Origin of the sequence: Actinomadura rugatobispora (assembly GCF_042656285.1) — a bacterium.
Lineage (GTDB): Bacteria > Actinomycetota > Actinomycetes > Streptosporangiales > Streptosporangiaceae > Spirillospora > Spirillospora rugatobispora.
The window spans coordinates 1-57,671 of record NZ_JBHSON010000069.1 but is presented as its reverse complement, the minus strand read 5'-3'; the positions used below and the strand labels follow the sequence as shown (position 1 = coordinate 57,671).

Below are 57,671 nucleotides of genomic sequence, written 5' to 3'. Positions count from 1 at the left end.
CCGCAGGGCCGCGAAGACCCCGTCCGCGAGCTCCCCGATGTCGGTGATGGGCTGCTCGGCCCGCCGGTCCTGGCGCCCCGGGTACTGGACCGTCAGCACCTCGATCCCGGGCGCCAGGGCGGCCGACACGGGATGGTAGAAGCTCGCGGAGCCGCCGGCGTGGGGAAAGCACACCAGGCGCGTCCCGGCGTCGGGAGCCGGGTGGAACCGCCGGATCCACGCGGCACTGTCGACAACGAAATCCGGCATCGGATTCAAACCTCTCCGCAAAGGCGCCTGGCTCTCTTCCCCACCGTGCCGCCGCGCCCCGCGGACCTCAACCCCTAGCGACCCCCAAGGGGGTGATAGCGGGCGGATAGGGGCCGCCTCCGCTGGCCACGGCGGCATGGCCGCGGGAACACTGGAATCCGGCCGGTCCACCAATACGCGAGGTGTCATATGGCGTTCTCCGCCAACGCGGCTCCGGTCCCCGAGATGCGGTCGAAAACCGAAGAACTGAACGCGGCCAGAATGGACGTGGAACAGGGACCGTCAACGCGGGCGACGCAGGCGCAGCACGACAAAGGCAAACTCACCGTACGCGAACGGCTCGATCTGCTTTTCGATCCCGGGACCTTTCGTGAGATCGAGGGGTTCCGCCGGCACCGGGCCACCGGCTTCGGCCTGGAGGACCGGCGCCCGCCCACCGACGGCGTGGTCACCGGCTGGGGCGAGGTCGAGGGACGGAAGGTGTTCGCCTACGCGCACGACTTCCGCGTCTTCGGCGGCTCGCTGGGCGAGGCGCACGCGGAGAAGATCCACAAGCTGATGGACCTGGCCGAGGCCGCGGGCGCACCGCTGGTCAGCCTGAGCGACGGGGCCGGGGCCCGGATCCAGGAGGGCGTGACCGCGCTCGCCGGGTACGGCGGGATCTTCCGCCGCAATGTGCGGGCGTCCGGGGTGATCCCGCAGATCAGCGTGATGCTGGGGCCGTGCGCCGGGGGCGCTGCCTACTCCCCCGCGCTGACCGACTTCGTGTTCATGGTCCGCGGCATCTCGCAGATGTACATCACCGGCCCGGACGTGGTGCAGTCAGTGACCGGCGAGGAGATCACCCACGAGGAGCTCGGCGGAGCGCAGGTGCACGGCACCGTCTCCGGCGCGGCCGCCATCGTCTGCGACGACGAGGAGGAGTGCCTGGCGGAGGTCCGCTACCTGCTGTCGCTGCTGCCGTCCAACAACCGGGAGCTGCCGCCCGCCGTGGCCTGCGACGACCCGCCGGACCGCCGGACCGAGGCGCTGCTGGACCTGGTCCCGGCCGACCCCGCCCAGGCCTACGACATGCGCGCCGTGCTCGGCGAGATCGTCGACGGCGGCGACCTCTTCGAGGTGCACGCGACCTGGGCGCCCAACATCATCTGCGCGCTGGCCCGGCTCGGCGGGCACCTGGTCGGGATCGTGGCCAACCAGCCCGCCTGGCTGGCCGGCGTGCTGGACATCCACGCGTCGGAGAAGGCCGCACGGTTCGTGCAGATGTGCGACACCTTCAGCATCCCGCTGGTCACGCTGGTCGACGTGCCGGGGTTCCTGCCGGGCCGGGAGCAGGAGCACAACGGGATCATCCGGCACGGGGCCAAGCTGCTGTACGCGTACTGCGACGCCACGGTCCCGCGCGTCCAGCTGATCCTGCGCAAGGCCTACGGCGGCGCGTACATCGTGATGGACTCCCGGTCGATCGGCTGCGACCTGTCGTTCGCCTGGCCGACCAACGAGATCGCGGTCATGGGCGCGGAGGGCGCGGCCAACGTGGTGTTCCGGCGGGAGATCGCCGCGGCGGACGACCCGGAGGCGATGCGGGCCCAGCGCGTCAAGGAGTACAAGCAGGAGCTGATGCACCCCTTCTACGCGGCGGAGCGGGGCCTGGTGGACGACGTGATCGACCCCGCCGACAGCAGGTCGACCCTGATCGACGCGCTGACGACGCTGCGGGCCAAGAACGCGCGGTTGCCGTCCCGCAAGCACGGCAACCCCCCGATGTGACGACGGAGGACTGACCCGTGACCGAGCAGATGGACCTGCGCATCGTGCGGGGTACGGCCGGCGACGAGGAGATCGCGGCCCTGGTGGTCGCGCTGACCGTGGTGCGCGCGAGGACGGCGGCCGGGCCGGCGGCCCGTGTCGTCCGGCGGGCCGGCTGGAGCACGGACCGACACTGGAGCCGGACGGCATGGCACGCGTGTCCGGGAATGTGGGCCCCCGAGGACGGGCACCCGATCGTGGAGCACCGCCCCGCCCTCGCCGCGGGAGGCCGCCTCCGATGAAGGGCATCCTTCTCGCCGGCGGGTCCGGCACCAGGCTCAACCCGATGACCATCCCGGTGTCCAAGCACCTGCTGCCGATCGGCGACAAGCCGATGGTCTACTACCCGCTCTCGGCGCTCATGCTGGCGGGGATCACCGACATCCTGGTCATCTCGACGGAGGCGGACCTTCCGCACTACCGGCGGCTGCTCGGCGACGGGTCCCAGCTCGGCATCCAGATCGACTACGCCGTGCAGGACGAGCCGAACGGCATCGCCGAGGCGCTGATCATCGGCGCGGAGAAGATCGGCGATGATCCGGTCGCCCTGATCCTCGGCGACAACATCTTCCACGGCGCCGCGTTCCAGTCGATCCTCGAGGAGAACGTGCGCAACGTGCACGGCTGCGTGCTGTTCGCCTACGGGGTGAAGGATCCCGAGCGGCACGGCGTCGCCGAGTTCGACGAGGCCGGCCGGCTGGTCTCCCTGGAGGAGAAGCCCGCGCGCCCGCGCTCCAACCGCGCGGTGACCGGGCTCTACCTCTACGACAACGACGTGGTCGACATCGCCAAGAACGTCCGGCCGTCGGCGCGCGGCGAACTCGAGATCACCGACGTCAACCGGGTCTATCTCGAGCGCGGGCGGGCGCGCGTGGTCGATCTGGGCCGCGGCTTCGCCTGGCTGGACACCGGTACGCCGCAGTCGCTGCTCCAGGCCGGCCTGTACGTCCGGACGCTCGAGGAGCGGCAGGGCGTGCGGATCGCGTGTATCGAGGAGGTCGCGCTGCGCATGGGGTTCATCGACAGCGACGCGTGCCATCGGCTGGGGGCGGCCATGGCCAACTCCGCCTACGGCCAGTACGTCATGGCCGTCGCCCAGGAACTGGCGAGCTGACCCCGCCTCGGCCTCGGTTCATGTGGCCGCGGGTTCGGGGGCCTGCCGACCGCGATCGATGAGCTCGGGGAGGACTCGGTCGATGAGGTTGAGCAGGACCTCCTTGAGCAGCAGGTGCGCTTGGGCCCGCGGCAGCCGGGCGTGTTTGAGCCATTCCCGGCTGACGTTCTCCGCCAGCGCCGAATAGCAGCGGAAGGCCGCCCGGATCTGGGGGTGGGTGCGGGAGTGCGCGGCGAGGCCGACGACTTGGGTCATGTGGTCGACGGCGCCGTCGCGGGCCTCCTCCAGAATGTGTTCCAGGTCGTCGTCGCCTCCGGAGGAGGTCAGGTCCAGCGCGGCGATCCAGGTCTCCCGGTTGCGTTCGAGGAGTGTGAGCCAGGCGTCGATGCTCTGGGAGACGCGCTCCTCCATCGTGACGCCGTCCGGGAAGGCCGGGGTGGGGATCGGCGGGACTCTGAGCATCTCCCTGACGGCGGCCAGGTACAACTCCCGTTTGGTGCCGAAGTAGTGGTTGAGCAGTCCGCGGCTGACTCCCGCGGCCGTGGCGATGTCGGTGTTGGAGACCGACGCGTAGGGGCGCCGGCTGAAGAGCTCGCGAGCACAGGCCAGGATCTGGTCACGCCGCTCGTCGGGCTCTTTGCGGACGCGGCGCGGCGCGCCGTCCGGCATGTGCCTGCTCATGGTGTCCTCGGTCCGGCCGGCTACTGGGCGGCAGGAGGATGAGGCGACCTGCCGGAGGCGGCGTGGCCATCCCCGGCCGCCGCTCAGCCGCCGGAAGAGGGGGCGGGAGTGGGAAGGGGGGTTCCGTCGCCCTGCTTCTTGCCGTTGGGGTCGGTCATGGATTCGTCGGCGGCGCCGACCGAGGTCACCTCGGTGACGCGCCACCGCTCGCCCTTGCGTACGAGCCGCATGTCCAGGTGGGAGCCCAGGACGCGGCGCGTGCCCGCCGAACTGCGCACCTCCGAGTCCATGACGACGATCGCCCGCGCCGTGGAGTCGTCGATGTCGCCGAGGTAGACGCTGCGGACGGTGGCGGTCGCGTCGGCCTTGAGCCTGGTGATGACGCTCTCCAGGCCGCCGGTGAACGCGACGTCGTAGGTCTTGGCGAAGTCTTCGGAGGCCAGTGAGAGGACGCGGTTCCGGGCCGCCTGCAGGTTGCGGTGGTCGTAGCTGAGCAGGGCCTGCCCGAACTCGCCGGCGCGGGCCCGGACGTCGCGCCGGTCGCCCTCCACGGTCGCGGCCTGGTCGGCCTGGTGCCACTGCAGTCCCGCGGTGACGACGGACGCGAGCAGGACGAGCGCGAACACCGCCCTGGTCAGCGTCGCCCGCCCGGGCAGGCGCGCGCGCCGTCCGCCCCGGTCTCCGGGTGCGTCGTCGTCCGCCTTCGGCTGCTCGCCGTCCCGGTCCTTGCCCTCCGGCTCGTCGGCCTGGTCTTCCTTCTTGCTCTTGCTCTGGGCGTCCTCCCGGCCCTCGCCGTCCAGGTCCTCGACCTCTGCGGGCTCTTTCGTCTCCGTCTTGGCTGGCATGCGCTCCTCCGTTCTGGGGGTCATCTCCGCGCGCGGATGCGGGCGGCGCGTAGGGCTCGTGCGGATTGGAAGACGACCACCGCGAGCACGAGCAGGCCCGCGCCGGGCGGCAGCAGCGGCAGCCAGCGCGAGGGGGCGGTCTGTTCGTCGGCGGAGCCGACGGGCCGCGCCGTGATGGTGGGCTCGGCCGCGCCCGGCGCGGGCGTCGCCGGCGTCCTGGCCGCCTGCCGTTCCTTCTCTTCCTTGGACGAGGCGGACTTGGCCGTCTTCCCGGTCTCCGGGCACAGCTCCATCGCCGGGGCCTTCGGGCGCGGGACGGGACTGGCGTATTCGGTGGCCGCCCGCGAGCCGGAAACGGTGATCACGGGCGAGACCCTCATGTAGGCCCCGGAGGCGTCCCGGGCGGTGACATCGCTGACCAGGGCCTGGAGCGTGGGGACCATCTCCAGGACGTGCCGGACCTTGGCCGAGTTGGCGGGGGTGAGCAGCGGCCTGGACGGGGTGGCGGCGGCGGTGAGCAGGCAGCCCAGGCCGGGGCGGGACTTGTCCAGGAGCCGGTTCACCTCGCGCAGGGCCGCGGGCCCCTCCTCCAGCACGGTGTTGAGCTGTCCGCGGCTCTGCCGTACCGAGGCGGTGACCCGGGCGAGGTCGCCGATGCCGGACGCCAGTTCCCCGCGGTGGCCGGACAGCGTGGCGGTGAGCCGGGTGAGCTCGACCGACAGCGCGTCCAGGGTGCCGGCGTTGGCGGCCAGGGTGGCGGTGAGCTGGTGGGTGTCGGCGAGGATGCCGTTGATGGAGTCGCCGCGTCCCTGCAGGCCGGTGGCGGCCTCGTGCACGAGCGTCCGGGCGTCGCGCGGGTCGACGGACCGCAGCGTCCGGCTGAGTCCGGCGAACAGCTCCTGGTAGTTGACGGTGGGCGCGGTGCGCGCGACCGGGATGTGGTCGCCCTCCTTCAGGATCGCGTTCCCGGGCCGCGGCGGCTGCGTGAGCTCGATGTAGGGCTCGCCGATCGCCGACTTGCGCAGCACGCGGGCGCCGACGGCGGACGGGACGCGCGCGTCCCGTTCCAGGTCGAGCCGCACGGCGACGTGGCCTTCCCGGAGCCGGACCTGGCCGACCGTGCCGACCCGCACGCCCCGGTGGGTGACCTCCAGGTCGGGGTTCAGGCCGGGCGAGGTGGCGAATTCGGCGGTGACGTGGAAGGGCCGTTCGAGGGCGTCGATGCTGATGATGCTCCGGACCGCCCACACGGCCAGGACCACGCCCAGCAGGGCGAAGAAGACGAGGTTGATGGCGATGCGCGGCTGTCTCATGGGCGCGGTCCCGCCAGGTCGTTCCAGGGCTTGCGCGAGGTCGCCTCGGCGGCGGTTCCTGGTTGCGGCAGGAAACCCTTGATCCAGAGGAAGAGCAGTGCCTGGCCGCTGTGGGAGACCGAGGGGCCGCGCAGGAAGGTGAGCACGGCGTTCGCCAGTACCTTGAGGTCTTCCCCGCCCCGTACGGCGGAGGCGAGCAGCGCGTCGGCGCGGCGCAGCAGGGTGGCCAGCCGGTCGGCGTGGCGGGCCTGCACGTTGGCGTTGAAGGAGCGGGCGAGTTTCAGCAGTTGCTGGATGGCGCGTTTGAGCTGGGCGCGGTCGGCCTGGAGGCGTTCGGTCGCCAGCGTCACGTTGCCCGGCAGCTTGTCGATCTGGGCGTGGCCCTTGCGCAGCGAGCCGCCGAGGCGGGCGAGGTCGTCGAGGGCGCGGCCGAGCTCGGAGGAGGAGGCGGCGTAGCTGTCGGAGACGTCGGCGGCCTTCTTGATGAGGGTGTTGAGCTGCCGGCCCTTGCCGCCGAGGGCGGCCGCGGACTCGCCGGTGATCGTGGCCAGGTCCTGGCCGCCCAGCGCGGCCAGGAGCGGGCCGAGCCGTCCGCTGATCTGCTCCAGGTCCGGCTGGACGGAGGTCTGCGCGATCGCCGCGCCGCGGGCCAGGAACGGGCCGGTGCGCAGGTCGCGGCCGGGGGGCGGGTCGAGGCGCACGTAGTTCTCGCCGAGCAGGGACGACTTGGCGATGGTCGCGGTGGTGCCGGCCGGGATGCGGCGGTCGTCGCGCAGGGCCATGGTGACCCGGGCGCGGAATCCGCTGAGCCGGATCCCGGTGACGGTGCCGACCCGGATGTCGGAGACCTGGACGCTGTGGCCGACGACCAGGCTCTGCACGTCGTCGAAGGTCGCGGTGAGGACCATGTCGCCGCGGGGCGCGCCGATGGTCTGCAGGGAGCAGCCGCCGGTCCCCGCGACCACGACCAGCGCCATCGGGACGGCGACGGCCTTCAGGACCAGGGGCCGCCTCGCCGCCCGGCCCTGCTTGCCCGGACGGTCGCGCAGACCGGCCGGGCGGATCTCGCGTGCGCTCATCGCGGGGCCTTTCCGGGAGGTGGGGTGCAGTTGGCCAGTGCGGGCTGCCCCTCCAGGCAGGGGACGGTGCCCCACCCCATCGCGGTGAACAGCGGCTGGAGCCAGGCGCGGAGGGTGCCGTGCACGACCAGGCGGATGGTCGCGACATGGTTCTGCCGGTCCCATGCCTGGACGGCGACGTCGGCGAACTTGCCGAGGGCTTCGATGGACTGTTCGAGGGAGCCGGCGTTGGCCTTGAGGGTCATCACGATGTTGGACAGGTCGGTGACCGTGCTCGGCAGGGTCTCCTGGTAGGCGGTGACGAGCACCTCGCTCTTGCGGATGGCGCCGGCCAGGCCCTCGACGAAGCCGTTCAGGCGGGTGCGCTCCTCGGCCAGCGTGCGGCTGGTGGCGGAGAAGGAGTCGATGAGCTCGCCGAGCCGGCGGTCGCGGTGGTTGAGGTCGGCCGCCAGCGTGCGCAGTCCTTCGGCGAGTTTGACGATCCGCTGGTCCTGGGCCGCCAGGTTCTGGGTGAGGGTGGCCGTGCCGCGCAGCGCGTCGTTGACGTCGCGCCCGTGCCCCTGGACGCCGTCGGCGCCGCGCGCCACGGCCGAGCCGAGCCGGCGGCCGTCGATGGACCGGTTGAGCCGGGCGAACGCGGCGAGCGCCTCGTCGATCTCGACGGGCAGCTCGGTGCGCTCGACGGGGATGACCATGCCGGGCGGTGCCTTGGCCAGGCCGGGGCGCCACGCGGGGCGCAGCTCGACGTACCGTTCGCCGAGCGCGTTCGCCGAGGCGATGACGGCGCGGGCGTCCCGGGCCACCGGCACGTCCGCGTCGATGGCCAGCTCGACGCGCACCCGGTCGCGTTCGGTGGTGATGGAGGTGATGCTCCCGGCGTCGGCGCCCATGACGCGCACCCTCGACTGCTCGTACAGCGAGGTGGTGCGGGCGAAGTGGACGGTGAGCCGGTAGCCGTCGCCGCCGCGCGCGGTCACCGCGCATCCTCCGGCGGAGGCGGTGACGGCGAGTGAGAGCGCGATCGCGATGAGCCGCTTCACGGCCGGCCTCCTTGGGTCGCCTTGGCCTGGGCCCGCCGGGCGTCGGGCAGCTGACGCGCGAGTTCGGCCAGGTCCTGGGGGGACAGCGGGCCGAGGCCGGTGGCCAGGACCTCCAGCCAGGGCCCGTTGCCGCCGGCCGCCGAGAGGCCGCTGAGCGTCGGGCCCGCCCAGGCCAGGAGCTGGTTGAAGTCGCCCGTGGTGGGCCGCAGGGTGCCCAGGGTGCCGCGCAGGTCGTCGATGACGGTGACCAGCCGCCGCTGCTGCTCGTCGATCAGGCGGGTCATCGCCGCGACGGTGCTCCCGCCGGCGCCGAGGAACGTCGACAGCTCCTGGCGCCGCCGGCGCAGCTCGTCCAGCATGATCTGCACGTTGGCGAGCAGCTGGGACAGCTGCCGGTCCTTGCTGCGGGCCAGGTCGAGCACCCGTTCGCCGTTGGTGAGCAGCTTGTCGATCTGGGGGTCGGAGTCGTTGACGGTCCGCGCCAGGTCGGCGAGGTTGCCCAGCGTGCGGCCGAGCCGGGCCCGGTCGTGCGGGTCGACCTCGCCCAGTTCCGCCATGATGCGGTTGATGGAGTGGCTGTCGAGCCGGGTGATGGTGTTGGTCGACTCGTTCAGGACGTCGTTGACCGTGGTGGGCGTGCCGGTGCGTTCGAGCGGGATGCGGCGGCGCCCCTCCGGCAGGTCGGCCAGGTGCGGTGTGGTGACCGGGCCGGACAGGCGCAGGTAGCGGCCGCCGAGGACGTTGGCGACCTTGACCTCGGCGCGGGTGGCCGGGCCCAGGTCCACCCCGGCGTCGACCTTCCAGGTGGCCAGCACCCGGGCCCGGCCGTAGTCCGGCCGGACCGCGGTGACCTCGCCCGCCCGGATGCCCGCGACGCGGACCTCGTCGCCGGCCCGCAGCCCGCCCGTCTCGGCGAACACGCCGGTGACGGTGTAGCGGTCCTGCAGCAGCCCGCGGGTGCCGACCACGTAGACGGAGGCCACCAGCGCGAGGAGCGAGCCGGCGGACACCAGCCCGACCACGATCCTGTTCCGGTCGCGGAACGATCTCAAGGCCATTCAGGACCCTCCCACCAGGAGGCGGCGCAGGGCGCCGGTGGAGTCGATGCGGGTGGCGCCCGAGCTCGCCGCGGGCCCGGCCGCCTTCCCGGTGCCGCGCTTCCCCTCGGGCTCGCGCGCGCCGGGCAGGCGGGTGGGGTACGGGCAGGGCGGCGCCGCCAGCGTGAGGCAGGGAATGGCCGCCTCGACGTAGCCGCCGTTGTCGGCGGCCGCGAAGATGTGCCGCAGCTTGGGCGTCGCCGAGCCCATCACCTCCGCCACCGTGCGGCTGTTGCGCCGCACGCCCGCGGTGAAGTCCGCCAGCCGCGCGATCACCGCGGCGAGCTCCCGGCTGTTGCCGGCCAGGACCTTGTCGGAGGTGGCGGCCATGGCGGCGAGCTCCACCAGCGCGTCGTCGATGAGCCGCCGGTTGTCGGCGAACGCGCCGCTCAGCTTGACGAGATCGTCGACCGCGCGGCCGATCTGCCGGTCGCGGCGGGCGATGATCTCGGTGATCGTCGCGTAGTCGGCCAGCATCTGCCGCAGGGTGCCGCGGCGGGCCGCGATCGTGGAGGAGAGCCGGTCCACGCCCACGACCAGCCGGTCCAGCTCGCCGGCGTTGCCGTCCAGCGCCTGCGCCAGCGACACCAGCACCTGGTTGACCTGCCCGGGATCGATGCTCCTGGTCAGCGGCGCCAGCTGGTCGACCAGGGCGCCGGCGTCGACGACCGATCGGGTGCGGGTGATGTGCGCCCCCGGTCGCATCGGTGTGGGCGCGGTGCCGGGAATCAGGTAGACGACCCGGCGCCCCATGGCGTCCCGCCAGCGGATCGCGGCCTCGCTGTCGGACGGAACCGTGACCGAGGCGCTCAGGGAGAGCTCCACGCGGGCGCGGCCGCCCACGATCCGCAGGCCCTCGACCCGGCCGACCGGAGCGCCCGCGATCTTCACCTGGTCGCCGACGGCCAGGCCGCTGGCGTCGTCGAAGGTGGCGGTCAGCGACCGGCCGTCCTCGAAGCTCACCCGGGCGATCTGCGCCCCGATGAAGGCGGTCAGCAGCCCGGTGACCGCGACGAAGGCCGTCACCCGCACCGTCAGCGCCAGCCGCGCCCGCCCCTGGGCGGACAGCCCGGACAGCCGCGCCATGTCAGCGGCCTCCCGTCGGACCGCACACCCCGATGATCAGACGGCACGGGTCGGTGGGGAGCCACCCCTGGCTGCGCAGGTAGTTCTTCCCCTCCGGGCCGCGCAGCGAGGTCAGCTCCCCGTACAGCGGCAGCAGCCGGTTGCCCGTGCGGACCGCGTCGCCGGTCAGGCCGAGCTGGGCGTACACGAGCGCGGCGGCCCGCTCCCCCGACCGGAACCCCTCGCCGACCTGCCGGCCCCGCTTGTCGAAGCCGTGCGAGACCAGCGCGGAGATCTCCGCCAGCTGGTCGGCGAACCGGCCGAGGCGGTCGCGGCCGCCCGCGGCGGCCGTGGTGATGAGCGTGTTGGCGTCGCCGGTGACGGCGACGAGGTCGTCGCCCGAGCCCGACGACGCGAGCGTTCCGGTCAGGTCGGCGGTGTCGCCGATGAAGCGGCGGGCCTCGCCGCGCCGCCTGTGCGCCACGTCCATCAGCGTCCCGGTCTGGTCGATGGTTCCGCGCAGCCGCGCGCCCTGCCCGTGCAGCCCCTGGGCGAGCGTGCGGACGATGGTGGAGACCTCGGTGGCCTCGACCGCGCGCAGCGTGGCGTCGGCGTCGGCGAGCAGGTCGGACAGGTCCTGCGGGTCGGTGGTGCGCGCGATGGTCCCGCCGGTGGCCAGGTAGGGACCGCCGCGCTCGCCCGTTCCCGGGACGAGGTCGACGAACTTGGGTCCGAACGCCGACGCCGGCTCGATCGCCGCGGTGGCCGTGGCGGGCACCCGCACCCCCGGCTCCAGCCGCAGGGTGAGCCGGGCCCGGCCGCTGGGGGTCAGCTCCGCCCGCTCCACCGAGCCGACGGTCACTCCGCGGACCTTGACCGGCGCGCCGTCGCCCAGGCCCTGCCCGGCGTGCCCGAACTCGGCGGTCAGGCGGACGCCCTCGGCCCGCAGCGGGCGGGCCGCCAGCACGTACACCGCCAGCGCCGCGGCGGCGAGGGTGAGCACGGAGATGAGCAGCGCCCGGCCCGGCGGAAGGTCGTGGTTCATCCGGTGAGCCTCACGGTCGCGCCGCCGCCCCAGAACACGTAGGACAGCAGCAGGTTCAGGGTGACGATGGTGATGATCGACAGCCGGATCGCCCGGCCCGCCGCCTGCCCCACCCCGGCGGGGCCGCCGGTGGCGTAGTAGCCGTAGAAGCAGTGGATGGTGATCACCGCGAAGGAGAAGATCGCGACCTTGACCGAGCTGTAGACCAGGTCGATCGTCGGCAGGTAGAGCCGGAAGTAGTAGTCGTAGACGCCCGGCGCCAGGTCGAAGAACTCGGTGCTGATCAGCCGGGTGGCGAAGAAGCTGGCGAACAGCGCGATCAGGTACAGCGGGACCAGCGCGATCAGCGCGGCCACCACCCGGGTGCAGACCAGGTAGGCGAAGGAGGCGATGCCCATGACCTCCAGCGCGTCGATCTCCTCGGAGATGCGCATCGCGCCCAGCTCGGCGGTGAACGCCGAGCCGCACTGCGCGGCCAGCGCGACCGCCGCGATCACCGGGGTGATCTCGCGGACGTTGGCGAACGACCCGACCAGCCCCATGAACGACTCGGCGCCGATCGAGCGCAGCCCGGTGTAGCCCTGCAGCCCGACCTCGGTGCCCACGAAGAACGCCATGGTGAAGATCACGAAGATCATGCCGCCGCCGACCACCGTGGCCCCGGCGCCGACCACGATGTCGCTGACGTGCCCGGCGACGGTCTTGGCGTACTTGCGCCGCCACACCAGGTCGCGCAGCGAGTACAGCAGCACCCGCTGCACGAACACCGGCCACTGCGCCAGGTCGCCGCCGCGCCGCACCGCCGTGCCGAGCACCGCCGCCCGTGCGGCGGTCCGCGGGGAAAGGAGCGGGCCGGCCATCAGATCTTGGGCGGGAACGCGACGAAGTACACCGTCGTGATCACGTAGTTGAGGGCGAACACCAGCATGAACGCGACCACGATCGACCGGTTCACCGCGCGTCCCACGCCCACGGGGCTGCTCTCGCAGCTCATCCCCATGTAGCAGGCGACGACCGCCGCGACCAGCCCGAACAGCCACGACTTCAGCAGCGTCACCAGCAGGTCGGAGGTCTGCAGCAGGGACACCGCGCCGTCGAAGTAGGCGCCGGGCGTCACGTCCTGCAGCAGCACGTTGAACACGAACCCGCCGGCCGCCCCCGAGGCGATGACCAGCGAGGCCAGCAGCGTCGCGATCAGGCCGGACGCCCACAGCCGCGGCGTCACCAGGCGGTGCACGGGGTTGACCGCCATCACCTCCATCGCCGACAGCTCGTCGCGGATGCGGCGCGCACCCATGTCGGCGGTCATCGCCGCGCCGCCCGCGCCCGCGATGATCAGCGCGGCGGCGATCGGCGCCACCTCCCGGACCAGGCCCACCACCACCGCGCCCCCGGTCGCCGACTGGGCGCCCAGCTGCGCGGCGAGCTGGCCGACCTGCAGCGCGACGGTGGCGCCCAGCGGCAGCGACACCAGGATCACCGGCAGGCTCGTCACCCTGGCCAGGAACCAGGCCTGCTCCATGAACTCCCAGAACCAGGTGCGCACGTCCCAGGTCCGGCGCAGGCCCTCCAGCGCGACCACGAACAGCTCGCCGACCTCGTTGAGCAGCCCGTGGATCCGCGCCGGGACATGTGCGGTCGCCATGCCGTCACCTCCCTTCCAGCGTCCGTGCGCCGCGCGGCCCGCGCCCCCGACGATTCGCCGGTTCCCGGGAGCGTGGGCCGCACGGCACGGGCCACCCTAGCGACTTATTGACAGCACGCCAATAGAATCGGGAGAAGTATTGGCGGGCCGCCAATAGCGCGCTATCGTCGGGGCTCCACGGCAGAGCGCGACCTGGAAAGGTCCTTGGTCGGAGGCATGCCATGCGTCGTCAACCGCGCCCCCAAACGCGCCGTCAACGGGTGTCCGAGGCGGGACGACGCCGCGGCGCGCATCGTCCGGAAGCGCCGTCCGGGGTCCGGCCGTGACCCCGGAGGACTGGCCGGCCGTCTGCGCCGCGTTCGCGTCGTCCGGCGTCTACTTCGCCGGGATCGCCCTGCTCAAGGTCGCCGCCGACCGGGTGCGGCCGCCGGACGTCCCGTCGCTGACGAGGCTGGCGGTCCGCCTGCTCACCACCCGCCTGAGCATCGCCGGCGCCGTCGTCATGGCCGTCGGGCTGATCCTGCAGTGGAACGCTCTGAGCGCCCTCCCCCTGCCGATCGCCCAGCCCGTCTTCGTGTCGTCCCTGGCCATGCTGCCGGCCATCTCCCTGCTCTGCTTCACCGAGCATCCCAGCGGCCGCGAACTGCTGGCGCTCGCGCTGGTCGCGGGCGCCACGGCGATGACGGCCGCGGCGACCGCGGACATCCCCCTCTCAGGGCATCCGCCGTCGCCGCGGCTGCTCACCGTGATCGTCGCGCCCTGCCTCATGCTGCCGATCGCGCTCTTCGTCATCTACGAGACGGGGCCGGTGGGACGGCACGCCCGCCCGTCGACGGGCGTGGTCTTCGGCCTCACCGCCGGCGTTCTCATCGGCACCGCGGAGGTGGCCCTCAACGCCATGACACGGCTCCCCTTCTCGGCGGCCGATCTGCTGGGCACGCCCTATCCGTACCTGTTCGTCATCGCGGCGGGGCTCGGCGTCTCCCAGTTGCAGGTGGCCCTGCGGCGCCATCGGATGCTGGTCGTCGTCCTGGTCGCGACCGTCGTCGCCAAGACCCACCTGCTGCTGACCGGGACCCTGCTGCACAAGGAGACATGGCCCGCCGGGACGGCCACGGCGCTCCTCCTGGCCGGCGGGATCGCCGTGCTGGCCGCGGCCATCGCCGTGCTCCCCCGGTACGAGGCCGCCGCACCGGAACGTTCCGGAAGCGGCGCTGTCAATCCTGAGGCCGGTCCGGAGAGCGAGCCGGTTCCAGCATGGGCAAGAGGAACCGACGGGCGACTGCGGCCAGCTGATCGTCGTCATCGAGGTCGATGAGATGGCTGGGGATCGCCAGGAACGAGGCGGAGACCCGCACCATCATCTCGGCCACGAAGTCGGTGTCCAGGTCGGCGGGCACGTTGCCCGCCCGCTGCTCCTGGCGGAGCTGGCCGGCGACGAACTCCCGCACGGCGGCGAGGGTCCGCCCGCCGTCACTGATCATCGAGGAGACGAGCAGATCCGGTTCCGTGTCGATCAGGCCGCCGATCAGCGGGTTGCCGCGGATGGCGCGCAGCGAGCTCACGAAGCCCAGCACCACCCGGTCGGCGGCGGTCTCGGCCTGGTCGATGTCGATGAGGAACCGGTCGAAGTAGCGGCGGAACTCCCGGCGCACCACCTGCTCGACCAGCGCGTCCTTGGTGGTGAACCGGCGGTAGACCGTGATCCGGGAGACGCCGGCCCGCTTGGCGACGTCCTCCATGGTGGAACGCTGGATCCCCATCCGGCAGAACTGCTCGTAGGCGGCGTCGAGCACGCGCGCGCGGGTCTCGTCCATGTCGTCGACCTGCTCGACGGCGTCGATGTACGCGCGTTCGAGCAGCGAGTCCGGGCCAGAGGTCGCCATGAGGGCGGACAGCGCAGGTTCCACGGTCTCCTCCTTAGACGACTGATTCTGCCTCACCGGCCGATGGCCGCCGTCATGTTCGGGTCTTGTGGCGGCCGTCACGGTGTGCTCTTATTGGATCTGTCGTCGATGATACGCAGATGCAAAACTCGTTTCACCGTATCAGGACGGTGCTCTCAGCCCCGAGGAGGAGCGAAGGCATGGACACACCCAGCAGGCGCAACGTGTTGATGGCGGGAGGGACGCTGGGCGCGGTCGGTGCGCTGAGCGTCGCGTCCCCCGCCCAGGCGGCCCCACTGTGGACGTGGTCGCCCAAGGGCTCGGTGGCCGGCGCGGGTGCAGGCGCCGACCCCCGCGGCGTCTGGGACCCGGAGGCCGACACGCTGGTCGCCTCACTGATCGACCGGGGCGCCGTGCCCCAGGTCAACAGGCTCCTGCGCACCTGGACCAAGAACGGCCAGGCGCTGCCGAGCGGCCTGCCCGCCGACCTGCGCGCCTTCATGGAGCGCGCCAGGCAGCTGCCGTCGTGGGCCGACCAGGGCAAGCTCGCCACCGCGGTCGACTTCAACGAGAAGCGGGGGCTCTACCTCGGCGTCACCTACGGCTTCGCCAGCGGGATGATGAGCACGATGATCCCCAGGGAGGCGCGCGCGGTCTACTACTCCAAGGGCGGCGCGGACATGCGCGACCGCATCACCAAGACCGCCAAGCTCGGGTACGACATCGGGACGTCGAACGCCTACGATCCCAACGGCGAGATGATCGTGACCTGCGTCAAGACCCGGCTGGCGCACGCGGGCGTACGTCACCTGCTGCCGAAGTCCCCGTACTGGTCGAAGGTCGCCGACGAGGCGATCCCGATCAGCCAGGCGGACATGATGGTGACCTGGCACAGCCTGCCCACGACCGTCATGCAGAACCTGGTCAAGTGGAAGGTGCCGATCCCCGCCAACGAGTCCACGGCCTTCCTGCACTCGTGGCAGGTGTGCGCCCACATGCTCGGCATCAAGGACGAGTACATCCCCAACTCGTGGGACCAGGCCAACTCCCAGGCCAAGCAGGTCCTGGACCCGATCCTGGCCGCGACGCCCGAGGGCATCAAGCTGGCCGACATGCTGCTCAACATGGCCACGATCATCCCGGGCGGCCCCCTCAGGTACATCACCAAACCCATCCTCGGCTCGCTCACCCGCTACGTGCTCGGTGACGAGATCGCCAACTCGCTGAAGATCCGCAGGGAGCCGCTGTGGGACGGGGTCTTCGAGACCCTCTGGGAGCCCTTCGTCCTCGTCCGCGAAGGTCTGCTCTCCCTCGAGAAGGCACCGGGGGCCCTGCAGAAGTTCTACTGGGCCTTCGACGAGATCCTCCGCCTGGCGGCCCTGCTCGTCCTGTCCGGGGGCGACCTGCCGATCAGCATCGAGATCCCGGACGCCAACAACCCGGACTACTGACCGGGACGCCTGAGCCGGTCCTGCGGCCCCGCGAGCGGAGGTAGGCCACCGGTCCCGGCTCGTCACCCACCCCCTGCTCGCTTCGCGCGAGCGCCCCTCGCCAACCTCGGGCTCGGAATCTGACAGTTTCCGAGCCCGAGGCGGTTCCGCCCCGTCCCGTACGGCGGCGGGGAGGAAGGGCACTCGTCTTCACCACCGCTTTCCCGGCCCCTTCAGAAGGAACTCGGGAAATCCGCGAGGAGCGAATCCGCGATGTAAGGACCACCCCCTCGCCCTGCTCTCCAGGTCAGGACACCGGCGCCGGCCCGGCAGCGAGCCGCGGCCGGCAGCGGAACGCTCCCACACCCGCAAGCTCATGAAACGCGATGTGAGACTCCGGGCTCGACGCCGGTGTCGTTACGAGTTCACCGGCCGGGCAATCCCGGCGCGCAACCGTCGCGCCCGGCGCCGCCATTCGCCGTTCCGGCGAGACTGAAAATGACGCCGTACGCCCAACCGGTCGTAAGAGAAGGAGACGGCCCACGGGGCAATAGGCGTCTCCATCGGTCAGAGCGAGATTTCCGCCGGCGCTTTCGCCCTGTTGCGTCGCGGCCGGCCGCCTTATTCGCGAACGTTTCCACGGCCCGCCGGACGCGGCGCCGCCGATGCGCCACCGCTTACACCGCCGAGGCGCCGTCGGCCGAAAGCGGCCCAGTTCGCCGGGGTCGGCGGCCGCTCCGGCCCACGCGATCGTGACGCCGGTCACAGACGATGGTCACACGCTCACGCACGGTCCGAAACGCGAGGTTAACGCCCACTCGCACGGGTCGAAAGCGATTGCTTTCTTATACATCTACACCTTTACGTGTAGAGTATGCGGCCCTTGGAACTGTGGGCCCGCTGGATCCATGGAGTTGCGTGTGGCGAAGAACGACGAAAGTATGAGTTCGCGCAAGCGCGTCCGGTCGCGACCTATCCGCCGCCGACTCGCAGCGCTGCTCGTCGTGCCGTTGCTGTTGCTGGTGGCGCTGTGGGCTTTTGCCACCTTCACGTCCGTCAGCGCGGCGGTGGCGAGGGCGGACTTCACCCGGGCCGTGAACGATATCGGAACCCCGGTCGGGATGGTCTCGGAAACGCTGCGCCTTGAACGCGCCGCCACGGCCGCGGTCCTCGGGTCCCGCGGCGCCCAGGGGGTCGAGCAACTCCAGCAAGGGCAGAAGGCCACCGACGGGGCGCTGGCGGTCTTCCGCCAGAAGACCCTCCCCGCCGCGAGCGAACTCACCGACCGCGAGACCATCCGGGCCATCGGCGACCTGAACCGCGAGTACGGCCGGATCGGCGCCCTCCGGGCCCGGGTCGCCGCGCGGTCGATCGCGCCGCTCGACGCGGTCAACCAGTACAACGCCCTGTCCGACAGGACGACCGGGACGCTGTCCACCATGATCACGAGCCTGGCCCACAGCACCAACTGGATGCTGCCCGGCCCGACGGCGTCCAACGACGTCAAGGCCTACCAGGCGGCCGTGGCGAACCTCTACAGCACCCAGGCCCGCGACCACATGATGCGCGAGGACGCGGTCGTCACGCTCGCCCAGGCCCGCGGCCGGTGGCTGTCGGCGCCGGAGTACGCGGCGTTCGTGCAGGCGGCCGCCGACCGCCGGCGCATGACCGACCTCTCCTTCAACACCTCCAACACGGCGGTGCGCGACATCCTGGGCGCGGTGAACCGGTCGCCGCAGTTCACGCGCTTCCAGCAGCTCGAGCAGACCATCATCGCCTCCCCGACGCGCAGGCCGTCGCCCACCGTGCTGGCGGACTGGCGCTCGACCCTCCCGGCCGCGTCCCAGTCCTGGTTCCTGGCCCTGCAGGGCTCCGGCGGCGCGGTGAACACCCAGCACGAGAAGGACGGCCGGGCGGTGACGTACCAGCTGGCGCTGGTCGGCGGCCTGGGCCTGGCGATCGTGGTCGCCTCGGTCGTGCTGTCGTGGCGGTTCGCCCGCGGCATCTCGGTCGAGCTGCGCGACCTGCAGCGGGCGGCGCAGGAGCTGGCCCACCAGCGGCTGCCCAGGGTCGTGGGCCGGCTGCGCCGGGGCGAGGAGGTCAACGTCGCGGACGAGGCCCCGGACATCAAGGGCGGCCGCACCGCCGAGATCGCCTCGGTCGCCGAGGCGTTCGGCACGGTGCAGCGCACCGCGATCGAGACCGCGGTCGGCGAGGCGCAGGTGCGCGCGGGCATCAGCCGGGTGTTCATCAACCTGGCCTGGCGGAGCCAGTCGCTGCTGCACCGGCAGCTGCGGCTGCTGGACGCGATGGAGCGCCGCACCTCCGACCCCGACGAGCTGGAGGACCTGTTCCGCCTGGACCACCTGACCACCCGCATGCGGCGGCACGCCGAGGGCCTGGTCATCCTGTCCGGCAAGCAGAACGTGCGCGGGTGGAGCGAGCCTGTCCCGGTGGAGCAGCTGCTGCGCGCGGCCGTCGCCGAGGTCGAGGACTACGCGCGGGTGGACGTCATGGCGCTGTCCCCGTCCCGGGTGGAGGGCTCGGTGGTGGCCGACGTGGTGCACCTGCTGGCCGAGCTGATCGAGAACGCGACCGCGTTCTCGCCGCCCAACACCGAGGTGCTGGTACGGGCCGACCAGGTCGGCAACGGGCTGGCCGTCGAGGTGGTCGACCGCGGGATCGGCCTGGACGCCGACGACCTGGCGGAGACCAACCGGCGGCTGGCCGACCCGCCGGAGTTCGACCTGGCCGACAGCGACCGGCTGGGCCTGTTCGTGGTGGCCCGGCTGGCCGCGCGGCACGAGATCCAGGTGGTGCTGCAGCCGTCCGCCTACGGCGGCGTCACCGCCGTCGTGCTGCTGCCCACCGCGCTGCTGGCCGACGGCGAGGCCGCGCCCACCTCGCGGGCCGTCCAGAACGGAAGCGCGCCCTGGCCGGCCGCCCGGACCGGGCGGGTCCTCCAGGCCGAGCCGGCGCCCCCGGCGCTGGTGCCGCCCGGGCCCGCGATGGAGCAGACGCCGGTCGGAGGACGGCACCGCGCCGCGCCGCCTCCCGCTCCCCCCGCGCCGCCGGTGCCGCCAGTGCCGCCGGTGCCGCCTCAGGCGCGGCCCGCAGCCCCGCCCCCGCCGCCGCTGCTCGCGGAGGACGTGCCCGGAATGGGGCGTGCCGACGGGCAGGAGGCCGCGTACGACGCGGAGACCGGCGGGCTGCCGCGTCGGGTCCGGCAGCGGAATCTGGCGCCGCAGCTGCGCTCCGCGCCCAGGTCGCGGGAGGGGACGTCGGAGTTCCCGACCGGCCGCGGCACGGGCGGGGACGAGCAGGGCTTCGGCGACCGGCCGGCGGAGACCAACCGCGATCTGCTCTCGTCCCTGCAGTCGGGCTGGACTGCGGCCCGCGGCGAGGACGAGGATGTGGAAACGGACGGATCGGCAGTGTTCGATGAACGAATCGAGCGGGGGAATCCATGACACGGCAGCGCATGGCCGGAGATTTCAGCTGGCTTCTGGACGAGCTCGTCGACCGCGTGGGCGAGGTGCAGCAGGCCGTGCTGCTGTCGCGCGACGGCCTCCTGATGGGCGCCTCACGCGGGGTGAGCCGGGAGGAGGCCGAGCACATCGCCGCGCTCTCCTCCGGATTCCACAGCCTGGCCAGGGGCGCGCGCGAGCACTTCGGCAAGGACGAGGTGCGGCAGACGATCGTGGAGATGAACGACGCGCTGTTCTTCATCTGCGCCGCGGGCAGCGGCAGCTGCCTGGCGGTGCTCGCCGACGCGGGCGGCAACACCGGTCTGGTCGGCTACGAGATGGCGATGCTGGTCAAACGCGTGCGCAAGCAGCTGGCGGCCACTCCCCGCTCCGACTCCGCGCCCGGTTCGGATCCGGCGGACGCGGGCGCCTCACCAGGAATGGCCGGTTCCTCGCGCGACGCGATATGAGCCGCGGACATGGAGTCCCCGAGAGAGCGCTGGATCGACGCGGACGCCGGGCCGATGGTGCGCCCGTATGCGCTGACCCGCGGCCGCACCCGGGTCCAGGGCGTCCGCCTGGACCTGGTCACGATGCTGGTCGTCACCGGGCGTTCCCCGAACGAGCGGGCGCGCCTGTCCCAGGAGCAGCAGCGGCTGCTCGACCTGTGCCGCAACCCGATGACCCTGGCCGATCTGACCTCCGAGCTGGACCTGCCTCTGGGCGTGATGCGGGTGCTGGTGGCCGACCTGTACCAGCAGGGACTGGTCGAGGAGCAGCGCTCGGCGCCACTGGCCGAACGACCCTCCCCCGAAATCCTCAAGAGAGTTCTCGATGACCTCCGCGCCCTCTGACACCCCGTCGTCCCTGTCCCCGCGAGCAGCCGGTGACTGGCGCAACACCCTCCTGGCCCCCACCGACGCGCACATGGCGCTGAAGATCCTGGTGGCCGGGGGGTTCGGCGCCGGCAAGACCACGATGGTGGGGGCGGTCAGCGAGATCCGCCCGCTGCGCACCGAGGAGGCGCTCACCGACGTCGGCAGCAAGGTGGACGACCTGCACGGGGTGGAGGGAAAGACCACCACCACCGTGGCCATGGACTTCGGCCGCCTGGCCTTCAACGACGGCATCACCCTCTACCTGTTCGGCACGCCGGGCCAGGAGCGGTTCTGGTTCATGTGGGAGGAGATGGCCTACGGGGCGATCGGGGCGGTGGTGCTGGCCGACACCCGCCGGCTGACCGCCAGCTTCGACTCCATCGACTTCTTCGAGCAGCGCGACACCCCGTTCGTCGTGGCCGTCAACTGCTTCGACGGGACCCGCACCCACACGCTGAAGCAGATCCGCACCGCGCTGGACGTGGACCCGCAGATCCCGATCGTCCTGTGCGACGCCCGTCAGCGCGACTCGGTCAAGAGCGTGCTCATCACGCTGGTCGAGCACGCCCTCGAACTCTCCTGAGAGGTCCCAGGGGCGCGATGGCCCGGTAGTGCGATGGTGCTTGCCCCTGGGACCTTCAACGGCCGGGCGGTTCGCTGAGGGCGGCCCGTAGGACGGTCAGCGCCACCGCGCACCAGCAGACCGCGGTGAACGACCAGAGGCGGGCGCCCAGGGCGCCGGCCACCGCGCCGGCGATGTAGAGCACCCAGACCAGCGTGAGCAGGCCCGTGCCGCGCCGCCGGGGGCGCTCGTCGGTGAGCTTGTCGAAGAGCGAGGCCAGGGTGCCGGTCACCACCGTGGTGGTCACGCCTGGAACCTCCAGCCGTACCGCCTGAACGCTCTGGACGCCCATCGCGGCGGCCACCAGACCCACGCGCGCCCAGTCCGGACCGGGCAGGGCCGCCGCCGCGGCGAGCAGCAGCGCCTCCGCGCCCAGCAACGGCAAGAACGCGGCCACGCGCCGCGGAACGCGGAGGCCGCCCCATCCCGCGGCCGCCGCGCCGGCACAGAACGCCGCCAGGGACATCAGCGGTCCCGTCACGCCGGCGTGCGGCCTGTCCGCGCCCGCGTCGCCGATCGGGATGCGCTCGGCGATGCCGATGGCCAGCAGCACGCAGTTGCCCGTCTGGTTGGCGACGAACACACCGCCGAGGACCATGAACGCGGCGGCGTCCACCAGGCCCGCCACCACAGTGAGCGTCAGAGCCGTACGGGCGAGGCCGGACTCCGGAACGCGCAGCCTGAGACGCATGCGTCCACCTTCATCGGCGGCGGCGCGATCCGCGCCGCCGCCACACCGGACACGACCCGACCTTTGAACGGGAGGTCCGGTCGCCGTTCAGGCGGTGCGGAATTCGATCGCGTGCAGGTTGGCGTGGATCCGGGTGGCGGACTCCAGGCGGAGCCCGGCCCGCTCCCCCAGGGCGGCGAACTCGTCGCGGTCGCGTTCGCCGCTGCCGAAGACGGTGTACATCTGCAGGTCGAACGCGGCGGTGCCCGCTTCGTCGGCCGGGGTCGCGACGCGTTCGAGCACGACGACGCGGCGGCCGCGCGCCGCCTCGGCGACCCGGGTCAGGATGGCGACCGCCTCCTCGTCCGGCCAGTCGTGCAGGACCTGTGCCAGGAGGTAGAGGTCCCGGCCCGCCGGCAGCTCCTCGAAGAAGCTCTGGGCGGCGATGGCGACGCGGTCGGCGAGGCCGCGCTCGGCGAGGTGGGCGCGGGCGCGCTCGGCGGTGGTGGGCAGTTCCACGAGGGTCGCGCGGACTCCGGGCGCCTCCGCCAGCACGTGGGCCAGGAACGTTCCGGTTCCGCCGCCGACGTCGACGAGATGCTCGCCGGTGAGGGCCAGTGCCTTGACGAGGTCCGGCGACCAGGTGCCCGACCACCGGGCCAGGTCGCCGTCGAAGGTCCGGCCGAGCCGCTCGTCGCCGGCCAGCTCTGCCCAGAAGGAGTGGCCGGCGGCGTGCTCGAACCCGGACTCGCCGGTGCGCGCGGCGTGCAGCAGGCCGGGCCAGGAGTCGTCGAGGCGGGCGTATCCGTTGCGGTGGTCGAGCCTGCCGTGCACCTGTTCCTCGAGCAGGAACGTCCCCGCCGGGGTGAGGGCGACGACGTCGTCGGCGCCGAGGGTGAAGTACCCCTGGTGCGCGAGCACGGCGAGGATCTTGCGGATGCCGCGGGGGCGGGCGCCGGCGGCCGCGGCGAGGTCCGGGACCGTGGTGCGCCCGTCGGTCACGTGCTCGGCGAGGTCGAGGGTGACGGCGGCGCGGATCGCGTACGGGACGGCGAGGGAGGCGGCGTGCCTGAGCCGGTCCATTTCCTGCGACGTCTCGTGCTGGGCGCGGCCCGCCCGCCAGTAGCCGGCGATGTCGGTGCGGCCGGCCGGGACCCGCCTGTCCTGCTCGAGCCAGCGCCGGATCGGGCGCAGCATGCCGGCCTCTCCGGCCGCCCACGCGTACACCTGGCCCGTCCTCCAGGGCGCGGCCCGGACGGCGTCCATCAGGGCGCCGGGTCCGGCGGTGTCGCGGTGGACCCAGGTGAGGTCGAGGTCGGCACGGTGGTCGAAGGTCTGCTCCTCGCCGGCGGAGGCGACCGAGACGACCGCGGTGACCGGGGTGCCGGCGGGCAGTTCCTCGATGCGGCGCGCGATGGCGGGCAGGGCCGTCTCGTCGCCGGCCAGGAAGTACCAGTCGATGCCGGCGGGGAGGACGGTGGTCCCGCGGGGGCCGGCGACGAGGACGCGGTCGCCGGGACGGGCGCGTCCGGCCCACTCCGCCGCGGGCCCGCCGGCATGGCGGACGAAGTCCAGCTCGAGGCGGCGGGCATCGGGGTCGTAGCGGCGCGGGGTGTAGTCGCGGGCCCGCTCGATCGTCCCGGGCGGCCAGTCCAGGTGGCCGTCCTCCTGGACGGGCGGGACGACCCCGGCCCCGGGCACGATCAGCTTGACGTGGTCGTCGGCGTTCTCGGTGCGGAACGGGGCGATCCGGTGGCCGCCGTTCTCGAACGCGCCGAGCTGGGCGCCGGTCAGCACGACCCGGCGCGTCCGGGGCGTGACGTCGAAGGCGTCCAGGACCTCCAGGTCGCGGACCACGATCGGGAACGCCTTGTGCTCGCGGGCGGCCATGCTCCACGTCCTTCTCGTCAGCCAAAGATCATTTTAATTAGGTTAGGCTAACCTACTATGACCTCCCGGGGCCACGCCGCCGGCGCTCGACCGGCTTTCGACCGCCCCGCCGGGCGCCGGTATGTTTCCGTGGACGGACTTCACGGGACAGGCGGGAGGACCAGTGCGCGGCGGGCTGGTACTGGCGGAGCGATACCGGCTCGAGTCGTTGCTGGGACGCGGCGGCATGGGGGAGGTCTGGCGCGGCGTCGACACGCGCCTGAGCCGCCCGGTGGCCGTGAAGATGCTGGCCAAGCCGGAGGGCGCCGACCCCCTCCTGATCCAGAGGTTCCAGCGCGAGGTGGAGATCAGCGCCCGCCTGCGGCACCCCAACATCGTCGTGATCCACGACGGCGGGGACGACGGCGGCGCGCTGTTCCTGGTGATGGAACTGCTGGACGGGGAGGACCTGTCGGCCCTCATCCGGCGGCATCCGGGCGGCCTCCCGGTCGACCGGGCGCTGCGGATCGCCGCGCAGGCGGCGGACGCGCTGCGGGCCGCCCACGAGCAGGGCGTCGTGCACCGCGACATCAAGCCCGCCAACGTCATGCTGCTCCCCGGCGACCACGTGACGGTGATGGACTTCGGCATCGCGCGGCACGCCGACCAGATCACCAACCTCACCGGCAGCGCCGTCATCGGCACCCCCGCCTTCATGGCCCCCGAGCAGTTCGAGAGCGGCGGCGAGGTCGACTTCCGCGCCGACCTCTACGCGCTCGGCGTGGTGCTCTTCGCGCTGCTGACCGGCCGGGCGCCCTTCGACGCCGACACGCTCCCGGTGCTCATCCGCAGCATCGTGCTCGAACCGGCGCCGAGGATCCGGTCGCTGCGCCCCGACCTTCCCGACTCCCTCGACCGGCTCGTGGACTCACTGCTGGCCAAGGATCCGCGCGCCCGTCCCGCCGACGCCCGCGCGGTGCTGGAGCTGCTGCGCACGGCGGGCACCGCGCCCCCGCCGGGGCCCGCCCCGACGCCGCCTCCGTTCCCGCCGGCCCTCCCCGTGCCGGCGCGGCCGCCGTACGCGGCCGGCGGCACGCGCGTCGAGACCGTCGTCACCGGTGACAACGGCGCGCCCGCCAACACCTACGTCGTGGGCGACGACGACGAGGTCTTCGTGATCGACCCCGCGTCCCGCGTGGACGGCATCAGCCGGGTCGTCGGAGGCCGCGACGCCGTGGCGGTCATCCTCACCGACGGCGAGGAGATCCACGTCATGAACGCCCGCAACGTCTCCGCCAACGCCTACGTCGCCCTGCCCCAGGCCGCGCTGCCGCGCTGGCGCTCCCACCTTGAACGGGCGTCTCTGCACGTGCCCGACCCGGCGCAGCGCAAGGCGCTCCGGAAGGCCCGCCCCGACACGCTCTACAAGCGCGATGACGACTTCGAGATCGGCGACGCGCGGCTCACGGTGATCGACGTGCCCAGCCACATCCGGGGCGGCGTCTGGCTCTACAGCGAGGAGCTGCACGCCCTCTTCACCGGCTTCACGCTCCACACTCCCGACTTCAGGCACCGCCACCAGCACGCCGCGCTGCTCGCCCAGCTGCCGCCGGTGACCCGCGTGCTGCCGGGGTGGGGCGCCGAGACCACGGTCGGCGCCCTGCTCGCCCTGCCCGGCTGACCCGCGCGCCGCACGAAGATCGTCCGCCCTCCGGGATCAGACGACGTCGTACCAGCACAGCAGGTGGACGCGGCAGACCTGCTCCAGCCCCGGAGGCAGCCGGAACACGCCGAGCGTCTCAGGCGTGCTCCCCAGGACCACGGGTTCCGGCAGCTCCAGCACCCCGCAGAAGAGCTGCGGCCAGTCGGCACTGGCGACGCAGTGGACGTCGACGGGCCGGGCGGCCGTGCCGCAGCCGGGCGACCGCTCGAACTCGACCGTGTGGTGGGTGCTCGGTGCCGCGCCGGGGACCTCGAGGAACAGCCCGATCCGCGTCACCCGCGGATCGCGCCGCCCCTGCAGGAACGGGAACATGGTCCGTCCCAGGGCCGGCCGGATCTCATGGGCGCGCGGGCGCCGCCACGCGTCCGGGAGGTCGTGCTCGACGTCGAAGTACCGGACGCCGGAGCCGGGCAGGTGGCGCCGCGCGCTCTCGCTCGCGGCGCGGCGCAGCTCGTCGCCGCCCTCGCGCGCCGTGTAGTTGAGGTGCAGGACGACGTCGGCGAGGGTGGCGACGTCGAAGTGGTTGTTCTCGGGCGGCAGCTCGATCCGCCAGCGGCCGGCCGCGCCGGCGAACTCGAACGGCAGGTACCGGTCGTCGCGGAAGTTCAGCTCGAACATCCCGTGGTCGTTCTGCCCCGCCGAGGTGGCGATCGCCTCGGACGCCGTGTGCCGCGTAACGATCCGGGGATCGTCGGGCACCGGGTCGTAGCCGCCCGCGCCGGGACGGCCGTCCGGGCAGCAGGCGCCGGGCGGATCGACCAGGCGCGGATCGACGCGGGTCGTGCTGCCCAGCAGGGTCAGCCGGCTCTGCACGCCGACGTACGGGCCGACGACGCACGGGACGCTGAGGCTCACGTTCCGGATCCGCCGCATGTAGTGACCCGGGTAGTCCTGGTCGAACAGCCACTCCGGGATCTCGATCTCGCAGCTGCCCGTGGCCTGCAGGGTCAGGAACTCCAGCGGGAAGAGCAGGCGCAGCGACAGGTGCTTGGTGATCTCGTACTCGCGGCGGTTGTCGTCCAGGTAGGCGTGCTCCATCCGCTTGAGGGCGACGGCCAGCCGGTCGCCCGCCTGGAGGCCCTCGTGCAGCCCGTCCCAGACCTCGCCGGTGATGAACGAGCGCGTGTGCCCGCGCTCGTAGTTGAACGCGCGCTCGGCCTGGCGCGCCACGTGCAGGGCCAGGTCGTAGGTCTGCGCGTACAACGCCGCCGTCTCCCGCTGCAGGAACAGGTAGAGCTGGTGGGCGGTGAACTTGTCCCGCAGGTAGTCGTGGACCTCCGCCGAGCTCTCCATCTGCCGCCGGTGGGTGTTCAGCTCGCGCAGGGCGATGTCCTGGCGGCGCTCGGCGGCGAGGATGTGCCGTTCGGCCTGCTGGATCTCGAGGCCGAGGACCTCGACCTGGTGCCGCCACTCCTCCTCGCGCCGCTCCCATCCGGCCTGGGTCAGGCGCAGCCCGCCGGTGGTCGTGGAGAGCTCGCCGAGCGAATTGGCGATGCGGGCCGCGGTCGCGAACACCGAGGCGAGTTTCGAGCCGATCGGTATCTGCTGGTAGAACAGCGGCGATCCGCCGAACCCGGCGACACCGGCGAAGATGTCGGGGGTCGCGCCGATCCCCTGCGCGATGGCCTCGGCGATGTTGCCCGTCGCCCGGAGCGCCAGCGCCGCGTAGACGAGGAAGACGTGCTCGTCCTCGCGGTTGCTCAGCCCGTTCTCGATCAGCAGGTTGTGGTACCGCTGGCGGGTCTGGGCGATCTCCTTGGCCTTGCGCTGCGCCTGCGCGTTCCAGTCGGCCTCGCGCCACTGGTTCTGGCGGATCTGGAGGGTGAGGTCGGACAGCTGGCGCTCGTGCGTCGCGCGCAGCGTGGCGAGGTACTCGGCGTCGCCCTTCTCGTAGGCGCCGAGCAGGGCGTTGCCCAGGTTGCGCAGCTCGGCGGCCAGCTCGTGCGCCTTCTGGATCAGGTACGCGAACCGGTAGCAGCTGTCGGGGGCGCACCAGTCGAGGTCGTCCAGGCACGGCTGGGTGCTCTCCCCCGGGGCGGGGTCGCTCCAGTAGGGCCGCTGGTCGCGCCGCAGCCGGTCGGCGTTCAGGGTGGCGTGGACGAGTCCGAGCCGGTCGGCGTTGCGTTCGTAGATCGCCAGCAGGCGCGGGTTGAGCGGAGCGGGGTCGGGGACGAAGTCCGCCACGGGATGGGGCGGGCCGTGGGGATCGTCCGCGAGCACCGTGGGCGGGGCCTGGCCGAGCACCCTGGCCACCGTCTCGAACACCAGCCGGGCCTGCTGGGACGACTCCGGCGTGTTGCCCCGCAGCAGTGCCGAGCCCCACTCGTCGAGCGTCTCCAGATAGTTCAGCAGGATCGCTCGGTCCCGGAGGGTGGCGACGTCGTGGTCCGCGCCGTCGCCGAGGGCGTGGTGGCGCAGCCAGCTCGTGTCTGACCGCAGCGGGGCGAAGGCGAGGTCGTACCAGCGCAGCGCGGCCTCGAACCGGCAGTGGGCGCGCAGGCTCGCCGCGACCGCGATGGCCGGGGCGTGCACGGACGGCGGCAGGATCGGTGCTCCGGGCGCGTGGAAGGCGAAGTAGGGAAAGGTCGTCAGGCCGCCCGGGTAGGTGGGCGGTGGCGGAGTCTCGTGCAGCAGCGGCAGGGGCGTCGCGGCGTCGTCCGCCAGGTCGTAGCGGAACCCCGGCTCGGGCGCGGACGGGTAGCCCTCCGGGGCCTGGCCGCCCTCGACCGTGAAGCGCAGCGAGTCGTCGCTCCTCCCGGCGAATTCCAGATCCGGCTCCGGGGCGTGCACGCGCAGCGGCTCCGACGACCGGCGGGGCTGACTGAACTCGCCGTTGTGCACCCGGCTCCAGGCCAGGTGGACCGCCGGGTCGCTCGGCCACTGCAGCAGGCGCGGCAGGACGCCCGCGTCGTGCCAGCTCCACGGCACCTTGCCGTCAGGGTCGGCCGCGCGGGCCGGGCCGGCCGGGTCGGTGGGGGCGGGCATCCGGCCGTGGCCGTCGTCGGCGACCTGGGTGACGGCCTTGTGGAAGCGGGCGTCGAGGAGCCAGAAGTAGTACTCGTCGACCGTGGCGGCGTGCGGCTCGCCGCAGTCGCGGCAGCAGGCCGGCTCGCACCCCTCGCGGTGCGGGACGAACTCGGTGGAGGCAGGGGGCTCCCCCGCGGCGGCGACCCGGACGAAGCGCACCCCCATGCGGGTCGCGGCCTGAACCCACCACGGCAGCGGACGCTCCGGCGTCCCGGTCCCGTCCGCGATCGCCGCGTCGGTCGCGTCGGTCGCGTCGCTCGCCGCGCTCGCGTCGCCCGCGAGGGTCCGGTGCCGCGCCGGGAGGCCCGCCGCCGCGAGCCAGGACAGGCGGGCGTGGCGCTCGGGCATGCCCTGCAGGTCGAATCCATGGCGATCAAGGTCGACGCGACGCAGAACGGCGGGCTCGCGCGCCTGGAGGGCGGTCAGGCCGGGATGGGCCGGCGGCCGGTCCGCCGGCCAGTGCAGCAGGCCGCCGGGGACGGGCGAGGTCAGGGACGTGCGGCGCAGTTCGTCCTCGACGAGGCGGAACGCCTCCCCGCGGCGGGCCTCCCCCAGCTCCTCCCAGTCGATCCAGTTCTCGCGGTAGAGACGGCGGCGGACGCACCGTTCCCAGATCCGGTAGGTGGCGTACCGGCGGTCCCACAGCAGGGCGAAGCCCGCCGGGACCGGCAGGGCCGGCTCCAGCCCGAGCCGGGCTCGCTGGACGAACGTCTGGACCGCGCTGACGGCCTCCTCGATCCTGGTGGCCCGCTGGCGCAGACCGGCGTCCACGTCGATGAGCAGCAGTTCCTGGAGGGCCGGCGGATCCTGACCGAGGTGGGCCAGCAGCGCGGCGCGCCCGCGCAGCCGCAACCCGTCGTTGAGGGCCTGGACGTCGGTGTAGCGGCGGGGCTCGCCGTTCTCCAGGCAGCCGTCCCGCACGAACCTGGTGAGGACGGCGTTGCCCGAGCCGTCGCCGGTGCCGGCGCCGGGGTCGTCGGCCGCCCACAGGTCGGGGCGCGCGGTCCGGACGTCCTCGATCAGGAAGTCCTCGCGGAGCCGGTCGAACCACCGGTCGGCGTGCCAGACCCGCACCGTCCAGCGCTCGTCCCGCAGGTCGGCGCCGGTCACGGTGTGGCCGGCGTAGGTGAGCGCCTGCGGGAGGTGCCGCAGGTCGACGTGGAGATGCCGCTGCAGCTGGGCGCTCACGTCGGGGTGGTCCTCGGCGGCCTCGTGGAACAGCAGCCACAGCGGCGGCTCGGGCGCCGACGCCGTCGCCCGCCGCACGGCCGTGTAGTCGAAGATCCGCTCCCACTGGTCGAACAGCGCCTGCCGGCGCCGTGCCGACGGCTCGGCCCGCTGGTCCCGGGCCGGGGACGGCGCCTGGTAGTGGTCGAGCAGCGGCAGCAGATCGGGGGCGAACCAGGCGCGGTGGCTGGTGAAGGGGCCCGACGGCATGCCGCCCGCCCGGTAGGACGACGTCCCCGCGAACAGGTCGGGGTGGGTCAGCAGGTAGCCGATCTCGGACTGGCCGTCGTCGGCGATCGGCCGGGCCGACAACCCGAACCGGTGCGCGGACAGCAGGGCCGTGAACGCGCGCTGGTAGGTGCGGCGGATGTCGCGCAGGCTGCTGGTGTAGTGCCGCTCCAGGTACTGCCGCGCCGTTCCGTCCACGCCCTGGACGTCCGCCGCCAGGGTGCCGTCCTTGCGCTCGCCGAACAGCTGCGAGTGCGGGATCGCCATCAGGTCGTCGCAGGTGTCGTGGCCCGCGTACTTGAGCTGGAACCCGCCGACGGCCGGTGTCAGGTCCTCGGCGTCGCGATGGGCCGGCCGGGGCTGGACGAACTCGACGCTGAGCCGGTACGCGCCGCGCGCCAGCCGCAGCGGGTCGGCGCGATCGCCCGGGACGGTCTCGTCCGGCCAGTCGTGGCTGAGCACGACCCAGCGGCGCTGGCCGCGCCGCAGCGTGACGAGCCAGCGCCCGGTCGCGGCCGCGAAGTCGGGCGGCAGGCCGTCCGGGGTGGGCGCGCCGGCCCGGAACTCGTAGGGGCCGCCCGCCTCGATCAGCAGCGTGCCCGTCCAGCGCACGGTGTAGCCCTCGGCTCCGCCGAGCGGGCGGCCGTCCACGTTGGCGGTGGCGAAGCCGTTGCGGAAGTCGACGAACTCGCGCTCGACGGCCGTCGGGGCCAGGTCCAGGGCCGGGACGACGGTCGGGATCGGGCTGTTGCCGGCGTTCTCCCCCGTGCCGAACACCGACAGCGGCCCGCGCGCCTCACGCCACACCAGCCCCCGGCCCTCGGCGGTGTACTCCCCGGGCAGGCCGGTGCCGGCGAGGCCGAGCAGGGCCGCGAACGCGCCGGCGGACGGGCGGTCCGGCCAGAGGGTCGACGGGGGCTCTCCGCCGTCGCGCTCCCAGGGCTCGGTGCCGGCGTTCTCGTCGGCCGACAGCTCGCGCAGCACGCTCCAGGCGAGTTCCGAGCCCTCGGTGGTCGCCCGCCCGGACCAGTCGTCGACGTGCGCGGCCAGATGCTCGGCGATCAGCTCGCAGCGGCGGTAGAAGAGGGCGAACCGCCGCTGGAACCAGGCCCACCGGGCGTCCTCGTCGGGTTCCTCGATCAGCCGTTCCTCGGCCTCCCGGAGGTCGCCGACGACGAAGGCGAACGGGGCCAGATCGGCCCGGGGCGCGAAGTACAGCTGGCGGACGGCGCGCTGCTCGACGGCGCTCAGCTGGCGGATCCGGCCCAGCTTGGCGATCACCGCCTCGCCGCTGAGCGGCAGCTCGGCCCACAGCTCGTGGACGGCGGTGTCGTAGCGGAACGGCCCCGGCGGGGTGTTCCACATCGGCGCGGAGGTCGGCGCCAGGGGCTGCCGGTACTGGCGGTCCCCGGGCGCCACCGGGACGCCCGCCGCGGCGACGGCGGCCGGGAAGAAGCGGGTGCCGAGCCTGCGCAACGGGTCCGGCCCGGACACCGGCGGGCCGTAGCCGAACCGGTCCCGGAGGGTCTGCTCGATCCGGTCCCAGGTCCAGGCGGCCGCGTCCTCGCCGCCGACCTGGTCCTCGGCGGCCGTGAGGCACGCCCGCAGGGCCCACAGGGAGTGGGCGGACTGGTCGTCGGGCAGCGCCAGCGGGTCGTCCAGCGCCTCGTTGCCCGGCTGGAGCGGGAAGGGGTCGTCGCCGTCCAGGTGCGGGTCGGCGGTGCACAGCAGCAGCACCTCGCCGACGCCGAAGTCGGACGCGTAGATCTTGGCCAGCACCTCGGCGAAGCGCAGCGTGTGGGCCGGGCGCGCGTCCCAGCGGTCGCCGCTCGCCGGGTCGGGGTCGAAACCGGCGAGCAGCGACAGCGGGCCGAGGTTGTCGGCCAGCAGCTTCAGGAACTCGGGCCCGCGCGGCGCGCGGCCGTGCCGGTCGCGCCCGTGGGCCGCCACCTGGTCGAGGAGCTCGTCCAGCGCCCAGGCCCGCTTGGCCGCCCCGGGACCGGCCCACAGCGCCAGCAGGTGCGTGCGGTCGGGGCCGGTGGCGGCCGGGGCCGGGGGGTCGAGCGGATCGGTGAGGGCGGCGCCGAAGTCGTCGCGCAGGATCTGGAAGGCGGCGAGGTCGCGCACGAAGTCGGGGTTGATCATCCCGTCGGGCCTGAACAGCTCGAACGCGACGCAGAGATCCCGGAGCCGGGCGAAGTCGTAGCGCGCGTTCGCCACCCCCTGGAGCTTGCGCCACAGCCGGATGAACACCGCCAGCCGGCGCAGCGCGTCCACCGGCGACGAGGGATCCTGGAAGCGGATGTGGTAGGCGTGCGGATCGCACGGCTCGCAGTCGGGGAAGCGGCGCGGCCCCTCGCCGCCGGACCGGGCGAAGCGGACGAAGCCCGAACGCCACAGCTCCAGGAACTCGCACCAGGTCAGGCCGGTGCGCTCCAGGAACTCCGGGAGCCGGACGACGATCTCGGTCCAGTGCGTCTCCCCGACGGTGTCGGCGTCGAAGCCGTACAGCTCGTGCAGGACGAGCCGCCCCTCCGGGTCCTGTTCGGGGACGTCGCGGGTGAACAGCAGCTCCAGCTCTTCCGGCGACAGGTGCAGGTACTCGGCCGCGAGCTCGCGCTTCACCGGGTAGCGCCACAGGTGCCGCTGGAAGTCGGGCGGCTGGTCGGCGGGGTCGAGGGCCTGCTCGGTGATGTCGGCGCGGAAGCGGCGCATGACCGCGTACCGGCTGGTGCGCAGGTGCGCCAGGTAGGTGCGGTTGATGTCCAGGGCCTGCGCGTAGGGCAGCGACGGCGCGGAGAAGTCGATCTTGAGCTTCTCGTAGGCGCCGGGCCGCCTGACCGGGGTTGCGGGGGTGGAGTGCTCGGGCAGCGCCGCGAACAGGGTGGCCGGGTCGTGCTCGGCCAGCGAGTGGCCGCCGAGCGAGGCGGCGTGGGTGTCGTACACGACGCCGCCGCTGCCCGGCGGGCCGTCGACGGCGGCCTCCAGGCACTCGTTGACCAGGTCGATCACGGGGACGGGGATCTCGAGGGCGGCCCGGCTCGCGGCCAGTTCGCCCAGCCTGCCCCGCCGGCCCGCCAGGAGTTCGGCGAGCGTGGCGGCCGCCTCGCGCTCCGGCTCGTCCCCGAACGGGTCTTCACAGGTGGAGTCCTCGGTGAGCCGGAGCAGGTCGTGGAGGTAGGCGACCGGGCCGAGGGGGGAACGGTGCGGTGGAGGGACGCAGTTGACCAGCCGGCCGTCGGGGTTCACGGGCCGGAACTCGCCGCCGTCCGGGGTGCCGCCGTTCGGTGAGGGCTCGTCCGGAAGTCCGCCGGCGCGTTCGTAGAGGGTGTCGGCGTGCTCCCAGGCGACCGTCCCGGTCAGCGCGGCCCGGAAGTCCTCCCTGGCCGATTCGGCGATCCGGGCGCGGCCGGTGAACCCGCGGGCGTACAGGGCCTCCATGATCGAGAAGGCCCGCTCGGTCGTCCACGGAGGCGGCGGCGTGCCCGCCGCGCCCGCCGCCCCCGTCAGCAGGCTCAGCTCGTTGAGCGTGGTCAGCGCCTGCCAGAGCCGCTCCCCCGCCGCCTCGTCATCGGGCAGCGTGGCGGCGATGTGGGCCCTGACGGCCGCGGCCCGCTCGTCGGTCCACTCCTCCCCGAACTCGAAGTCGCCGCTGGGAAAGGTCGTGATGAAGGCGGTGATGAGGTCGCCCGGCGGTCTCGGGAGGCGGGGCGGCCCGCCCTGCGGCTCCTCGAAGATCGGTGCGGACTCCTGCACGATCGCGAAGAACTGCTGGACGTGGCGGATGAACGCCGCCACCCGTTCGGCGACGCTGCCCGGCCGGGTGAAGTCCGGCAGCAGGTCCGCCGCGTCCGGCCCGGCGAACAGCGCCTGCCAGTCGGCGGCCGGGCGGTCGTCGATGTCGTCCGCGCTTGCGGCGCCCAGCCCGGTCTTGATCGCGCCGATGAGCGGGCCGTGGCCGCCGGCGAGGACCAGCAGGACCAGTTCCAGATGGCCCGCGAGACGGCCCGGATCGGTGACGCCGGCCCAGAAGCCGTCGATGTCCTCGCCCTGGTAGGCGAGCCATGCCTCGACCAGGGACCGCACGTTGGCGCGGATGGGATCGGCCCCGTTCAGCGCGAACTGCGGCGCCGAGCCCTGGACCGCGCCCAGGGCGCGCAGCCGCCTGGCCGCCTGGGCGATCCCGGTGCCCGCAGGCGCCGTGATCACGCCGGAGTCGAGGGCCGCCTGCAAGGCGGACCTGAGCGTGTCCTCCTCCTGCAGCGTGTGGAGCTGGAACCGCTGCTCGGCGGAGATGCTCGTGGGCAGTGCGGCGCCCAGCGCGTAGAAGTACTCGGCGGGGACGGCGAAGACCGGCTCCAGGGGCGCGGGCGGGTCGGCGAGGGGCACGGCCGACGCCAGGACGACCCGGACCGACTTGAACCGCGCCCCGCCCGGGGCCCGCGCGAGCGAGACCGGCATCAGCAGGCCGGCCCTGGACGCGGCGCGGCTGAGCGCCTCGGCCCTGAGGGCGGCGGCCAGGGCGTAGACGAACGGCGCGAGGCGTTCGGAGTCGGCGTTGCCGACGGCGTAGTAGCTGTCCAGATCGCCCTCGAACGTGGCCCGGCTGACCTCGTCGCCCTGCTCCCTGCCGCTGTCGGGCAGGGTGTAGAGCCAGTCGAGCTCCCTGGACGCCTGCGACCCGCCGAAGCGGACCTTGGGCGCGGGCAGCGGCCGGAACGACTGGTTCCAGACGATCTCGTACGCGACGTGGCGGGCCTGCAGCGGTGTCAGCTCCGTGATCGGCAGCGGGGCCGCGCTCCCCGGATCAGCGTCGAGGACCGCCTGGACGGCGTTGCGCAGGTCGGTGAACCGGGGCGGGGTGCCGTCGGCGGGCACCTCGACGTAGTCGTCGGTGTCCAGCCCGGTGCCCGGGGCGGGCAGCGCCAGATAAACACTGGACGTAGGAATATCCGGATAATTCCGACGAGGCGGACGATTTTGCTGCGGGTCCACCGGGACGTTGAAGTACAACTGCCGGTGGACGATGGTGCTGCCGTTCCTCCTGATCACCAGCCGCAGATCCGGCGAGCCGTGCTCGGGGCCCGTTCCGGACGGGATCCGGATCACCGCCGTGGCCACGGCCTTGAACACGTCGGGCACGGGAAGGGGCTCCGGCGGGGGCTCCTCCGTCGGACCCCAGTGCTGCACGATATCCGAATTCTGGTTGGGGCGGAAAGGATCGGTCGGCGGCGGATCGACCGGCGCCCGATAGGTCGCCACTCCCAGCGAGACGCCCTCCAGCGGAGAGGCCGTCGAAAGATCGAACGCCTCGATCTCCAGGCCGTCGAGGTAGGGCGTGAAATCGGCGCCCCCGATGGGTTCGACCGGGTGCAGCCGTATCACGATGAGTGCCATGTCCGCGTCCTTCCGCCCTGTCGGTCGTGAAGCCCTGGCCTGCTCAGACATCGGCAGCGAGTGGTCGGCGCCGGAAGGCGGGCACCGCCCCGATCACATGGCGAAGATCCGTTCGCGATCGAGGGCAGGGTCCGCCGTTCGGCGACTCCAGGGGGGTCGAGTCCCCTCGATTCTTCCTGGCCGACGTGGCCGCCAAACCGCGAATCGCGAGGACTTTCCGAATGGCGACCGGGCGGTCGCTTCACGATCTTCGAGCGCCCTCGAACCGGCTTTTCCGATCATCGTCAACGGCACTCCGCACGCTTCCGGAATTCCTCCCTGTTACTACTGGAACGACGTCTTTGTCCGCAGGACGAATCAAGATTGTTTCTGCGATCCGAGCACTGGATCTTCGTTCACTGATAAAGGACCCTGACCGCGCCAGAAGAGCCCTCCCGGCGCCGTTTTCCGTGGCGCGCCGGAGCCGGGATTCGCGGATTAGTCACCAAGACCGGAGGGTAAAGCAACGATGATCCCCGACACATCCAGCTGCCGGCCTCTGACGGGCCGTCCGGACGAGATGGTGCAGAATGCCGAATCTTGCCTTCTCGCGCGTGCAGGTCCCCGCCGTCTCGCCGCCCAAGGGCGGTGGCGCCGTCCGCGGCGTCGGCGAGAAGTTCGCCGCCGGCACCGCCACCGGCACCGGCTCCATGAGCGTGCCGATCGCGACGAGCGAGGCCCGTTCGGGCCTCGGCCCCGAGCTGGCGCTGACCTACGACTCCGCCAACGGCAACGGCCCGTTCGGGTACGGGTGGAGGCTGTCCACGCCCGCGATCACCCGGAGGACCGACAAGGGCGTCCCGGAGTACCGCGACGGCGACGAGTCCGACGTCTACCTGCTCTCCGGCGTCGAGGACCTCGTCCCCGTGCTGCGTCCCGACGGCACCCGGTTCGCCGACGAGGTCACCGCCCCCGGGTACGTCGTCCATCGCTACCGGCCGCGCACCGAGGGCCTGTTCGCCCGGATCGAGCGCTGGACCCGGCGCGACACCGGCGACGTCCACTGGCGCTCCGTCACCTCCGGCGGTGTGACCACGCGGTACGGCACCGACCGGCGGTCGCGCGTCGCCGAGGGCACGCGGGTGTTCAGCTGGCTCGCCTGCGAGAGCTACGACGACAAGGGCGGCGCGCTCGTCTACGAGTACGTGGAGGAGGACGCCCGCGGCGTCGACCTGGCGCGCGCGAGCGAACGGCACCGTTCCCGGGGCTCCAACCGCTATCTCAAGCGCATCCGGTACGGCAACCGCGTCTCGCGCCTCGTCGAACCGGACCTCGGCAAGGCGTCGTGGCTGTTCGAGGTCGTCTTCGACTACGACGAAGGGCACGTCGAGCCGGTCGCCCCCGACCCGGGCGTGCCGGAGGACGAGCAGCACCGGTTCGTCCGGGCGTCGCCGTCGGCACCGCACGCGTGGTCGGAGCGCCCCGACCCGTTCTCGGCGTATCGCGCGGGCTTCGAGGTGCGCACCCACCGCCGCTGCCTCCGCGTCCTGATGTTCCACCACATTCCCGGCGGCGACGCCGGGGAGCCGGGTTACGACGGGCTGGTGAGCTCCACCGAGTTCGACTACGCCGACCTCGACCTCGGCCCCACCGGTTCCGGCCGGACGGTGACGGTCGACGAGGAGCTGTCCCACCAGGGCAGCACCCGGTTCGGCTCGTTCCTGCGCCGGGTGACGCAGAAGGGCCACGTCCGCGACGACACCCGGCCCGCCGCCGTGCGGGGCGGCGCCGAGTTCGCCACCTATCTCGAGGAGTCGCTGCCGCCGGTCGAGTTCGAGTACTCCCGGCCCGAGATCCACGACGAGCTGCACGACCTCGACCCGGCGACGCTGCCGGACGGCCTGGACGGCCACGACCACCAGTGGGTCGACCTGCACGGCGAGGGCGTCTCCGGCGTGCTCGTGGAGCAGGCCGGCGCGTGGTACTACCACCGCAACACCAGCCCGCTGTCACCCCGGGCCCGGTTCGGCCGTGCCGAGCCCGTCCCCCTTTCGCCGAGCTCGCCGCTCACCGGCGCCCCAGGCGCCGCCCGCTTCATGGACCTGGCGGGCGACGGGCGGCCCGACCTGGTCGCGCTGGACGGCCCCATGCCCGGGTTCCACGAGCACGACGACGGCGAGGGGTGGCGCCCGTTCCGGCCGTTCACCTCCCGCCTCAACCGCGACACCGAGGCGGCGAACCTGCGGCTGGCCGACCTCACCGGCGACGGGTTCGCCGACGTGCTCATCACCGAGGACGACGCGCTCGTCTGGCACCCGTCCCTGGCCGAGGCGGGCTTCCTGCCGGCGCGCCGGGTGGCCCGGCCGTACGACGAGGAGGAGAGCGGGCCGCGCGCCGTCTTCGCCGACGGCGGCCATTCGGCGCTCCTGGCCGACATGAGCGGCGACGGCCTCAGCGACCTGGTGCGCGTCCGCAACGGCGAGGTCTGCTACTGGCCGAACCTGGGCCACGGCCGCTTCGGCGCCAAGATCACCATGGACGGCTCGCCCCTGTTCGACTCGCCCGAGGAGTTCGACGAGCGCCGCGTCCTGCTCGCCGACCTCGACGGGTCGGGCACGACCGACCTCGTCTACCTGCACCGCGACGGCGTGCGGCTCTACTTCAACCGGTCGGGCAACGGCCTGGGCGACGCGCGCCGCCTGAACGTCCCGCCGCCCGCCCAGGACTTCGCCGCGATCACGCCCGTCGACCTGCTCGGCAACGGCACCCTCTGCCTGGTGTGGGCGTCGCCGTCGCCCGCCGAGGCGGGCAGGCCGCTGCGGTACGTCGACCTGATGGGCGGGGTGAAGCCGCACCTGCTGACGCGGGCGGTCAACAACCTCGGCGGCGAGACCACGGTCCGCTACGCCCCCTCGACGAGGTTCTACCTGGCGGACCGCGAGGCGGGCCGGCCGTGGCTCACCCGCCTGCCGTTCCCGGTCCACGTCGTCGAGCGGGTCGAGACCCTCGACCGGGTCGGCCGGCTCCGGTTCGTCACCCGGTACGCCTACCACCACGGCGACTACGACCCCGTGGAGCGGGAGTTCCGCGGCTTCGGCATGGTGGAGCAGTGGGACACCGAGCACCCGCTCGACCCGGCGGTGCCCGCGGCCAACGAGGACGCCGCCTCCCGCGTACCGCCGATCCTCACCCGCACCTGGACGCACACCGGCGTCCACGTCGGAGCGGAAGGCGTCTCGAACGCCTTCGCCGGGCCGGCCGACGCCGGCGATCCCGGCGAGTACTACCGCGAGCCCGGCCTGAGCCACACCCGGGCGAGAGCCCTGCTGCTGGACGACACGGTGCTGCCCGGCGGGCTGACCTTCGAGGAGGAACGCCAGGCGTGCCGAGCCCTGCGCGGCTCGGTGCTGCGCCAGGAGGTGTACGCCCTCGACGGCTCGGGCACCGACGAGTACCCGTACGGCCACCCCTACACCGTCACCGAGCAGAACTACACGGTCCGGATGCTGCAGCCCCGCGCGGGCAACGAGCACGCGGTCTTCCTGGTGCACGCGCGCGAGGGGCTCACCTACCAGTACGAGCGGAATCCCGCCGACCCGCGCGTCGGCCACGCGCTCGTCCTGGAGGTCGACGAGTACGGCAACGAACGGCGGTCCGTCACCCTCGGCTACGGGCGCCGTGCCCCCGACCCGGCGCTGCCCGAGAGGGTCCGTGAGAGCCAGGCGCGGATGCTCGCCACCTACATCGAGAACGACGTCACCAACGCCATCGACACGCCCGGCGCCTACCTGGCGCCGCTGCCGTGCGCCTCGCGCACCTACGAGCTCACCGGTCTCACACCGGTCGAGGGCCGCCGCTTCACCTTCGACGAGGTCGACGCGGCCGTGAAGGCCGCCGTGCCGCTCGCCTACGAGCAGGAGCCCACTCCCGGCCGGCGCGAGAAGCGCCTGCTCGACCACGTGCGCGGGTACTTCCGCCGCGACGACCTCACCGGCCCGCTGCCGCTGGGCGTCGTGGAGCCGCTGGCGCTTCCGTACGAGAGCTACCGACTCGCCCTCACGCCGGGGCTCGTCGGCGCCGTCCACGGCGACCGCGTCACCGACGCCATGCTCGCGGACGAGGCCCGCTACGTACGCCTGGCCGGCGACGACGGGTGGTGGGCGCCGTCCGGGCGGGTCTTCTACTCGCCCGGCCCGGCCGATCCGCCGGAGGCCGAGGCCGCCCATGCCCGCGCCCACTTCTTCCTCCCGCACCGCTACCGCGACGCGTTCCACACCGAGGAGGCGAGAACCGAGCAGTTCGTCACCTACGACGCGCACGACCTGCTGGTCCTGGAGACGTGCGACGCGCTGGGCAACCGTGTCACCGTCGGCGTCCGCGAGCTCGACCCGGCGCTGTCCCCGGTCCGCGGCGCGTACGACTACCGCGTCCTGCAGCCCGCCCTCGTGATGGACGCGAACCGCAACCGGACGGCGATCGCCTACGACGCCCTCGGCGCGGTCGCCGGCACCGCGGTCATGGGCAAACCCGAGGAGGTGCCGGTGCCCGGCGACCGGCTGGACCCCGGTTTCCGCGCCGACCTGACCCAGGCCGAGATCAACGCGGTCCTCGCCGACCCCACCGGTCCGATGGCCGCCACGCTGCTCGGTGACGCCACCACCCGCGTCGTGCGTGACCTGAGGGCCTACTCACGCTCCCCGTCCCCGGAGGGCGGCGTGCCCACCCCGACCGCCGTGTTCGCCCGGGAGGTACATGCCGGCGCGGCGGCGCCCGTGCCGATCCGGGTCGAGCTGGCCTACGGCGACGGGTTCGGCCGCGAGATCCAGCGAAAGATCCAGGCCGAGCCGGGGCCCGTGCCGGGGTCGGTTCCGGGGTCGGTTCCGGGGGCGCCGCACGACGCCGATCCCAGATGGGTCGGCACCGGCTGGACGGTGTTCAACAACAAGGGCAAGCCGATCCGCGAGTACGAGCCGTTCTTCAGCGGCACCCATCGCTTCGAGCCCGATGTCCGGGCCGGCGTCTCGACCCTCCGGTTCTACGATCCGCTGGAGCGGACGGTCGCCACGCTCCACCCCGACCGCACGTGGGAGAAGGTGGTCTTCGATCCGTGGCGGCAGGAGGTCTGGGACGCCAACGACACCGTTCTGGTGGCCGACCCCGCCGCGGACCCGCACGCCGGGCCGCACTTCGCCCGGACGGACCCAGGCGAGTACCTGCCCACGTGGCATGCCCTGCGCACCGATCCGCGCGAGGCGGAGGCGTTCGCGGCGCGCTACCCCGATCCGATCGACCGCGGGCACGAGACACGGGCGGCCGAGCGGACGCGGGTGCACGCCGCGACGCCCACCGTCGCCCACGCCGACGCGCTCGGCCGTACCGCCGCCACGGTCCTGCACAACAGGTTCGCCTACGGCGACGCGCCCGCCGGAGCCGCACCGGTCGAGGAGTTCCACCGCACCGAGGTCGTCCTCGACATCCAGAACCGGCAGCGCGAGGTCATCGACGCCAAGGGCCGCGTCGTCGCGCGCTACGTCCACGACATGGCCGGGGCCCAGATCGGCGGCTCCAGCATGGAGGCCGGCGAGTCACGGGCCCTGCCGGACGCGGCCGGCAATCCCTGCCTTCTCTGGGACGGCGACGACCGGCGGTTCCGCACCCTCTACGACGCGCTGCGCCGCCCCACCGGCACCCTTCTGCGGGAGGGGGACGGCGCCGAGGTCCTCATCGAGCGCACCGTCTACGGCGAGAGCCGTCCCGAACCCGAGACCGGCAACCTGCGCGGCAGAGCGGTCGAGGTCCACGACCAGTCGGGCGTGGTCATCACCGGCGACTACGATTTCAAGGGCAACGTGCTGTCGACCCGGCGCCGGTTCGCCCGCGACTACGCCGGCACGATCGACGTCTCCGCCGACGTGCCGCTCGACGACGAGACCTTCACCGAACGCACCCGCTACGACGCGCTCAACCGCCCCGTCCAGCTGATCGCACCGCACAGCGACCGGCCCGGCACGGTGGTGAACGTCATCCAGCCCGTGCACAACGTCGCCGGGCTGCTGGAGCGGGTGAACGTCTGGCTCGACCTGGACGCCGAGCCCGAGGGGCCGCTGGATCCCGCCACCGCGAGCCTGCGCGCGGTCACCGGCGTCGACTACGACGCCAAGGGGCGGCGCACGCTCGTCGACAACGGCAACGGCGCCCGGACCACCTACGCCTACGACCCGCTGACCAACCGCCTCACCGGCCTCCTCACCCGGCGCGACGCCGCCGCCTTCCCGGACGACTGCCCCGACCCGGCCCCGGCCGCCTGGCCCGGCTGCCAGGTGCGGAACGTCCGCTACACCTACGACCCGGCGGGCAACACCACCCACGTGCGCGACGACGCCCAGCAGACCGTGTTCTTCCGCAACCGGCGGGTGGCGCCGGGCTCCGACTTCACCTACGACGCCGTCTACCGGCTCATCGAGGCCACCGGGCGCGAGCACCTCGGCCAGACCGGCGGCACCCCGAACGCGCCCACCCCCCACTCCTCCGACGACCTCGCACGGCTGCGCCTGCAGCACCCCGAGGACGGCAACGCCATGGGGCGCTACATCGAGCGCTACACCTACGACGCCGTGGGCAACATCGAGTCGATGCGGCACCGGGGCTGCGACCCGGCCCACGCCGGCTGGCGGCGCGCCTACACCTACGACGAGCCGAGCGCGCTCGACCCGGCCGTGTCCTCGAACCGGCTGACCAGCACGACCGTCGGCGGGGTGACCGAGCCGTACGCCTACGACGTCAATGGCAACCTGCTGCACATGCCCCACCTGCCGGTGATGCTGTGGGACTTCCACGACCAGCTGCGGATGACGCGGCGGCAGGCGGGCGACAACGGCGAGCGCACCTTCTACGTGTACGACTCGTCGGGCGCGCGCGTGCGCAAGGTGACCGAGTCCGAGCCCGGCGGGATCAAGGAGGAACGCCTCTACCTGGGCGGATTCGAGATCTACCGCCGCCACGGCTCCGATCCGCTGGAACGCGAGACGCTGCACGTCACCGACGACGAGCACACCGTCGCCAGGGTCGAGACCCGTGTCGCCGGCGTCGAGCCGGGCGTGCCGCGACGGCGCGTCCGCTACCAGTACGGCGAGCAGGTGGGCGCGGGCGCCCTGGAGCTCGACGAGGCCGCCCAGGTGATCTCGTACGAGGAGTGCTCGCCGTACGGCAGCACCACCTACCAGGCGGTCAGCGGCCAGACCGTGGAGCCGAACCGGTACCGCTTCACCGGAAAGGAACGCGACGAGGAGAGCGGCCTGTACTACCACGGTGCGCGCTACTACGCGCCCTGGCTGGGCCGCTGGACGGCCTGCGACCCGGACGGGCTCGCCGCCGGGCCCGACCTCTACGTGTACGCCCTCGGCAACCCCGTGGCGTTCTACGACCCGTCCGGTGCCGCGCCCAAGAAGTACCAGGACCAGCGCTCCAAGGACACGGCCGCGAAGAGGCAGGAGATGGAGCAGAACCTCGCCAAGCCGGTGCAGAAGGGGAAGCCGAAGGTCCCCGACCCGATGCAGAAGAGAGCCGCCGGCTTCTCGAAGACGCCGATCGAGCAACATCACCACACGGGCGTCCAGCAGGCGGCCGAGGTCGGGCTCGACCCGAAGAAGATGGGGCAGCAGATGTCCTCGGTCTGGGGCAGGAAGACCGACCCGACGGTTCAGGCGGGCATCGGCGACCGGCCGGTGTGGGATCCCGGATTCGACGGCAAGCAGGTGACGCCGCACAACGTCGCCAAGCACATCGACTTCGACGAGCAGGCGAAGGGCCCGAAGACGGCGGCGAACCTCGAAGCGGCCGGAGAGGCGAGCAAGTGGCGGCGGCCCGCGACCGCCGACCTGTCCGAGCGGGCCAAGGTGGACTGGACCCGCACGGAGCCGAGACCGGAGCCGTTCCTCGACCTCAAGACCGGGCAGGTGACCAGCCCGAAGGGGGGCCCGAAGGCCAGCGGCCCGAAGGTGAAGGGTCCGAAGGCGCACGGCCCGAAGGTGAAGGGCGGCGGCCTCGTCGGCAAGGCCATCATGCTCGGCGTCGCCGGCTACGTCCTGTTCAAGACCGGGGACGCCTACGCCGCCGTCCAGACGGCGAATCCGGCCGCCAACACCACCGACGCCATCGTGGAGGGGAACCTGAGCGCGGAGAACCTGGCCTGGAGCGTCACGAAGGACGTCTACGGCCTGACCCCGGCGGCGACGGTGACCTCGGCCCTGCAGTTCGTCTTCGAGCCCCAGGGCGACAACATCTACGACCAGAAGCTCGCCGACCGGGCGCTGCAGGAGGGCCGCAACCCCTTCTGCGCGCAGTGCCACGGCCCCGGCGGCGCGCTCGACCCGAACAACGAGTGGAACCGCAAGGCGGAGGCCCGTTCGAAGGTCGATCTCAAGCCCACCGAGGCCGACGCGCCCGCCGGCGCCCGCCGGCCGGCCGTCAGCGGGCGAGGTAGTCCTCCAGTTCCGGCGAGGCCAGCGCGCCGCCGCTCAAGGTGATCAGGCGGTTGAGCGGGGTCGACTCGACCATGCGGAGAATCGCCGGGTCGCTCATCGCGGACGCGTGCCCGGCGGTCATGGTCCGGCGCAGCAGCGGGCCGCCCTCAGGGTGCGCGAGCCACTCCGCGAGCGTCGAGTCCAGTGTCAGCGGCCGCACGGGCGGCGGCGCGTCGACCGTCACCGTGGCGGCCAGGCGCAGGTCCCGCGAGGAGGCGCCGACGCCGATCTCGAAGTCGCCGGGCTCCAGCACCCAGCGGCCGAGGCCGGTGCTGTAGTACGACAGGTCGCGGGCGTCCAACTCGAAGCGGACGGCCGCCGACTCGCCGGGCCCGAGCGCGACCTTGGCGAAGGCCTTGAGCTCCCGGACGGGACGGTCCACCGAGCAGGCGACGTCGCGGACGTAGACCTGGACGACCTCCTTGCCCGCCACCGTCCCGGTGTTGGTCAGGTCGAGCCGCAGCCTGACGACCGTCTCGTCGCCGTCCCCCTCGACCACCGCGGACAGGCCGGAGTACGCGAAGTCGGTGTAGGACAGGCCGTGCCCGAAGGGGTAGGCGACGTCGATGCCCTTGGCGTCGTAGTAGCGGTACCCGACGTAGAGGCGTTCGCCGTAGACGACGGTGCCCTCCGAGCCGGGGAAGTTCAGGTGGGACGGGTTGTCCTCGAGCCGCAGCGGGATCGTCTCGGCCAGCCGCCCGCTCGGGTTGACCCGGCCGAACAGCAGGTCGGCGACCGCCCCGCCGCCCGCCTGGCCGTTGAGCCAGCATTCGAGGACGGCGCGGGCGTGCCGCTCCCAGCCCGACGTCCGGACGACTCCGCCGTTGGCCAGCACGACCACGGTCCGGGGATTGACCAGGGCGATCTCTTTCAGCAGCCGCACCTGGACCTCGGGCAGGTCGATGCCGGCGCGGTCGAAGCCCTCGGACTCCTCGCCTTCGGGCAGGCCGAGGAAGACGACGGCGATGTCGGCGTCCCGCGCGGCCGCGACGGCCTCGGCGAGCAGTTCCGGGGCCTCCTCGCCCGACAGGGTGAACCCGGCGGCGAAGGCGAGCCGCAGGGCCGGGCCGGCGGCGCCGGTGAGCGCGTCGAGGGCCGCGTCGATCCGCGTCGGCTTGACGCGCGAGCTGCCCGCGCCCTGGTATCTCGGCGTCCGCGCGAACTCGCCGATCACCGCGACGCGCAGGTCCGCCCGCGGGTCCAGCGGCAGGATCGCGTCCTCGTTCTTCAGCAGGACGGCCGACTCCGCGGCGGCCCGGCGGGCGAGAGCGTGGTCGCGGTCGAAGTCGGCCTCGGCCGGGCCGGTGCCAGGGCCGGTGCGCGGGCCCGTGCCTGGGGAAGTGCGCTCGATCAGCTTCAGCAGCCGCAGGACGGCGCGGTCGAGCGCGCTCTCCTCCAGCCGCCCCTCCCGGACGGCCTCGGCCAGGCGTGCCGCGCTGACCCCGTTGGTCGCCGGCATCTCCAGGTCGAGCCCGGCGGCGACGGCCGCGACGGGGTCCAGGACCGCGCCCCAGTCGGAGACCACCAGGCCGTCGAAGCCCCACTCCTCGCGCAGGACCCGGGTCAGCAGCCAGGGGTCCTGCGCGGCGTGCACGCCGTTGATCCGGTTGTAGGCGGCCATGACCGTCCACGGCCCCGCGTCCCTGACCGCGCGCTCGAACCCCGCCAGGTAGATCTCCCGCAGCGTGCGCTCGTCGACCTCGGCGCTGACCGTCATCCGGTCGGTCTCCTGGTTGTTGGCCGCGAAGTGCTTCAGCGAGGCGCCCACCCCGGTGCCCTGGACGCCCCGGACCAGGGCGGCGCCCAGCCGGCCGCTCACGACCGGGTCCTCGGAGAGGTACTCGAAGTTGCGCCCGCACAGCGGCGAACGCTTGATGTTCATGCCGGGGCCCAGCAGCACCGCGACGCCCGCCGCGCGGCTCTCCTCGCCGAGGGCGCGACCGACCTCCTCGAGCAGGTCGACGTCCCAGGACGAGCCCAGGGCCGCGGCCGTCGGAAAGCAGGTGGCGGGAAGGCTCTCCTCGAAGCTGAAGCCCGCGGCCTCCGGGTCGTGCCTGCGCAGGCCGTGCGGACCGTCGGTCAGCACGATCGGGGGAATCGCCGCCCGGTCGATCGCGGCGGTCTCCCAGGTGCCGCCTCCGGAGAGCAGTGCGGCCTTCTCCTCCAGGGTCAGGCCGGCGAGCACCGCGGGTGCGGACGGTCCGGATGGATCGGTCACGTTCTCGAACCTCTCCTGCGACGGCCCGGTCCCGCACGGGACGCGAGCCCGCTGCCGACTCCACTACTAATGCGGTTTAGTAGCCTAGCACGCGGGCCCGCCGGGCGGAGGCCGCCACCCACCCCCTCCCCCCAAATCCCACCAAAGCGGTCAGCTTCGACGATCGGCGACAATTCGGTATTACCGCCTATGAATTTCGTTCGGAAATACGGCGAGCATTCCCGGGCGGCGAGAACATGAATAGGTGGGCCGGCGCCCAGGGCGCCGACCCACTTACTCAGGAGCGGATGTTACTCAGCGCCGCCCTTCCCGGCCCTCCCGGCCCTGGCCGTGGTGCCCGAAGCGGTCCTCGTTCTCGTTCGACTGGATGACGAACTGGTCGCAGTCGTTGTCGAGGTCGACGTCGCCCTTAATGTCGGACAGGATCGGAGCGAAGATCTGGAAGCAGGCCTGGGCGTTCTCGTTCAGGAACCGGTCGTGGTCGTGGTGCTGGTGGTGGTGGCGGCCGTGGTGGCCGTGGTGGCCCTTGTGGCCGCCCTTGTGGCCGCCCTTGTGGCCGTCGCCGCCGTCGATGGCCATCGCGGGCGAGGCACCGAAGAGGACACCCGCCACGGCCATGGTGAGCGCGCCGGCGGCAGTGATTCGACGGAACATGATGTTTCCTCCCATTGGTTGCGGTGGCTACACGCCGATACCGACACCGTCCATTACGAACTGAGCGGTTGATCGACATTGCAGACGCGCCAGTCCATACCCGCGTTCCGAGGTAAGTGCGTGGCCCGGTGCTTTCTTTCCGAGGCCATTGCCCGCCCCGGAATGTACCGACGAGTAAGCATGTGGGCGCTTCTGAGCGGGTGACGCCTGCTTGATCATGCGACGTTCCGTCATGCTGCTCGTTGGCGGTCACCTGGTGCGGTGGGAGATCGCCCAGCAAAACAGGGGCTGTTAGGCAAAGCGCGCGGTGCGCCGATAGCGGGCGCACCGCGCGCTCCGCGCGGTGGGACCCGCGGGAGGTCACGGATCCCACCGCCATCTGAGCTCGACCGGCTCGAACGGCGTCCGCCGCGGGCCATGGCCGCGGCGGGTCGCTCAGGGGGCGTCGAGGCGGCGGACGAACTCGGCGATGACGTCCAGCGCCGCGGCCGCTTCGGGCCGGTCGGGGAAGACGCTGGGCCAGGCGTGCGGGACGTCCCGTTCGAAGCGGACGGCGGTAGGCACCCCGGCCCGCGCGAGGTTCGACGCCATGGCGACGGTGTCGTCCAGCAGGACCTCGCCGGTGCTCGCGAACAGCAGCGTCGGCGGGAAGGACGCCGCGTCGGCGAGGAGCGGCGACGCCAGCGGATCGCCGGCGTCGTGCCCTTGCAGGTACTGGCCGGCCGCCTGCCGGGCGGCGTCGTGGGAGAACAGCCGGTCGGTCGTGGCCCGCGACGTGTAGGTGCCGGCGACGCAGCGCAGGTCCAGCCACGCCGACATGAGCACGAGCGCCCGCGGGACGGGGACCTTCGCCCCGGCGCACGCCACCGCCAGCGCCGCGGCCAGTCCCCCGCCCGCCGAGTCCCCGATCGCGACCGGCGGCCGGCCGGATTCGGCGAGGACCCGCTCGTAGACGCCCGCGGCGTCGTGCAGCGCCGCCGGGAACGGGTGCTCGGGCGCGAGCCGGTAGTCGACCACCACGACCCGGGAGCCGGTGGCGGCGGCCAGCCGCGCGGCGAAGGGGGTGAACTGGGCGGCCGAGCCCAGCCGGTACCCGCCGCCGTGGAAGTAGGTCAGGACGCCCCGCGGCCGCGGCGGCTCGCAGACGACGCACGGCACGTCCCCGTACCGGACGCCGGTGACCTCGACACCCGGGGGCGGAGCGGGGCGCGGCGCGGCGCCGGCGCCGGCGCGGCGGGCGGCGAGATCGTCCGGCGTCGGCATCGTGGAGCGGCGCTCCCCCGGCAGCGCCCAGGCGCCGGGGGTGCCCGTCGTGGATTCGGTGCTCACAGCGCCAGGTACGGGTCTTTGATGGTGACGCCGCCGTCGACAACGATCGTCTGACCGGTCATGAACGCCGAGAGCTCGCTGGTCAGGAACAGGGCCGCCGACGCGATGTTGAACGGGAGGCCGTTCTTCTTCAGCGGTGCGAGCGTGGCGGACCGCTCCCGCGCCGACTCGTCCTGGTACGCCGCCATGAGACGCGGCGTGAGGATGGATCCGGGGGCGATCGCGTTCACCCTGATGCCGTGGCCGCCCAGCTCGTCCCCGAGTGTGCGCACCCACGAGATGAGCCCCGCCTTGGCGGCGCCGTACGCGCCGTGCCGGACCGACGCCGTCAGGCCGTGCACGGAGGCGATGAAGACCATCGTGCCCTGCGTGCCGGTGTCGACCATGTGCCGCCCGATGTGCCGGCTCAGGAGGTAGGCGTGGCGCAGGTTGATGTCGAACTGGGCGTCCCAGGTCTCCTCTTCCGTGTCGAGCGCCCCGACCCACTCGGCCATGCCGATGATGTCGACGAAGCCGCCCAGCGGCCCGCCGAGCGCCGCCGACCCCTCCTCGACCAGCCGGGCCACCTCGGACGCCTTGGTGACATCGCCGGTCCACGGCACGCCGCCCACCTCCTCGGCGATCTCACGGGCGCGCGTCTCGTCGATGTCGACGCACACCACGCGCGCCCCGCACTGGGCGAGCGCGTGACTGGTCTGGCGGCCCATTCCCTGGCCCGCGCCGACGACGACGAGGTTGCGGTCATCGAGCCTGAGGAGTTCCTGGTATCCCGGAACCGGACTCTGGTCGGTGGACGTCATGGCCGTGGCCCTTTCTTGACGATCTTGCGGTGGGTGGGGGTCGGGCGTTCGGGGTCGTTCGGGGACGCTCGCTCAGGCCATGGCGACACCGCCGTTGGGCCGCAGGACCTGGCCGGTGACGAAGCGCGACGCGTCGGCCGCGAGGTAGAGCATCGCCCAGGCGATGTCGGCGGGCTCGCCGTTCCTCTTCAGCGGGGTGTGCGAGGCGCGCTGGGCGTAGGTCTCCTCGCGCCTGGCCTCGTCGACGCTGCCGTCGGGGTTCGTCCAGTACGGCGCCGTCATGCCGGTCGGCACCCAGCCCGGCGCGACGGTGTTGGCCCGCACGCCGTGCGGGCCGACCTCGGCGGCCAGCGTGCGGGTCAGGGTGGCGACCGCCGACTTGCTCATCGCGTAGCACGAGAGGCGGGGCGGCGCCGAGTCCATCCCGGCCGACGCCACGTTGATGATCGAGCCCGAGCCGCGCGGGATCATGGCGCGGGCCGCGGCGGCGCAGCCCCAGTACGTGCCCTTGAGGTTGACTCCGAGGACGAGGTCGAGCTCCTCTTCGGAGGTGTCGACGACGGTGCCGTAGCGGATGACGCCGGCGACGTTGGCCCAGGCGTCGATCCGCCCGTGGGCGTCCAGCGCGGCCTGGGCCAGCCGGTCGACGGCCGCCCGGTCGGTGACGTCGGTCGGGACGGCCGTGGCCGCGCGCCCGAGGTCGCGCACGGCGGCCGCCGTCTCGTCCAGGCCCGCCTCGGTGACGTCGGCCAGCACGACGTCGGCCCCCGCCTGGGCGAAGGTGATCGCCGTCTGGCGGCCGATCCCGCTGGCCGCCCCGGTGACGACGGCCGTCCGCCCGGTGAGCTCGAAGGCCCTCTCAAGATCTTGGTGCATGGCTCTCCGCCGCATCAGTCGAAGGGAAGTGGTGAAAGAATTTTCGCAATGTGCGAAGGCCCGGTGCCAGTGCGGTACGTTGCACACCGCGCGGCCCAGAACCCGAGGGAGGACGTGATGGCGCGACCGGCACCCGCCGCCGCCCGGGCGTTGCAGATCATCGATCTGCTCGTGACGCACCGCGGCGAGCAGTTCACGATCTCCGACATCGCCCGGCGCACGGGCATCGGTCTCGGCTCCACCCACGCGGTGCTCGCCGTCCTCGAGGAGACCGGCTACCTCAGCCGGCATCCGGTCCGGCGGACCTACGGCCTCGGCCCGGCGCTGGTGAGCGCGGGGATGGCCGCGCTCGAACAGCACCCCGCGATCCGCGTCGCCGCCGAGCAGATCACCAAGCTCGCCGCCGAGCTCGACGCCGACGTGGTCGTCACGGCGGCGACGCCCGCGGAGATCGTGTTCGTGGTCGTGGGCGGAACGGGCTCGCGGTACGGCCCGGGCTTCCGGGAGGGCGAGCGGGTTCCGCTCGTCCCGCCGCTCGGCCTGGTGTTCATGGCCTGGGCGGATCCCGGCGAGGTGGAGGCGTGGCTGGGCCGCGCCCCGGTCGCGCTCGATCGCGACCGGGTGGAGCTGGGGCTGGCGACCGTCCGCGAGCGCGGGTACGCGCTGGGACGGATCTCGGCGATGAGGCGGGTGCTCGGCGACCGGCCGGCGTCGTTCGCCGACCCCCGCCCGGACGAGGGGGGCGACCACGACGCGCTGGTGGCCTCGATCTCGCTGCACGACGACTACGACCTGCCCGCGATCGAGCCCGGGCGGGAGTACGACCTCGGCATGGCCTCGGCCCCGGTGTTCGACTCCGACGGCCGCGTGTTCGTCGCCATCACCGCCAGCGGCTTCTCACCCGGGCTGACCGGGCGGGACGTCGTCGACATCGGCGAGCGGGTCAGGGCCTGCGCCACCGTCGTCACCAAGCAGACCCGCGGCCGGCCGCGCGGCTGACGGCGCGGCCTCGGCGGTCCCGGGTTCCGTCGCCTCATCGGCGGCCTCCTGCTCGGCGGCCTTCCGTTCGGCCGCCTCCTGCTCGGCGGCCTGCTGCCGGAGGAGAGAGATCAGGTCCACGGTCAGGCGCCCTTGAACAGGGCGTCGTAGTCCACCCGGTGCCCGCGCCTCTCCAGCTCGGGGATGACCTCGGTGCCGAGGAGCTCGATGCTGCGCATCACCTTCTCGTGCGGCAGCGTCCCGAACTGCGAGTAGCACAGCAGCTGGTCGACGCCCGCCTCCTCGTACCGGAGGATCTTCCGGAGGCACTCCTCGGGCGTGCCCACGATGATCATGTCCTGCTCGGTGTACCGGTTGATGTCGATGTCGCCCCGGATGGTCGGCTCCAGCAGCGGGAAGATCTTCTTCTTCTCGTCCTCCGGCAGGTGGGCCAGCTCCCACTGGAGGGTGAACTCGGCGAGGTTCTGGTACCACCACTTCACCGAGTTCCACAGGCCGTACCGCTCGGCCTCCTCGGGGTCGTCCGTGCAGTGCACGAGCGTGTACGCGCCGACCCGGTCGTTCTTGAACTTCGGCAGCGGCTGCTCGCAGTCGGCCTGGCCGCGGCGGTAGGTGTTGATCGCCTCCGCCATCTTCTCGACCGGCTGCATCAGCGCGAACGACAGGAGCCCGAGGCCGAGCTTCCCGGCGTTGTAGGCGGAGGTCTCGCTCGCCGCGGCCAGCCACGCGGGCGGGTGCGGGTTCTGGTACGGCCGCGGGGTGATGAAGCGCTCGGGGAAGTCGATCGTCTCCGACTTCCAGGTCAGCCGCTCCTCGGTCCACGCGGCGATGACGAACTCGAACGCCTCGCGCCACATGTCGCGGGACCGGTCGTCGGCGGGGACGCCGAAGGCCAGCTGCTCGTTGGGCGTCGAGCGGCCCGACCCCCACTCCACCCGGCCGCCGCTCAGGAGGTCGACGGTGGCGACCTTCTCGGCGACCCGCACCGGGTGCTGGAACCCCGAGGGGAGCAGCACCACGCCGAATCCGAGCCGGATGTTCTCGGTGATCTGCGAGAGCGCCCCGAGGATGGTCTCGTTGCACGGAGCCGCGGACCGCCCTTCACGGAAGTGGTGCTCGACCACCCAGGCGGTCTGGAACCCGAGCCGGTCGGCGAGTTTGATCTCCTCGAACGCCTCGGCGTAGGCCTGCTGCTCGGCCTTCTTCTGGCCCTCGGGGAACGGCTCCTTGTAGGGGCCGACCTTCGGCTGCAACTCGTACATCAGGTCGAGCTTCACGCTTTCTCCCTGCCTTTCCTCGCCTGTTCTCGGTGCTGTTCGCGTTGTTCGTGACGACGGAGCGGTCTCCCGGCTCAGACCGCGACGAGCCTCTGGAAGCGGCTGCCGTGGAAGACCAGCGGCTTGCGGTCGGGTTCGGTCCGCAGGGCGTGGACGGCCAGCAGCGCGATCGTGTGGTCCCCGGCCGGAACCTCGTCCGCGACCTCGCACTCCAGCCACGCGACGGCGTCGTGCACGAACACCGCGCCGCCGGCGCTGGCGCTCCACTCGACGCGGGCGAACCGGTCGCCGGTCTTCAGCGACAGCGCCCTGCACGCGTCGTTGTGGTGCTCGGCGAGCACGCTGACGCCGAGCCGGGGCGTCGAGCGCAGCCGCGGCCACGTGGTGGAGGAGTTCTGCAGGCACACCAGCACCCGTCCCGGATCGAGGGAGACGCAGGTGAAGGAGCTCGCGGCGATCCCCACGGGCTCCTCGCCGTCGAGCGCGCAGAGGGCGGTGACCCCGCTGGGAAAGCACCCGTAGGCCTGCCGCAGCTGGGCCGGGTCCCCGGTGACGGGTTCGAGCATGACCATGAGACCTCTCCTCTCCATCAGCGCGGATTTCGCAATAACGAAATATCCTTCGCCATAAGGTGAGTATGTGAGCGGCCGATGACTCTGTCAAGGGGGAAGCGAGCAGGCGAGGCTCACGCGAACGGCCCACCGGCGCCGTTCGCCCCGGTGGGCCGTCCCACCTCAGCCAGGAACCTCTTGACGGCCGGTTACGCGGGGCCTGAGCCCGCGGACACCTCACCCGGGCCCGGCGGCGGGACGTTCATCAGGCCCGTCACCGCGACGAGAAGGGCGCGGCCGAGCCTTTCCGCGAAGTCGACCCGGGAATGAGCCAGCGCGGGATCCTTGACCGCCTCGGCGACGGAGGGGGACGGATTGGCGAAAGGCCAGAACCCGGCGACCAGCACGATCGAGAGCTGGACCAGTTCCCGCGACGCGGGCTCGGTCAGTTCCGGGATGCGCTCCCTCACCAGTTCCGCCAGCCTGGCCTGCCGCTCATGGTGGACGAGCTTGAAACCGCGCACCGCTTCGGTGGAGATGTTGCGTTCGAGTTCGGTCCCGAGCGAACTCCACAGCTCGCAGAGCAGGGGGCGCCGGGCCGCCGACCGGGCCCACGCGTCCACCACGGACGCCGGGGACGCGGCGGGCGGGAGTTCGGCGGGGAGTTCGTCCAGCCACTCGTCCAGCGTCTGGTTGAGCAGCGCGAAGAAGACCGCTTCCCGCGTCTCGAAGTAGCGCACGACATTGGTCTTCGACAACCCGACCCTGCGGCTGAGTTCACGCAGGCTGATGTCGCTCAGCGGCGACTCGCCGAGGAGTTCCGCCGCCGCCTCGAGAATGGCGCGCCTGCGGACCTCGCGCTGCGCCGCGTTGCGGGCGCGCTGGAAATCCACCTGCTGACCGCTGGACATGATCGCTACCTCGGGGGGGTGACCGCGCCACGCGTCGGATGGCGCATTCCGGGCAACTTTACGCCGCGCGTCGGCCCCGCGGGCCGGGCACGGGGTCGCCCGGGTCACCCGTCGAAGGCGATCGATTCGCTCACCGGGCGCCACCGGGCGTCCGACGCGGCGAGCCCCTCCGCCGCGGCCCGCGCCGTGGCGACCGCGTCGGCGCCGAGCAGCAGGCGGACGGGCGGGTCCGGGACCTCGACGATGTCCAGCAGGACCTGGGCCACCCGCGCCGGATCGCCCGGCTGCGTCCCGTTCGCCTCGCGCATGCGCTCCACCGTCGGCTCGATGACCGGCTTGTAGGGGTCGCTGATGGGCGGCGTACTCATCGAGGACCCGGCCCACTCCGTGCGCATGCCGCCCGGTTCGGCGACCGTGACCTTGATCCCGAAGGGCGCCACCTCCTTGGCCAGCACTTCCGAGAACCCGGTGACCGCCCACTTGGCGGACTGGTAGGCGCCCAGTCCGGGGCCTCCCACACGTCCCCCGACGGAGGAGATCTGGACGATGTGACCGGCGCCCTGCCCGCGCATGACCGGGAGGGCGGCCCGGGTGAGGTTGACCACGCCGTAGAAGTTCGCGTCGATCTGGGCGCGGAAGACCTCGTCGGTCATGTCCTCGATCGAGGCCACGTCCGCGTAGCCGGCGTTGTTCACCAGGACGTCCAGGCGCCCGAACGCCTCGACCGTCTCCCGGACGGCCGCGCGCGCCGCGGCGGGATCGGTGACGTCCAGCGCGATGGCGCGGACCCGGTCCCCGTACGCGGCGGCGAGGTCGGCGATCTGGTCGGCGCGCCTGCTGGTGGCCACGAGCCGGTCGCCCGCCTCCAGCACGGCCTCCGCGAGCCGGCGCCCCAGCCCGCCGGACGTTCCTGTGATCAGCCAGTTCCTGCTCATGACGGCACCTCTGCTCGTTCTGGTCGGATGAGGGCTCCACCACATAAGAGGCCAGTGGAACCTTATGACTCCACGATAAAGATCCAGTGGCCTCTTAGCAACCGGCGAACTCCCCGCCCCCTGACGGATCGGGCCGCTGTAGTAACTTCATGAGTGTCGTATACGAGCTTGTGAGGCCAAGAGTGACCACAGCCACGCGGGGGCCGGAAGGCCGGCGGATGTCGCCGCAGCAGGTGTGCAAAGCCGTCCGGGACGACATCATCCGGGGCGTGCTCCGGCCCGGGGAGAGGCTCACCGAGGGCGCTCTCGCCGAGCGCTACGGCGTCTCCCGCGTCCCGGTGCGCGAGGCGCTGCGCACCCTGGACGCCGAGGGCTTCGTCACCACCCGCCCGTACGTGGGCACGTTCGTCGGCGAACTGACCGAGGAGGAGGCCGCCGACCTGCTCGCCGTGCGGGGGCTCCTGGAGCCGCTGTGCGCGGTCCGCGCGGCCGCCCGGCGCACCCCCGAGCAGCTCGGCCGGCTGAAGGAGCTGGTCCTGCTCGGGCAGGACGCCGTCCGGGAGGGGCGCCTCGACGAGGTCACCCGGCTCAACAGCCGCTTCCACGAGGTACTGGCCGAGGCGTCCGGGAGCGCCACGCTGAAGCAGCTCATCACCCAGCTCAGCCAGAAGATCGCCTGGGTGTACGCGGTCGAGCTGCCGCGCCGCGCCCATGACTCCTGGGACGAGCACGCCGAGATCTGCGCCGCCGTGGAGGCCGGGGACGCCGACCGCGCCCGGGCCGTCGTGGAGCGTCACATCGCCCGCGCCGAGAGCGCCTACCGCCTGCGCGGGCGACCGCCCGAGTAGTCGTATACGATCGTCGCCTCCCACCCCGGGCCAGGCCGGCACGCACCGGCACGCATCCGAAGGGAAGACGACGATGAGCGAACTGCTGCTGCGGGGTGGGCGCCTCTGGCGTCCGGGGGCGCCGCTGGAGACCGCCGACCTGCTGCTGCGCGACGGCGTGATCGCCGCGATCGGGCCCGCCGCCGCGCCCGAGGCGGAGACGATCGCCCTGGACGGGATGATCGTGCTCCCCGGCCTGGTCAACGCGCACTGCCATCTCGACAAGACGCTGTGGTGCGGCCCCTGGGTCCCGCACTCGTCCGACGGCGCCCTCGCGAGCAGGATCGCCAACGGCGAGGGCCGGCGGGCGGAGCTGGGCCTGCCGAGCGCCGAGTACGCGAGCGCGCTGCTGGAACGGATGATCACGCGGGGCACGACCCGTGTCCGCTCGCACGCCGACATCGATCCCGAGGTGGGGCTCGGCGGCGTCGAGGCCATCGCGGAGGCGGCGGCGCGGCACGCGGGGCGCGTCGACGTGGAGACGGTCGCGTTCCCGCAGGGCGGGCTGGTCTCCCGTCCGGGCACCGCCGGGCTGATGGAGGAGGCGCTGAAGGCGGGCGCCGGCGTCGTGGGCGGCCTGGACCCCGCGGGCGTCGACCGCGACCCGGTCCGGCATCTCGACGTGGTGTTCGGCCTGGCCGAGCGGTACGGCGCCAAGGTGGACGTGCACCTGCACGACCGCGGGTCGCTCGGCGCCTGGCAGTTCGAGCTGATCATCGAGCGGACGAAGGCGACCGGCCTGCGGGGCCGGGTCACGATCAGCCACGGCTACGCCCTGGGCGAGCTGGACCCCGACCGGCAGCGCAGGCTCGCCGACGCCCTCGCGGACGCCGGCGTGCACCTGGCCACCTGCGCCAATTTCAGCGAGCCGGTGCAGCCGCTGGCCCTGCTGCGCGCCGCGGGCGCCGGCGTCGCCCTCGGCAGCGACGGCGTCCGCGACCTGTGGACGCCGTACGGCGACGGCGACATGCTCCGCCAGACGATGCAGGTCGCGAGCCGCGGCGCCTTCTACCGCGACGAGGACATCGAGGCGGCGCTGGAGGCCGCGACCCGCGGCGGAGCGCGGCTGGTGGGCGCGGACGACCGCGGGATCGCGGTGGGCGCGCCCGCCGACCTGGTCGTCGTCCCGGGTCAGGCCGCGGCGGAGGCGGTGATGTCGGTGCCGCCGCGGGCCCTGGTGATCAAGGCGGGGACGGTCGTCGCGCGGGACGGCGCGCTCGTCTGAGCCGTCGTATACGAAATGCCGCTGTAACGGGATTGACCACGAGGGGCAACGTTGGACCATTAGACAAGGGCCATGTCAAGCATCGGCAGGCCCCAGGTACTGGCGGCAGACCCTGCTCCCACGAGACTCCCTCCGCCGTCTCGGGCCGACGTATACGAGATCGAGGCGGCGCTCCCATGAGCGCCGCCGGGGAGGGCGGCGCCGACGCGCCCGCGATCGGCTTCGACGGCGTCAGCATGGTCTACGCCAACGGCACCGAAGCGCTCACGGACGTGTCGCTGAGCGTGCGGCGCGGAGAGTTCGTCTCCCTGGTCGGCCCGTCCGGCTGTGGCAAGTCGACGCTGCTGCGCCTCGCCGCCGGGTTCGAGCAGGCGAGCGCCGGGTCGGTCCGCACCGACGGCGCGGCCCTCGGCTACGTCTTCCAGGACGCGACGCTGCTGCCCTGGCGCAGCGTGCGGCGCAACGTCGAGCTTCCGGGGCGGCTCGGCGGCCTGTCCGCGGAGCGGAGCCGGGAACGGGCCGCCGACGCGATCCGGCGCGTCGGCCTGGAGGGGTTCGAGGACCACCGGCCGGCGCAGCTCTCCGGCGGGATGCGGATGCGCGTCTCCATCGCCCGCGCGCTCACCCTCCAGCCGAAGCTGTTCCTGTTCGACGAGCCGTTCGGCGCCCTGGACGAGATGACGCGCGAGCGCCTCAACGAGGAGGTCGCCTCGCTGTTCGTCAGCGACCCGTTCGCCGGGCTGTTCGTCACCCACTCGGTGCCGGAGTCGGTGTTCATGTCCACTCGTGTCGTCGTGCTGTCGGGGCGTCCCGGCCGCGTCGTCGACGACATCGGGGTCCCGTTCGGCTACCCGCGCCCGCCGGAGCTGCGCTACAGCGCGGAGTTCGCCGCGGTCGCCGCGAAGGTCTCGGCCGCGCTGCGCCGCACGGGCGACCCCGCGGAAGAGGGGGTGGCGGTATGACGACCGGCACCACGGGCGCCGCGGAGGCGGTGCGGGCGGCGGCGCGGTCGGGTGTGGCGGTCGCCTGCTGCGGCGGCGTCAACGCGACCGCGACCGTGGCCGTCCTGGTCGTGCCGGTCCTGTACCTGCTGACCCGGCGG

Annotated in this window: 40 protein-coding genes (1 of these 40 running past the window's edge); 16 read left to right on the top strand and 24 right to left on the bottom strand. The window is 72.8% G+C overall.

Features of this window, described 5'->3' with window-relative positions; all coding sequences use genetic code 11:
* Positions 1-249 carry the beginning of a thioesterase II family protein gene (locus ACFPZN_RS38030; protein WP_378287362.1) on the bottom strand. It extends 522 nt beyond the left edge of the window, so 249 of the gene's 771 nt are visible here — the first part of the coding sequence; its start codon is at positions 247-249; its stop codon lies beyond the left edge, outside the window.
* A gap of 261 nt (positions 250-510) precedes the next feature.
* On the opposite strand from ACFPZN_RS38030, the gene ACFPZN_RS38025 reads away from it, so the two are divergent.
* Genes ACFPZN_RS38025 through rfbA form a run of 3 tightly spaced genes read left to right on the top strand, consistent with a single transcriptional unit; the run spans position 511 to position 3,172 of the window.
* Entirely contained in the window at positions 511-2,019 is a 1,509-nt protein-coding gene (locus ACFPZN_RS38025; protein ID WP_378287371.1) for an acyl-CoA carboxylase subunit beta, read from the top strand.
* A 17-nt stretch (positions 2,020-2,036) separates the two neighbouring features.
* The gene (locus tag ACFPZN_RS38020; RefSeq protein WP_378287361.1) at positions 2,037-2,300 is read left to right on the top strand and encodes an acyl-CoA carboxylase subunit epsilon; all 264 of its coding nucleotides are present in this window, start codon (positions 2,037-2,039) and stop codon (positions 2,298-2,300) included.
* Positions 2,297-3,172 (top strand): glucose-1-phosphate thymidylyltransferase RfbA, encoded by an 876-nt coding sequence (gene rfbA, locus ACFPZN_RS38015; RefSeq protein WP_378287360.1) that lies wholly within the window; start codon positions 2,297-2,299, stop codon positions 3,170-3,172. Before ACFPZN_RS38020 ends, rfbA begins: the two co-directional genes overlap by 4 nt.
* 18 nt (positions 3,173-3,190) lie before the next feature.
* Here rfbA and ACFPZN_RS38010 read toward each other — a convergent pair whose 3' ends face one another.
* The 10 genes from ACFPZN_RS38010 to ACFPZN_RS37965 form a co-directional block, all read right to left on the bottom strand.
* Complete coding sequence (locus ACFPZN_RS38010) at positions 3,191-3,853, bottom strand: TetR/AcrR family transcriptional regulator (RefSeq protein ID WP_378287359.1); 663 nt, start codon at positions 3,851-3,853, stop codon at positions 3,191-3,193.
* Between the two features lie 83 nt (positions 3,854-3,936).
* A complete protein-coding gene (locus ACFPZN_RS38005) occupies positions 3,937-4,698 on the bottom strand; it encodes a hypothetical protein (protein ID WP_378287358.1) in 762 nt (253 codons plus the stop codon).
* Positions 4,699-4,718: 20 nt separating this feature from the next.
* Positions 4,719-6,011 carry an MCE family protein gene (locus ACFPZN_RS38000; protein WP_378287357.1) on the bottom strand — a complete coding sequence of 431 codons (1,293 nt, stop codon included), beginning with the start codon at positions 6,009-6,011 and terminating at the stop codon, positions 4,719-4,721.
* The gene (locus tag ACFPZN_RS37995; protein WP_378287356.1) at positions 6,008-7,090 is read right to left on the bottom strand and encodes an MlaD family protein; all 1,083 of its coding nucleotides are present in this window, start codon (positions 7,088-7,090) and stop codon (positions 6,008-6,010) included. The genes ACFPZN_RS38000 and ACFPZN_RS37995 overlap by 4 nt, the downstream gene beginning before the upstream one ends.
* Positions 7,087-8,130, bottom strand: coding sequence for an MCE family protein (locus ACFPZN_RS37990; RefSeq protein ID WP_378287355.1), 1,044 nt, complete (start codon positions 8,128-8,130; stop codon positions 7,087-7,089). Before ACFPZN_RS37990 ends, ACFPZN_RS37995 begins: the two co-directional genes overlap by 4 nt.
* The gene (locus ACFPZN_RS37985) at positions 8,127-9,188 is read right to left on the bottom strand and encodes an MlaD family protein (protein WP_378287354.1); all 1,062 of its coding nucleotides are present in this window, start codon (positions 9,186-9,188) and stop codon (positions 8,127-8,129) included. Before ACFPZN_RS37985 ends, ACFPZN_RS37990 begins: the two co-directional genes overlap by 4 nt.
* On the bottom strand, positions 9,189-10,313 hold the full coding sequence (locus ACFPZN_RS37980) for an MCE family protein (protein ID WP_378287353.1): 1,125 nt from the start codon (positions 10,311-10,313) through the stop codon (positions 9,189-9,191).
* 1 nt (position 10,314) lies between these two features.
* Complete coding sequence (locus ACFPZN_RS37975) at positions 10,315-11,337, bottom strand: MCE family protein (RefSeq protein ID WP_378287352.1); 1,023 nt, start codon at positions 11,335-11,337, stop codon at positions 10,315-10,317.
* Complete coding sequence (locus tag ACFPZN_RS37970; RefSeq protein ID WP_378287351.1) at positions 11,334-12,197, bottom strand: ABC transporter permease; 864 nt, start codon at positions 12,195-12,197, stop codon at positions 11,334-11,336. Before ACFPZN_RS37970 ends, ACFPZN_RS37975 begins: the two co-directional genes overlap by 4 nt.
* On the bottom strand, positions 12,197-12,982 hold the full coding sequence (locus ACFPZN_RS37965) for an MlaE family ABC transporter permease (protein ID WP_378287350.1): 786 nt from the start codon (positions 12,980-12,982) through the stop codon (positions 12,197-12,199). The genes ACFPZN_RS37970 and ACFPZN_RS37965 overlap by 1 nt, the downstream gene beginning before the upstream one ends.
* A gap of 322 nt (positions 12,983-13,304) precedes the next feature.
* On the opposite strand from ACFPZN_RS37965, the gene ACFPZN_RS37960 reads away from it, so the two are divergent.
* A complete protein-coding gene (locus ACFPZN_RS37960) occupies positions 13,305-14,300 on the top strand; it encodes a hypothetical protein (RefSeq protein WP_378287349.1) in 996 nt (331 codons plus the stop codon).
* Here ACFPZN_RS37960 and ACFPZN_RS37955 read toward each other — a convergent pair.
* The gene (locus tag ACFPZN_RS37955) at positions 14,200-14,892 is read right to left on the bottom strand and encodes a TetR/AcrR family transcriptional regulator (protein ID WP_378287347.1); all 693 of its coding nucleotides are present in this window, start codon (positions 14,890-14,892) and stop codon (positions 14,200-14,202) included. The two genes, ACFPZN_RS37960 and ACFPZN_RS37955, sit on opposite strands and share 101 nt — an antisense overlap.
* Positions 14,893-15,068: 176 nt before the next feature.
* Here ACFPZN_RS37955 and ACFPZN_RS37950 point away from each other — a divergent pair, with 176 nt between their 5' ends.
* The 5 genes from ACFPZN_RS37950 (at position 15,069) to ACFPZN_RS37930 (ending at position 21,226) form a co-directional block, all read left to right on the top strand.
* A complete protein-coding gene (locus tag ACFPZN_RS37950; RefSeq protein ID WP_378287346.1) occupies positions 15,069-16,319 on the top strand; it encodes an oxygenase MpaB family protein in 1,251 nt (416 codons plus the stop codon).
* Positions 16,320-17,239: 920 nt separating this feature from the next.
* Complete coding sequence (locus tag ACFPZN_RS37945; RefSeq protein ID WP_378287345.1) at positions 17,240-19,768, top strand: sensor histidine kinase; 2,529 nt, start codon at positions 17,240-17,242, stop codon at positions 19,766-19,768.
* Positions 19,765-20,235: a roadblock/LC7 domain-containing protein gene (locus ACFPZN_RS37940; protein ID WP_378287344.1), complete on the top strand. Its 471-nt coding sequence runs from the start codon at positions 19,765-19,767 to the stop codon at positions 20,233-20,235. The genes ACFPZN_RS37945 and ACFPZN_RS37940 overlap by 4 nt, the downstream gene beginning before the upstream one ends.
* Before the next feature lie 9 nt (positions 20,236-20,244).
* Positions 20,245-20,619, top strand: a complete 375-nt coding sequence (locus ACFPZN_RS37935) for a DUF742 domain-containing protein (RefSeq protein ID WP_378287343.1) — start codon at positions 20,245-20,247, stop codon at positions 20,617-20,619.
* 73 nt (positions 20,620-20,692) lie between these two features.
* Positions 20,693-21,226 carry a GTP-binding protein gene (locus ACFPZN_RS37930; protein WP_378287370.1) on the top strand — a complete coding sequence of 178 codons (534 nt, stop codon included), beginning with the start codon at positions 20,693-20,695 and terminating at the stop codon, positions 21,224-21,226.
* A 55-nt stretch (positions 21,227-21,281) separates the two neighbouring features.
* On the opposite strand, the gene ACFPZN_RS37925 is transcribed toward ACFPZN_RS37930, so the two are convergent.
* Both ACFPZN_RS37925 and ACFPZN_RS37920 read right to left on the bottom strand, forming a co-directional pair.
* Positions 21,282-21,956, bottom strand: a complete 675-nt coding sequence (locus ACFPZN_RS37925) for a DUF1275 family protein (protein WP_378287342.1) — start codon at positions 21,954-21,956, stop codon at positions 21,282-21,284.
* Positions 21,957-22,043: 87 nt separating this feature from the next.
* Positions 22,044-23,825, bottom strand: a complete 1,782-nt coding sequence (locus tag ACFPZN_RS37920; protein ID WP_378287341.1) for an SIP domain-containing protein — start codon at positions 23,823-23,825, stop codon at positions 22,044-22,046.
* A gap of 163 nt (positions 23,826-23,988) precedes the next feature.
* Here ACFPZN_RS37920 and ACFPZN_RS37915 point away from each other — a divergent pair, with 163 nt between their 5' ends.
* Entirely contained in the window at positions 23,989-25,485 is a 1,497-nt protein-coding gene (locus ACFPZN_RS37915) for a protein kinase domain-containing protein (protein WP_378287339.1), read from the top strand.
* Positions 25,486-25,521: 36 nt separating this feature from the next.
* On the opposite strand, the gene ACFPZN_RS37910 is transcribed toward ACFPZN_RS37915, so the two are convergent.
* Positions 25,522-35,406, bottom strand: a complete 9,885-nt coding sequence (locus tag ACFPZN_RS37910) for a Tc toxin subunit A-related protein (protein WP_378287338.1) — start codon at positions 35,404-35,406, stop codon at positions 25,522-25,524.
* A gap of 569 nt (positions 35,407-35,975) precedes the next feature.
* On the opposite strand from ACFPZN_RS37910, the gene ACFPZN_RS37905 reads away from it, so the two are divergent.
* Positions 35,976-43,910 (top strand): SpvB/TcaC N-terminal domain-containing protein, encoded by a 7,935-nt coding sequence (locus ACFPZN_RS37905; RefSeq protein ID WP_378287336.1) that lies wholly within the window; start codon positions 35,976-35,978, stop codon positions 43,908-43,910.
* On the opposite strand, the gene ACFPZN_RS37900 is transcribed toward ACFPZN_RS37905, so the two are convergent.
* The 5 genes from ACFPZN_RS37900 to ACFPZN_RS37880 form a co-directional block, all read right to left on the bottom strand.
* Positions 43,852-46,125 carry a glycoside hydrolase family 3 C-terminal domain-containing protein gene (locus ACFPZN_RS37900; protein WP_378287334.1) on the bottom strand — a complete coding sequence of 758 codons (2,274 nt, stop codon included), beginning with the start codon at positions 46,123-46,125 and terminating at the stop codon, positions 43,852-43,854. The genes ACFPZN_RS37905 and ACFPZN_RS37900 overlap by 59 nt on opposite strands.
* A gap of 294 nt (positions 46,126-46,419) precedes the next feature.
* Positions 46,420-46,779 (bottom strand): hypothetical protein, encoded by a 360-nt coding sequence (locus tag ACFPZN_RS37895; RefSeq protein WP_378287333.1) that lies wholly within the window; start codon positions 46,777-46,779, stop codon positions 46,420-46,422.
* Positions 46,780-47,214: 435 nt separating this feature from the next.
* The gene (locus ACFPZN_RS37890; protein ID WP_378287332.1) at positions 47,215-48,108 is read right to left on the bottom strand and encodes an alpha/beta hydrolase fold domain-containing protein; all 894 of its coding nucleotides are present in this window, start codon (positions 48,106-48,108) and stop codon (positions 47,215-47,217) included.
* Entirely contained in the window at positions 48,105-48,908 is an 804-nt protein-coding gene (locus ACFPZN_RS37885) for an SDR family NAD(P)-dependent oxidoreductase (RefSeq protein ID WP_378287331.1), read from the bottom strand. The genes ACFPZN_RS37890 and ACFPZN_RS37885 overlap by 4 nt, the downstream gene beginning before the upstream one ends.
* Before the next feature lie 72 nt (positions 48,909-48,980).
* A complete protein-coding gene (locus ACFPZN_RS37880; protein ID WP_378287329.1) occupies positions 48,981-49,784 on the bottom strand; it encodes an SDR family NAD(P)-dependent oxidoreductase in 804 nt (267 codons plus the stop codon).
* Positions 49,785-49,901: 117 nt separating this feature from the next.
* Here ACFPZN_RS37880 and ACFPZN_RS37875 point away from each other — a divergent pair, with 117 nt between their 5' ends.
* A complete protein-coding gene (locus tag ACFPZN_RS37875) occupies positions 49,902-50,783 on the top strand; it encodes an IclR family transcriptional regulator (protein ID WP_378287328.1) in 882 nt (293 codons plus the stop codon).
* A 122-nt stretch (positions 50,784-50,905) separates the two neighbouring features.
* Here the strand turns inward: ACFPZN_RS37875 and ACFPZN_RS37870 are convergent, their stop codons facing one another.
* From ACFPZN_RS37870 to ACFPZN_RS37855, 4 genes are all read right to left on the bottom strand, one after another.
* A complete protein-coding gene (locus tag ACFPZN_RS37870; RefSeq protein WP_378287326.1) occupies positions 50,906-52,060 on the bottom strand; it encodes an LLM class flavin-dependent oxidoreductase in 1,155 nt (384 codons plus the stop codon).
* Between the two features lie 74 nt (positions 52,061-52,134).
* Positions 52,135-52,632 carry a flavin reductase family protein gene (locus tag ACFPZN_RS37865; RefSeq protein ID WP_378287325.1) on the bottom strand — a complete coding sequence of 166 codons (498 nt, stop codon included), beginning with the start codon at positions 52,630-52,632 and terminating at the stop codon, positions 52,135-52,137.
* A 188-nt stretch (positions 52,633-52,820) separates the two neighbouring features.
* Positions 52,821-53,522, bottom strand: coding sequence for a TetR/AcrR family transcriptional regulator (locus ACFPZN_RS37860; RefSeq protein WP_378287324.1), 702 nt, complete (start codon positions 53,520-53,522; stop codon positions 52,821-52,823).
* A gap of 104 nt (positions 53,523-53,626) precedes the next feature.
* A complete protein-coding gene (locus ACFPZN_RS37855; RefSeq protein WP_378287323.1) occupies positions 53,627-54,457 on the bottom strand; it encodes an oxidoreductase in 831 nt (276 codons plus the stop codon).
* Positions 54,458-54,675: 218 nt separating this feature from the next.
* Between ACFPZN_RS37855 and ACFPZN_RS37850 the strand changes: the two genes are divergently transcribed.
* The 4 genes from ACFPZN_RS37850 to ACFPZN_RS37835 all read left to right on the top strand — a co-directional run.
* Positions 54,676-55,305: a GntR family transcriptional regulator gene (locus ACFPZN_RS37850; protein ID WP_378287322.1), complete on the top strand. Its 630-nt coding sequence runs from the start codon at positions 54,676-54,678 to the stop codon at positions 55,303-55,305.
* A gap of 73 nt (positions 55,306-55,378) precedes the next feature.
* Positions 55,379-56,569, top strand: a complete 1,191-nt coding sequence (locus tag ACFPZN_RS37845) for an amidohydrolase (RefSeq protein ID WP_378287321.1) — start codon at positions 55,379-55,381, stop codon at positions 56,567-56,569.
* A 176-nt stretch (positions 56,570-56,745) separates the two neighbouring features.
* Complete coding sequence (locus tag ACFPZN_RS37840) at positions 56,746-57,531, top strand: ABC transporter ATP-binding protein (RefSeq protein ID WP_378287320.1); 786 nt, start codon at positions 56,746-56,748, stop codon at positions 57,529-57,531.
* Positions 57,528-57,671 (top strand): alpha-(1->3)-arabinofuranosyltransferase domain-containing protein (locus ACFPZN_RS37835; RefSeq protein ID WP_378287369.1); only part of this gene is annotated, 144 nt, incomplete at its 3' end. The genes ACFPZN_RS37840 and ACFPZN_RS37835, both read left to right, overlap by 4 nt.

Coding starts and splice junctions, on each gene's coding strand:
- ACFPZN_RS37880 (WP_378287329.1), bottom strand. CDS start 49,784: ATGCACCAAGATCTTGAGAGGGCCTTCGAGCTCACCGGGCGGACGGCC.
- ACFPZN_RS37935 (WP_378287343.1), top strand. CDS start 20,245: ATGGAGTCCCCGAGAGAGCGCTGGATCGACGCGGACGCCGGGCCGATG.
- ACFPZN_RS37840 (WP_378287320.1), top strand. CDS start 56,746: ATGAGCGCCGCCGGGGAGGGCGGCGCCGACGCGCCCGCGATCGGCTTC.
- ACFPZN_RS37940 (WP_378287344.1), top strand. CDS start 19,765: ATGACACGGCAGCGCATGGCCGGAGATTTCAGCTGGCTTCTGGACGAG.
- ACFPZN_RS38000 (WP_378287357.1), bottom strand. CDS start 6,011: ATGAGACAGCCGCGCATCGCCATCAACCTCGTCTTCTTCGCCCTGCTG.
- ACFPZN_RS37895 (WP_378287333.1), bottom strand. CDS start 46,779: ATGTTCCGTCGAATCACTGCCGCCGGCGCGCTCACCATGGCCGTGGCG.
- ACFPZN_RS37980 (WP_378287353.1), bottom strand. CDS start 10,313: ATGGCGCGGCTGTCCGGGCTGTCCGCCCAGGGGCGGGCGCGGCTGGCG.
- ACFPZN_RS37885 (WP_378287331.1), bottom strand. CDS start 48,908: ATGACGTCCACCGACCAGAGTCCGGTTCCGGGATACCAGGAACTCCTC.
- ACFPZN_RS37845 (WP_378287321.1), top strand. CDS start 55,379: ATGAGCGAACTGCTGCTGCGGGGTGGGCGCCTCTGGCGTCCGGGGGCG.
- ACFPZN_RS37995 (WP_378287356.1), bottom strand. CDS start 7,090: ATGAGCGCACGCGAGATCCGCCCGGCCGGTCTGCGCGACCGTCCGGGC.
- ACFPZN_RS37910 (WP_378287338.1), bottom strand. CDS start 35,406: ATGGCACTCATCGTGATACGGCTGCACCCGGTCGAACCCATCGGGGGC.
- ACFPZN_RS37950 (WP_378287346.1), top strand. CDS start 15,069: ATGGACACACCCAGCAGGCGCAACGTGTTGATGGCGGGAGGGACGCTG.
- ACFPZN_RS37970 (WP_378287351.1), bottom strand. CDS start 12,197: ATGGCCGGCCCGCTCCTTTCCCCGCGGACCGCCGCACGGGCGGCGGTG.
- ACFPZN_RS37975 (WP_378287352.1), bottom strand. CDS start 11,337: ATGAACCACGACCTTCCGCCGGGCCGGGCGCTGCTCATCTCCGTGCTC.
- ACFPZN_RS37930 (WP_378287370.1), top strand. CDS start 20,693: ATGGCGCTGAAGATCCTGGTGGCCGGGGGGTTCGGCGCCGGCAAGACC.
- rfbA (WP_378287360.1), top strand. CDS start 2,297: ATGAAGGGCATCCTTCTCGCCGGCGGGTCCGGCACCAGGCTCAACCCG.
- ACFPZN_RS37875 (WP_378287328.1), top strand. CDS start 49,902: ATGGCGCGACCGGCACCCGCCGCCGCCCGGGCGTTGCAGATCATCGAT.
- ACFPZN_RS38005 (WP_378287358.1), bottom strand. CDS start 4,698: ATGCCAGCCAAGACGGAGACGAAAGAGCCCGCAGAGGTCGAGGACCTG.
- ACFPZN_RS37920 (WP_378287341.1), bottom strand. CDS start 23,825: ATGGCCGCCCGCGAGCACAAGGCGTTCCCGATCGTGGTCCGCGACCTG.
- ACFPZN_RS38010 (WP_378287359.1), bottom strand. CDS start 3,853: ATGAGCAGGCACATGCCGGACGGCGCGCCGCGCCGCGTCCGCAAAGAG.
- ACFPZN_RS37965 (WP_378287350.1), bottom strand. CDS start 12,982: ATGGCGACCGCACATGTCCCGGCGCGGATCCACGGGCTGCTCAACGAG.
- ACFPZN_RS37865 (WP_378287325.1), bottom strand. CDS start 52,632: ATGGTCATGCTCGAACCCGTCACCGGGGACCCGGCCCAGCTGCGGCAG.
- ACFPZN_RS37925 (WP_378287342.1), bottom strand. CDS start 21,956: ATGCGTCTCAGGCTGCGCGTTCCGGAGTCCGGCCTCGCCCGTACGGCT.
- ACFPZN_RS37850 (WP_378287322.1), top strand. CDS start 54,676: ATGTCGCCGCAGCAGGTGTGCAAAGCCGTCCGGGACGACATCATCCGG.
- ACFPZN_RS37945 (WP_378287345.1), top strand. CDS start 17,240: ATGAGTTCGCGCAAGCGCGTCCGGTCGCGACCTATCCGCCGCCGACTC.
- ACFPZN_RS37985 (WP_378287354.1), bottom strand. CDS start 9,188: ATGGCCTTGAGATCGTTCCGCGACCGGAACAGGATCGTGGTCGGGCTG.
- ACFPZN_RS37860 (WP_378287324.1), bottom strand. CDS start 53,522: ATGTCCAGCGGTCAGCAGGTGGATTTCCAGCGCGCCCGCAACGCGGCG.
- ACFPZN_RS37905 (WP_378287336.1), top strand. CDS start 35,976: ATGCCGAATCTTGCCTTCTCGCGCGTGCAGGTCCCCGCCGTCTCGCCG.
- ACFPZN_RS38025 (WP_378287371.1), top strand. CDS start 511: ATGGACGTGGAACAGGGACCGTCAACGCGGGCGACGCAGGCGCAGCAC.
- ACFPZN_RS37855 (WP_378287323.1), bottom strand. CDS start 54,457: ATGAGCAGGAACTGGCTGATCACAGGAACGTCCGGCGGGCTGGGGCGC.